This window comes from Pseudomonas sp. Irchel 3A5 (assembly GCF_900187575.1).
GTDB lineage: Bacteria > Pseudomonadota > Gammaproteobacteria > Pseudomonadales > Pseudomonadaceae > Aquipseudomonas > Aquipseudomonas folii.
This window is the reverse complement of record NZ_FYDU01000010.1, coordinates 115,344-172,894: the sequence shown is the minus strand read 5'-3', so window position 1 is coordinate 172,894 and position 57,551 is coordinate 115,344. Positions and strand designations below refer to the sequence as shown.

Annotated in this window: 49 protein-coding genes (2 of these 49 cut by a window edge); 18 read left to right on the top strand and 31 right to left on the bottom strand. The window is 58.3% G+C overall.

Translation table 11 applies throughout. The features are described from left to right. From CKW31_RS18125 to CKW31_RS18105, 5 genes are all read left to right on the top strand, one after another. Positions 1-18, top strand: partial view of an ABC transporter permease gene (locus CKW31_RS18125; protein ID WP_095098019.1) — the 3' portion only. Its footprint begins 876 nt before the window's first position; only the last 18 of its 894 coding nucleotides appear in the window; the start codon falls outside the window, past its left edge; the stop codon is at positions 16-18. Between the two features lie 2 nt (positions 19-20). Beyond that, positions 21-1,064, top strand: coding sequence for an ABC transporter ATP-binding protein (locus CKW31_RS18120; protein ID WP_095098016.1), 1,044 nt, complete (start codon positions 21-23; stop codon positions 1,062-1,064). After that, positions 1,061-2,068: an ABC transporter ATP-binding protein gene (locus CKW31_RS18115; RefSeq protein WP_095098013.1), complete on the top strand. Its 1,008-nt coding sequence runs from the start codon at positions 1,061-1,063 to the stop codon at positions 2,066-2,068. Before CKW31_RS18120 ends, CKW31_RS18115 begins: the two co-directional genes overlap by 4 nt. Then, positions 2,065-3,243, top strand: coding sequence for an amidase (locus CKW31_RS18110; protein WP_095098010.1), 1,179 nt, complete (start codon positions 2,065-2,067; stop codon positions 3,241-3,243). The genes CKW31_RS18115 and CKW31_RS18110 overlap by 4 nt, the downstream gene beginning before the upstream one ends. A 167-nt stretch (positions 3,244-3,410) precedes the next feature. Then, the gene (locus CKW31_RS18105; RefSeq protein WP_095098007.1) at positions 3,411-4,676 is read left to right on the top strand and encodes a Zn-dependent hydrolase; all 1,266 of its coding nucleotides are present in this window, start codon (positions 3,411-3,413) and stop codon (positions 4,674-4,676) included. 144 nt (positions 4,677-4,820) lie between these two features. Here CKW31_RS18105 and CKW31_RS18100 read toward each other — a convergent pair whose 3' ends face one another. The 8 genes from CKW31_RS18100 to CKW31_RS18065 all read right to left on the bottom strand — a co-directional run bounded on the left by CKW31_RS18100 (position 4,821) and on the right by CKW31_RS18065 (position 13,354). Beyond that, positions 4,821-5,306 (bottom strand): helix-turn-helix domain-containing protein, encoded by a 486-nt coding sequence (locus CKW31_RS18100; protein WP_095098004.1) that lies wholly within the window; start codon positions 5,304-5,306, stop codon positions 4,821-4,823. Positions 5,307-5,609: 303 nt separating this feature from the next. Further along, complete coding sequence (locus CKW31_RS18095) at positions 5,610-6,221, bottom strand: membrane integrity-associated transporter subunit PqiC (protein WP_095098001.1); 612 nt, start codon at positions 6,219-6,221, stop codon at positions 5,610-5,612. After that, complete coding sequence (locus tag CKW31_RS18090) at positions 6,218-7,900, bottom strand: intermembrane transport protein PqiB (protein ID WP_095097998.1); 1,683 nt, start codon at positions 7,898-7,900, stop codon at positions 6,218-6,220. The genes CKW31_RS18095 and CKW31_RS18090 overlap by 4 nt, the downstream gene beginning before the upstream one ends. After that, positions 7,893-8,507: a paraquat-inducible protein A gene (locus CKW31_RS18085; RefSeq protein WP_095097995.1), complete on the bottom strand. Its 615-nt coding sequence runs from the start codon at positions 8,505-8,507 to the stop codon at positions 7,893-7,895. The genes CKW31_RS18090 and CKW31_RS18085 overlap by 8 nt, the downstream gene beginning before the upstream one ends. Then, on the bottom strand, positions 8,504-9,136 hold the full coding sequence (locus CKW31_RS18080; RefSeq protein WP_095097992.1) for a paraquat-inducible protein A: 633 nt from the start codon (positions 9,134-9,136) through the stop codon (positions 8,504-8,506). The genes CKW31_RS18085 and CKW31_RS18080 overlap by 4 nt, the downstream gene beginning before the upstream one ends. A 233-nt stretch (positions 9,137-9,369) precedes the next feature. Then, entirely contained in the window at positions 9,370-11,484 is a 2,115-nt protein-coding gene (locus tag CKW31_RS18075; RefSeq protein ID WP_095097989.1) for a bifunctional diguanylate cyclase/phosphodiesterase, read from the bottom strand. 485 nt (positions 11,485-11,969) lie between these two features. Next, positions 11,970-12,269, bottom strand: a complete 300-nt coding sequence (locus CKW31_RS18070) for a protealysin inhibitor emfourin (RefSeq protein ID WP_095097986.1) — start codon at positions 12,267-12,269, stop codon at positions 11,970-11,972. A gap of 17 nt (positions 12,270-12,286) precedes the next feature. Further along, positions 12,287-13,354 (bottom strand): M4 family metallopeptidase, encoded by a 1,068-nt coding sequence (locus tag CKW31_RS18065; RefSeq protein ID WP_095097983.1) that lies wholly within the window; start codon positions 13,352-13,354, stop codon positions 12,287-12,289. Positions 13,355-13,672: 318 nt separating this feature from the next. Between CKW31_RS18065 and CKW31_RS18060 the strand changes: the two genes are divergently transcribed. Both CKW31_RS18060 and CKW31_RS18055 read left to right on the top strand, forming a co-directional pair. Further along, on the top strand, positions 13,673-14,026 hold the full coding sequence (locus tag CKW31_RS18060) for a hypothetical protein (protein WP_095097980.1): 354 nt from the start codon (positions 13,673-13,675) through the stop codon (positions 14,024-14,026). Between the two features lie 108 nt (positions 14,027-14,134). Then, positions 14,135-14,635, top strand: coding sequence for a hypothetical protein (locus tag CKW31_RS18055; protein WP_095097977.1), 501 nt, complete (start codon positions 14,135-14,137; stop codon positions 14,633-14,635). Between the two features lie 735 nt (positions 14,636-15,370). On the opposite strand, the gene CKW31_RS18050 is transcribed toward CKW31_RS18055, so the two are convergent. Then, positions 15,371-15,691 carry a YqjD family protein gene (locus CKW31_RS18050; RefSeq protein ID WP_095098197.1) on the bottom strand — a complete coding sequence of 107 codons (321 nt, stop codon included), beginning with the start codon at positions 15,689-15,691 and terminating at the stop codon, positions 15,371-15,373. A gap of 175 nt (positions 15,692-15,866) precedes the next feature. On the opposite strand from CKW31_RS18050, the gene CKW31_RS18045 reads away from it, so the two are divergent. Beyond that, entirely contained in the window at positions 15,867-16,121 is a 255-nt protein-coding gene (locus CKW31_RS18045) for a hypothetical protein (RefSeq protein ID WP_027898211.1), read from the top strand. 37 nt (positions 16,122-16,158) lie between these two features. Here the strand turns inward: CKW31_RS18045 and CKW31_RS18040 are convergent, their stop codons facing one another. Next, entirely contained in the window at positions 16,159-16,638 is a 480-nt protein-coding gene (locus CKW31_RS18040) for an LEA type 2 family protein (protein ID WP_095097974.1), read from the bottom strand. A 163-nt stretch (positions 16,639-16,801) separates the two neighbouring features. Here CKW31_RS18040 and CKW31_RS18035 point away from each other — a divergent pair, with 163 nt between their 5' ends. The 4 genes from CKW31_RS18035 (at position 16,802) to CKW31_RS18020 (ending at position 20,819) form a co-directional block, all read left to right on the top strand. Continuing rightward, positions 16,802-17,836, top strand: coding sequence for an AraC family transcriptional regulator (locus CKW31_RS18035; RefSeq protein WP_095098193.1), 1,035 nt, complete (start codon positions 16,802-16,804; stop codon positions 17,834-17,836). A gap of 80 nt (positions 17,837-17,916) precedes the next feature. Then, positions 17,917-18,684, top strand: a complete 768-nt coding sequence (locus CKW31_RS18030) for a 3-hydroxyacyl-CoA dehydrogenase (protein ID WP_095097971.1) — start codon at positions 17,917-17,919, stop codon at positions 18,682-18,684. 79 nt (positions 18,685-18,763) lie between these two features. Then, positions 18,764-19,972 (top strand): acetyl-CoA C-acyltransferase, encoded by a 1,209-nt coding sequence (locus CKW31_RS18025; protein ID WP_095097968.1) that lies wholly within the window; start codon positions 18,764-18,766, stop codon positions 19,970-19,972. Positions 19,973-20,045: 73 nt separating this feature from the next. Further along, the gene (locus tag CKW31_RS18020) at positions 20,046-20,819 is read left to right on the top strand and encodes an enoyl-CoA hydratase (RefSeq protein ID WP_095097965.1); all 774 of its coding nucleotides are present in this window, start codon (positions 20,046-20,048) and stop codon (positions 20,817-20,819) included. Positions 20,820-20,842: 23 nt separating this feature from the next. Here the strand turns inward: CKW31_RS18020 and CKW31_RS18015 are convergent, their stop codons facing one another. Continuing rightward, positions 20,843-22,852, bottom strand: a complete 2,010-nt coding sequence (locus tag CKW31_RS18015; protein ID WP_176469912.1) for a type VI secretion system Vgr family protein — start codon at positions 22,850-22,852, stop codon at positions 20,843-20,845. Positions 22,853-23,189: 337 nt separating this feature from the next. Here CKW31_RS18015 and CKW31_RS18010 point away from each other — a divergent pair, with 337 nt between their 5' ends. Further along, entirely contained in the window at positions 23,190-23,894 is a 705-nt protein-coding gene (locus CKW31_RS18010; RefSeq protein WP_095097959.1) for a YebC/PmpR family DNA-binding transcriptional regulator, read from the top strand. A gap of 180 nt (positions 23,895-24,074) precedes the next feature. Here CKW31_RS18010 and CKW31_RS18005 read toward each other — a convergent pair whose 3' ends face one another. Together CKW31_RS18005 and CKW31_RS18000 are read right to left on the bottom strand one after the other, a co-directional pair. Further along, positions 24,075-25,364, bottom strand: a complete 1,290-nt coding sequence (locus tag CKW31_RS18005; RefSeq protein ID WP_095097956.1) for a leucine-rich repeat-containing protein kinase family protein — start codon at positions 25,362-25,364, stop codon at positions 24,075-24,077. Positions 25,365-25,367: 3 nt separating this feature from the next. Then, positions 25,368-25,943: a TetR/AcrR family transcriptional regulator gene (locus CKW31_RS18000; protein ID WP_095097953.1), complete on the bottom strand. Its 576-nt coding sequence runs from the start codon at positions 25,941-25,943 to the stop codon at positions 25,368-25,370. A gap of 106 nt (positions 25,944-26,049) precedes the next feature. Here CKW31_RS18000 and CKW31_RS17995 point away from each other — a divergent pair, with 106 nt between their 5' ends. After that, positions 26,050-27,255, top strand: a complete 1,206-nt coding sequence (locus CKW31_RS17995) for an MFS transporter (protein ID WP_095097950.1) — start codon at positions 26,050-26,052, stop codon at positions 27,253-27,255. A 267-nt stretch (positions 27,256-27,522) separates the two neighbouring features. Here CKW31_RS17995 and CKW31_RS17990 read toward each other — a convergent pair whose 3' ends face one another. Next, a complete protein-coding gene (locus tag CKW31_RS17990; protein ID WP_095097947.1) occupies positions 27,523-28,281 on the bottom strand; it encodes an anti-sigma factor in 759 nt (252 codons plus the stop codon). Then, positions 28,278-28,790 (bottom strand): sigma-70 family RNA polymerase sigma factor, encoded by a 513-nt coding sequence (locus CKW31_RS17985; RefSeq protein ID WP_095097944.1) that lies wholly within the window; start codon positions 28,788-28,790, stop codon positions 28,278-28,280. Before CKW31_RS17985 ends, CKW31_RS17990 begins: the two co-directional genes overlap by 4 nt. A 174-nt stretch (positions 28,791-28,964) precedes the next feature. On the opposite strand from CKW31_RS17985, the gene CKW31_RS17980 reads away from it, so the two are divergent. Continuing rightward, the gene (locus CKW31_RS17980) at positions 28,965-30,062 is read left to right on the top strand and encodes a catalase family peroxidase (RefSeq protein ID WP_095097941.1); all 1,098 of its coding nucleotides are present in this window, start codon (positions 28,965-28,967) and stop codon (positions 30,060-30,062) included. Next, positions 30,059-30,598, top strand: coding sequence for a cytochrome b (locus CKW31_RS17975; protein WP_095097937.1), 540 nt, complete (start codon positions 30,059-30,061; stop codon positions 30,596-30,598). Before CKW31_RS17980 ends, CKW31_RS17975 begins: the two co-directional genes overlap by 4 nt. A 107-nt stretch (positions 30,599-30,705) precedes the next feature. On the opposite strand, the gene CKW31_RS17970 is transcribed toward CKW31_RS17975, so the two are convergent. The 3 genes from CKW31_RS17970 to CKW31_RS17955 all read right to left on the bottom strand — a co-directional run bounded on the left by CKW31_RS17970 (position 30,706) and on the right by CKW31_RS17955 (position 33,618). Continuing rightward, positions 30,706-31,845 carry a M14-type cytosolic carboxypeptidase gene (locus CKW31_RS17970; RefSeq protein WP_095097934.1) on the bottom strand — a complete coding sequence of 380 codons (1,140 nt, stop codon included), beginning with the start codon at positions 31,843-31,845 and terminating at the stop codon, positions 30,706-30,708. A gap of 124 nt (positions 31,846-31,969) precedes the next feature. Next, positions 31,970-32,530 (bottom strand): DUF4880 domain-containing protein, encoded by a 561-nt coding sequence (locus CKW31_RS17965; RefSeq protein ID WP_095097931.1) that lies wholly within the window; start codon positions 32,528-32,530, stop codon positions 31,970-31,972. A 620-nt stretch (positions 32,531-33,150) separates the two neighbouring features. Next, a complete protein-coding gene (locus CKW31_RS17955) occupies positions 33,151-33,618 on the bottom strand; it encodes an Lrp/AsnC family transcriptional regulator (protein WP_095097928.1) in 468 nt (155 codons plus the stop codon). 182 nt (positions 33,619-33,800) lie between these two features. On the opposite strand from CKW31_RS17955, the gene CKW31_RS17950 reads away from it, so the two are divergent. Then, positions 33,801-37,286 carry an indolepyruvate ferredoxin oxidoreductase family protein gene (locus CKW31_RS17950; RefSeq protein WP_095097925.1) on the top strand — a complete coding sequence of 1,162 codons (3,486 nt, stop codon included), beginning with the start codon at positions 33,801-33,803 and terminating at the stop codon, positions 37,284-37,286. Between the two features lie 786 nt (positions 37,287-38,072). Here CKW31_RS17950 and CKW31_RS17945 read toward each other — a convergent pair. The 4 genes from CKW31_RS17945 to CKW31_RS17930 form a co-directional block, all read right to left on the bottom strand. After that, entirely contained in the window at positions 38,073-40,034 is a 1,962-nt protein-coding gene (locus CKW31_RS17945; RefSeq protein WP_095097922.1) for an acetyl/propionyl/methylcrotonyl-CoA carboxylase subunit alpha, read from the bottom strand. Further along, positions 40,031-40,846: a gamma-carboxygeranoyl-CoA hydratase gene (locus tag CKW31_RS17940; protein WP_095097919.1), complete on the bottom strand. Its 816-nt coding sequence runs from the start codon at positions 40,844-40,846 to the stop codon at positions 40,031-40,033. Before CKW31_RS17940 ends, CKW31_RS17945 begins: the two co-directional genes overlap by 4 nt. 13 nt (positions 40,847-40,859) lie before the next feature. Continuing rightward, on the bottom strand, positions 40,860-42,467 hold the full coding sequence (locus tag CKW31_RS17935; RefSeq protein WP_095097916.1) for a carboxyl transferase domain-containing protein: 1,608 nt from the start codon (positions 42,465-42,467) through the stop codon (positions 40,860-40,862). Positions 42,468-42,720: 253 nt separating this feature from the next. After that, positions 42,721-43,884 carry an isovaleryl-CoA dehydrogenase gene (locus tag CKW31_RS17930; RefSeq protein WP_095097913.1) on the bottom strand — a complete coding sequence of 388 codons (1,164 nt, stop codon included), beginning with the start codon at positions 43,882-43,884 and terminating at the stop codon, positions 42,721-42,723. Between the two features lie 292 nt (positions 43,885-44,176). On the opposite strand from CKW31_RS17930, the gene CKW31_RS17925 reads away from it, so the two are divergent. Next, positions 44,177-45,223, top strand: a complete 1,047-nt coding sequence (locus tag CKW31_RS17925; RefSeq protein WP_095097910.1) for a dienelactone hydrolase — start codon at positions 44,177-44,179, stop codon at positions 45,221-45,223. A gap of 3 nt (positions 45,224-45,226) precedes the next feature. Here the strand turns inward: CKW31_RS17925 and CKW31_RS17920 are convergent, their stop codons facing one another. From CKW31_RS17920 to treZ, 9 genes are all read right to left on the bottom strand, one after another. After that, the gene (locus CKW31_RS17920; RefSeq protein WP_095097907.1) at positions 45,227-45,889 is read right to left on the bottom strand and encodes a glycosyltransferase family 2 protein; all 663 of its coding nucleotides are present in this window, start codon (positions 45,887-45,889) and stop codon (positions 45,227-45,229) included. Continuing rightward, positions 45,886-46,485, bottom strand: coding sequence for an SAM-dependent methyltransferase (locus tag CKW31_RS17915; protein WP_095097904.1), 600 nt, complete (start codon positions 46,483-46,485; stop codon positions 45,886-45,888). Before CKW31_RS17915 ends, CKW31_RS17920 begins: the two co-directional genes overlap by 4 nt. Further along, positions 46,482-47,243 (bottom strand): PIG-L deacetylase family protein, encoded by a 762-nt coding sequence (locus tag CKW31_RS17910; RefSeq protein WP_095097901.1) that lies wholly within the window; start codon positions 47,241-47,243, stop codon positions 46,482-46,484. Before CKW31_RS17910 ends, CKW31_RS17915 begins: the two co-directional genes overlap by 4 nt. Continuing rightward, entirely contained in the window at positions 47,240-48,259 is a 1,020-nt protein-coding gene (locus CKW31_RS17905; protein WP_095097898.1) for an acyl-CoA dehydrogenase family protein, read from the bottom strand. The genes CKW31_RS17910 and CKW31_RS17905 overlap by 4 nt, the downstream gene beginning before the upstream one ends. Next, the gene (gene glgX, locus CKW31_RS17900) at positions 48,256-50,451 is read right to left on the bottom strand and encodes a glycogen debranching protein GlgX (protein ID WP_095097895.1); all 2,196 of its coding nucleotides are present in this window, start codon (positions 50,449-50,451) and stop codon (positions 48,256-48,258) included. Before glgX ends, CKW31_RS17905 begins: the two co-directional genes overlap by 4 nt. A 163-nt stretch (positions 50,452-50,614) precedes the next feature. Beyond that, on the bottom strand, positions 50,615-51,049 hold the full coding sequence (locus CKW31_RS17895; protein WP_095097892.1) for a DUF2934 domain-containing protein: 435 nt from the start codon (positions 51,047-51,049) through the stop codon (positions 50,615-50,617). Between the two features lie 17 nt (positions 51,050-51,066). Beyond that, positions 51,067-53,847 carry a malto-oligosyltrehalose synthase gene (locus CKW31_RS17890; RefSeq protein WP_095097889.1) on the bottom strand — a complete coding sequence of 927 codons (2,781 nt, stop codon included), beginning with the start codon at positions 53,845-53,847 and terminating at the stop codon, positions 51,067-51,069. After that, on the bottom strand, positions 53,844-55,922 hold the full coding sequence (malQ, locus tag CKW31_RS17885) for a 4-alpha-glucanotransferase (RefSeq protein WP_095097886.1): 2,079 nt from the start codon (positions 55,920-55,922) through the stop codon (positions 53,844-53,846). The genes CKW31_RS17890 and malQ overlap by 4 nt, the downstream gene beginning before the upstream one ends. Next, positions 55,912-57,551, bottom strand: partial view of a malto-oligosyltrehalose trehalohydrolase gene (treZ, locus tag CKW31_RS17880; RefSeq protein WP_095097883.1) — the 3' portion only. It continues 175 nt past the right edge of the window; only the last 1,640 of its 1,815 coding nucleotides appear in the window; the start codon falls outside the window, past its right edge; its stop codon occupies positions 55,912-55,914. Before treZ ends, malQ begins: the two co-directional genes overlap by 11 nt.

The following is a 57,551-nucleotide window of genomic DNA, read 5'->3' as shown; positions in this document are numbered from 1 at the left end:
ATGGCAATCAGGAGCTGACGATGACCAAGCGCGATATTGGCGGTCCAGCGCAGCCACTGCTGAAAGTGGAAAATCTGGTCAAACACTTCCCGGTCAAAGGTGCGTTGGGCAAACGCAGCGTGGTTCGTGCCGTGGATGGCATCAACTTTGTCGTCCACAAGGGCGAAACCCTCGGGGTGGTTGGTGAGTCCGGCTGCGGCAAGTCCACCACGGCGCGGTTGTTGATGCAGTTGATTGAGCACGACAGTGGCGAACTGGTCTTCGACGCCATGAGCGTCGGCGGGCTTCAACTGCCGTTGCGTGACTACCGGCGTCAGGTGCAGATGGTTTTTCAGGACAGCTACTCGTCGCTGAACCCGCGCCTGACCATGGAGCAATCCGTAGCATTCGGTCCGTCCGTACACGGCGTCAGCCAGAAGGATTCACTGCTTCGTGCCAGAGACCTGTTAGGCCGGGTCGGACTGGAACCGACGCGCTTTGCCGGTCGCTACGCCCATGAGCTTTCCGGCGGTCAGCGTCAGCGGGTGAACATTGCCAGGGCACTGGCGGTGGACCCGCGTCTGGTGATCCTCGATGAAGCCGTCTCGGCGCTGGACAAGTCCGTTGAGGCGCAGGTCCTGAACCTGTTGCTGGACCTCAAGGACAGCCTGCAACTCACCTACGTGTTTATCAGTCACGACTTGCATGTGGTGCGCTATTTATCCGACCGGATCATGGTCATGTACCTGGGGGAGATCGTTGAGATCGGCCCCGCAGAAGCCTTGTTCTCGGACGCCCAGCACCCGTACACCCGGGCGTTGCTGACGTCCATGCCATCCATGGATCCGGCCCATCGCACGCTGATATCGCCATTGTCCGGTGATCCGCCCAGCCCGATCGATCCGCCGTCAGGCTGTCGTTTTCACACGCGCTGCCCACACGCAGAAGCGATTTGCGCGCAGACCGCTCCGGTGCTGACGGAGACCGGAGCAGATCATCAGGCGGCATGCCTGATGGTTCAGCCGGGGGCAGGGCACAGTCGCAGTCCGTCGGCGCAGCTGATTCACAGAGGAGCACTGGCATGAGCGAACAACCCATGGTTGCCGTGCGTGACCTCAAGGTCCGTTTCAAGCGAGGTGGACAGACGTTATCAGCGGTCAATGGCGTCAGCCTGGAAGTGGCCAAGGGTGAGGTTCTGGCGCTGATCGGTGAATCCGGTTCGGGCAAGAGCGTCACCTTGCGCGCCCTGATGCGCCTGCATTCCGAGCGCTCGACCACCATCGAGGGACAGATCGACATCGCCGGGCAGAACCTGATGAAGCTGTCCCGCAGCCAGTTGCAAGCGTTGCGCGGGCCGGTGGCTTCAATGATTTTTCAGGAACCGCTGCTGGCGCTTGATCCGGTTTACACCATTGGCCAGCAGATCGTTGAAGCGCTACGGCGTCATCGGCAGATGTCTAAATCTGAAGCCCGCTCGGCGGCACTTGATGCCTTGCGCAGTGTGCGCATTCCCAGCCCCGAGCAGCGTCTGGATGCGTACCCCCACGAGATGTCAGGCGGTATGCGCCAGCGGGCGATGATCGCGTTGGCGCTTGCCTGCAAGCCGCAGGTTTTACTCGCGGACGAGCCGACCACAGCGCTGGACGCCACGGTGCAGATCCAGATTCTGATCCTGCTGCGCGAATTGCAACAGGCACTGGGGCTGTCGATCATCTTCGTGACCCACGACATTGGCGCTGCCGTTGAGGTCGCTGACCGGGTGGCGGTGATGTATGGCGGTCGCATCGTCGAGCAGGCGCCTCTGGCCGAATTGCTTGAAAACCCACGGCACCCCTATACCCAGGTGTTGCTCGGCACGCGCCCCAAAGACGGCCTGCGCAAAGGCGAACGCCTGATCAGCATTCCCGGTGCGCCTCCTGATCTGGCCAATCTGCCGGCAGGGTGCGCCTTTGCCCCACGCTGCCCGCGCGCTACGGATATCTGTCGCATCGAAGTCCCGGCTATCGAGACTATTTTTGCCGAGCACTCCGTGAGCTGCCATCACTGGAATGAGGCCCCCGTTCATACACTTTGTGAGTCCATGACATGACCGATTCTGCGTTTGCTTTCATGCCTTATCCCCACGTTGACGTACCCCGTGCAGCCAGCGGCCCTTTGGCGGGTTACACGTTTGCCGCCAAAGACCTGTTTGACGTAGCGGGTTATCCAACCGGTGGCGGTAACCCCCATGTGTTGGCCATGTCCGGGGTCAAGACACTGACTGCGCCGATCATCCAGCGTCTGCTCGACGCGGGTGCCGAACTGGTGGGCAAGGCGCACACCAATGAAATGGCTTACTCGATGAGTGGCAAAAACGCCCACTACGGCACACCACGCAATGGCGCTGCCCATGACCGGATTCCGGGTGGCTCGTCGTCAGGTTCGGCGTCGGCGGTTTCCAACAACTTGTGTGATTTCGCCATGGGCAGCGACACCGGCGGCTCGGTACGGACCCCGGCCAGCTATTGCGGACTGTTCGGGCTGCGTCCGAGCCATGGTCGGGTGTCGCTGGCGAACACTCAGGCGCTGTGTGAAAGCATGGACACCGCAGGGTATTTTGCCCGTGAGGCCAAAGTGTTCGGTCTGGTCAGTGAGTGTTTGCTGGGTGAGGATCCCGCACCGTTGCCGGATGTGCCAAAAATGGTGATCGGCGAGGCGTTGTTCGGCTTGTTGCCAGCGGCATCGCTGGATGCTCTGGCACCGGCCATCGCCCGCATCACCGAGTGCTGTGGGCCGTTGGAAAAACTGCAAGGTGAGCTGCCTTCGTTGACCGATGCCTATTGGGCGTTCCGTTATATTCAGGGCCGCGAAGCCTGGCAGGCGCAGGGTGAGTTGATTGAACGTGAAGGCCTGGCACTGGGCGCGGATGTCGCGGCACGTTTTGCCTGGTCAAAGGCAGTCACTGACGAGCAGTACAACGACGCCTGTGCGTTGCGCGAACGATTTGCCGCGCACTGGCAAGAACTGCTGGATGATCGCGTACTGGTGATGCCCACCGTCCCGGATATTGCGCCGTTGCTCAGTGCCAGGGATGAAGAGATCGAAGAGACCCGGCGTATTTCCCATCACTTGCTGGCCATTTCCGTACTGTGCCGTACGCCGCAGTTGAGCATGCCGCTGACCATGAAAGACGGAGCCCCGCTGGGCATTTCACTGATGGGCCCGGTGGGCAGTGATCTGAGCCTGGTGAAGCTGGCGGTGAAGATTGCTGGTTACACATCCTGAATCACTAAGGCGCTCGCGGCTAAAGCCGCTCCTACGAATTGCATGTAACCGTAGGAGCGGCTTTAGCCGCGAGGAGGCCCCTTCATATCTACGCTTTTCATCAGACATACCGCCCTCCGGCTGAAGCCGGTCCTGCCAGGGTATTGCTTCTCACTGGAGAAACCATCATGACCACCCCGTTTACCTCCACAACATTGCTCACGTCCAACGCTCCGCTGATCAACAGCCAGCGCCTCTGGCAATCATTGATGGATCTTGCGCAGATCGGCGCTACGGCCAAGGGCGGCGTCTGTCGCCTCGCGCTGACCGACCTTGATCGGCAGGCCCGGGATCTGTTCGTCAAATGGTGCGAGGAGGCAGGCTGTACGGTGAGCGTTGATGCGATCGGCAATATCTTTGCCCGGCGTCCCGGACGCAATCCAGAGCGTGCACCGGTGATGACCGGCAGCCATATCGACACTCAGCCTACGGGCGGCAAGTTCGACGGTTGTTTTGGGGTAATGGCCGGACTGGAAGTGATCCGCACCCTCAACGATCTAGGGCTGGAAACCGATGCGCCTGTGGAAGTCGTGGTCTGGACCAACGAAGAAGGCTCGCGCTTCCCGCCATGCATGATGGGCTCGGGTGTGTTCGCCGGCCAATTGAATCTGGCCGAGACCCTGGCCAAACAGGACGAGCAAGGCCTGGTGGTCGGCGAGGAACTGCAGCGTATTGGTTACGCGGGGAGCAGGGCGGTGCTCGGCCATCCGGTGGGTGCTTACTTCGAAGCCCACATTGAACAAGGCCCCATTCTTGAGGATCAGGAAAAAACCATCGGCGTGGTCATGGGCTGTCTTGGGCAGAAATGGTTCGATCTGACCCTGACCGGCGTGGAAGCCCACGCAGGACCGACGCCCATGTCGCTGCGCAAAGATGCTCTGGTCGGGGCGGCGCAGGTCGTGAGTGCGGTCAATCGCATTGCTTTGCAGAGTCAGCCGCATGCCTGTGGCACCGTCGGGTGTCTGAGCATCCATCCGGGCTCACGTAACGTGATCCCCGGCGAAGTGAAGATGACCATCGATTTCCGTCACCTTCAGGCTGACAAACTTCAGGCAATGGTTGACGAGCTGCGGCAAGTGATCGAAAGCACCTGTACTCAACACGGCCTGAGCTATCAATTGACGCCCACTGCAGACTTTCCGCCGCTGGACTTCAACAGCCTGTGTGTCGACGCTGTCCGCCAGGGTGCTGCGCAATTGGGGCTTAGCCATATGGATATCGTCAGCGGTGCGGGGCACGATGCTATTTTTATCGCCGAACTAGGGCCAGCCGGGATGATATTCGTGCCGTGCGAAGGCGGCATCAGTCACAACGAAATCGAAAACGCGACACCCGAAGATCTGGCGGCTGGCTGCGCGGTGCTGCTGAGAGCGATGGTAATGTCGGCTCAATAATATGTTGGATAGGCCAGAAACCGACATCGCTGGCGCTCGAAGAACGGACAATAATCCGTAACTTTGTTGCAGTAACTTATAAACAAGCGAATATATCGGTTCGCGATAATCGTTATAACAGTAACTTCAAATGAGGGTATTCGATCAATTCAAACGCGAGGTAACGAAGATCAGGCGTAAAGTCGCCAGTGCAATGGCTTCGGCCTCGCCCTTGATGTTTTCGAGCTGGGTATGCCTGCCATCGGCCTTGCCCGATTCACCGCTGCTGTCAGCCAGCCGACTGATTTGATACAAGTCTGTGGTGATCCCGTGCAGATTGGTTTGCAGGCGTTCGATCAGGCTGTCCAGCCGATCAGTGCCGTTCAAGCCATCGCGCACGGGCAGATCCGCGGACTGTTCGTTGACTTCCGACTCATCTTTAACGAGGGGCAGACGAAGGCCTGTCACGACATAGGCCACATCGACTCCGCCCTTGGCGATTCGGGACAGATAATCGGCTCTGGGGTATCGCAAGCCATTTTCGTAGTTACCCTGCGCATTTGTTTCAACACCGCCAATCGAGCCCAGCGCGCTTTGTGACAGTTTAAGGCGCAGGCGTTCTTCTTTCAGACGTTGACCGATGTGAGTCATGGCGGCTTTCCGAGCAGTTATTCATCAGGATTGCCACGCGCTGGGCGCGGCAATTTGTCAGGGGTGAATATGACTCATCCAGATTTACAGCAAAGATAACGAAATCAATCGGATACGACAGTCTGGTGGTTTTGCTCCACCGAAAGAATGTTAACAATACAGCTAAATGGAACTCAAGTGGATCCAAAGGAGTGAATTAGTTGAACGATAGTTCCAATCAGATGTATCGGCAATAAGTATGCATCGCAATGGATGTCATAAGCAGCGGCCCACTGAGGGGGCCGCGAAGGGACGTTCAATGTATCAAGGGCAGCGTGTGCTGGTTTGCTGCGACCAGGTAGTCGCGGTTTTAGCGATGCCGTCCGCCAACCGTGATACTGCTCGTTGGTGAGCAATAACCAGATTTTCCATGCCTTGGCCTGCTGGTTCGCGAATGATGCTGCTGCAGGTCAGGCTTTGCCGCTTGGCATCGTTGTTACGCAACCCCAACGTCCAGACAACATCGATCAGGGCATATTGGTTTAGCACTGACTCAAAACGGCGTACATCCGTACGCAGTGACAGGACAGGTTGAGCTGCGTTCTTTGGCAGACCCGCCATGTCGCGACTGCCAAAGCGACGCTCCAACTGACCGGTCAGCGCATCATGGAATTCGTCACCCAACGGCGATCCCCAACGCTCGGCGTCCAAGATCGCGAGGCTGCCATTGCCCTGACGCACCACCAGCGGTGGCTGGTCGACCTGAACCGCCATCAGCACCGGGAGCATTTCGAACTGAAAGGGAGCAGGGCTGGCAACCGGCTGTGGATCCGTCCCCATGGGCGCGATAAGCGTGTAGTAATGGGTTGGCGTCGAGGAGCAGGCGCTCAGTCCCAGCGCGGCTGCCAAGGCTATGAACTTCAGACGCAAACTCATTGTTGTGGCTCCAGGTCGATGGCACGGGATGATGAAGGGGCCTTGTAAGAACCCGGCGCGGCGTCGCCAGTGCGGCCACGAAGCAATGCTTCAGGATGACGACTGAGGAAGTCGGTCAGCACGCGGACCGAGCGCGCCGTACGCTGCACTTCGTCCATGGCCTGGCCCAGTTGCTGACGTGCCGGAGAGTCTTCGGCCAGACTGTCGTTAGCAGTACCCAGAGTTTTCTGCGCCTGTTGCAGCGTGCCGCGCATTTCCGGCAAAACGGTGCCGTTGACGGTCTTCAGGGTTTTCTGCAATTCGCTCAGGCTACCGTTGAGATTCTTCGCCAGATCATCGAGGGGCAACTTACTGATTTTCTCGACGAAGGCTTGCAATTGCTCCTGCAGCTTGTCGAAGCTGCCCGGCACGGTAGGTATTTCCAGCGGGCGGTTTTTAGGATTGAACACAACCTTGGGCGCCTTGGGATCGAAATCCATCGCGATGTATAACTGACCCGTCAGCAAGTTGCCCGTCCGGATTTGCGCACGCAGGCCCCGCGCAACAAATGCTCCGAGGATGCGTGCCGATTGTTCGTCAACGTCGCCGCTGCCGCCCAGTTGCTGGAGTTTCTCTTGTGCAGCGCCAAGACGTTTTGGATAGATCACCGCGCCGACTACGCCTGGAAATGTCTGGGACGCCGGGTCGTAATCGAGGTCGACGGACACTACGCGGCCGATGTTCACCCCGAGAAATTCCACCGGCGCATTGACGGCAAGACCTCTGAGAGACTGGTTGAAGCGCAGGCGAATGTAGTTCGGCTCGCCATCGGGAGGGGCGAGGGCGGACGCCTGATCATCGAATATCTTGAATTCGGCATTTTCCTCTGCGGGTTTCGCATCCGGACTCCAGTTCGGTTCGCGGAAGGCGATCCCGCCTGACAAGATCGACGCCACGGACTGAGTATCGATTTTCAGGCCAGCAGTGCCCACGGTGACATCCACACCACTGGCATTCCAGAATCGGGTATCGGTGGAGATGTACTGATCATTGGGCGAATTGATAAAGATCTGTATATCGACGCCCTTGCCGTCCTTGGACAGTTCGTAAGAGACAACTTGTCCGACCTGAATGCGGCGATAGTAGACCGGAGAGCCTATGTCCAGAGAACCGAGGTCGTCGGTATGCAATTTGAAACGCTTGCCTTTTTCCCCGAAGGCCACAGGTGGGGGCGTTTCCAGCCCGGTGAAGTCGGACTTGGTTTTTTCTGACCTGCCAGCGTCTGCACCGATGAAGGCGCCGGACAATAGCGTATCAACGCCCGATACGCCTTGTGCGCCTATCCGCGGACGCACGACCCAGAAGTTGGTGTCTTCCCGGGTGAATGGCCCCGCCGTGTTGTTCAGCTCGATAGTTGCCAGAACATGAGTCCGGTCATCACTGAGTGAGATATCCGTGACCAGGCCGATCACCACGTTCTTGTATTTGACCTGAGTCTTGTTGGCGTCCAGCCCTTCCGCGGTCAGAAAGCTCACGGTGATTTTGGGGCCCAAAGACATCCAGTCATTGACGGCCATGGAAATCCCGATAAGCGCGGCCACAATCGGCACCAGCCAGACCAGCGAAACACGCAGGCGCCTGCGTTTGATATCCGGGCGGCTTGGGGCCGATGAAGAAGGGGGGAGGGTATTGTCAGACATCTTCAACCTCTGCGTCCCAGATAAGCCGGGGATCGAAACTCATGGCGGCAAACATCGTCATCACCACTACCAGACCAAAAAACAGAATGCCGATTCTGGGCTCGATGGTGCTGAGCTCATGAAACTGCACAAGGGCGGCCACCAAAGCCACCACCAATACGTCAAGCATCGACCAGTAGCCGATCAACTCGATGAAACGATACAACTTCGCCCGTTCCCGCATGGCCCACGTACTGCGACGCTGGCAGGTAATAAGCAGCAACCCGAGGACAAAGAATTTGATACTGGGCACCACCACGCTGGCGATGAAGATAAGCAGCGCGATATCCCACGAGCCACTTTTGAAAAACTCGATGACCCCACTCATGATGGTGTTCTGGCTGCTGTTGCCAAACATCGTGGTGTACATCACAGGAAGGGCGTTGGCCGGAATATAAAAGATGAGTCCGGCAATCAAAAAGGCCCATGTGCGAACGATACTGTTGGGTTTGCGGGCGTGAACCGGGGATTCACACCGCGGGCATTCGTGGGTGTTTTCCGGGCAAGCGTAGCCGCAGATGTGACAAAGCGTGAGGCCGTGCTCATGGGCGAAGGGGATGCCGTTCATTTACGTGGCACTCCCAATTCGGTCCACAGGCGACGAGTATGTTTACCCGCGATCAGAATGATCAGGACCATCAGCATGGCCATGGCCCACAAGCCGACCCCTGCATGCACATCGAGCATGCCCGACAGTTTAACGATGGCGACCAGAATTCCCAGCATGCAGACTTCCAGCATGCTCCACGGCCTCAGATGTTCCAGCGCCCGCATGCACATCTTGAAGCCTGGAGCCACATGGCCCTTTTGCGCATGGAGCAGTACCCAGAACAGGAGGATGATCTGCAGCATGGGCGCAAAAATGATCGACAGCCCGGCAACCAGCGCGATCAACGTAATGCGGCCCTGAGCCAGCGCCTCCACCGATGACCACAGCGTCACCTCATTACTCAGGCCCTTCATGCTGATGCTGATCACCGGGAACAGATTGGCAAAGACGAACAGCACTGCAGCGGCGATGGTCAATGCCAGTAATTGTTCAAGACTCAGGCGATGAGCCCGCGCCAGAACCGCACCGCAACGCGCGCAGGATGCGGTCTCGCCCTTTTCCAGGGGGACAGCCTCATACAGCGAGTCGCAATGTTCGCAAATGATCAGATCGTCAGAGGATGTGGTGTCAGCCAAGTTGGTGCTCATCTACGCCGCGGGCCGGGGAGGATAACGCAAGATACCAAAGGGCGAGAAGATACCTTTTTGACGCGCATATGGCTCCATTTATCAGCCGTTCCTTTTAATGGCATGAGAGATGGACCGCGAGCGCTGACTGACGTTCACGTGTCAATAAGCCATTATTTATGAATGGGCTTTCTCGATAACGACCGCGCCGATGTCTGGCCCCTCCAAGTATTGATCTGGAAGGGGTGGGTAGCTCAGATTACTGCAATGGTTGGCACGAACGACGCGGTCTCCAGACGTTTGAACTCCGCTACAAGAAAGTCACTGGCCGCCTCGGCGCTGAGCGGTCTGGCAAAGAAATAACCTTGCAAAAGGTGGCAGCCAAGGGCGCGCAATTGCTCGATCTGCTCCTCTGTTTCAACACCTTCGGCAACAATTTCGAGGCCTAGGTTTATCGCCAGCCCTATAGCCGTAGCGCAAATCTCCAGATCCTTGCCGCCTTTGCCGATATCGCGGACAAAGCTGCGATCAAGTTTGAAGGCGTGCACCGGCAAGACTCGCAGATAACCCAGCGATGAATAGCCCGTACCAAAATCGTCGATTGATAACCTGACGCCTAATCGGCGAAGGTCGCCGAGTCGCTCAATGGAGCGCTCGGGATCCTGCATGAGCACCGACTCCGTGATCTCCAGTTCCAGATGATGCCCCTGAAGGTTGCACCGCAGCAGCGCGTTGGTGACGGTCGATTCAAGCTCGCTGACCAGCAACTGCTGGACTGACAGATTGACCGCGACTTTAAGGTCGGTGAAACCCATTGCATGCCAGCGGGCGAGCTGCTCGCAGGCGGTTTCGATAACCCATGCACCCATGTCGGCAATGATTCCCATGGATTCTGCCACCTGGATGAATCGATCCGGCATGACCAGACCGTAATCCGGATGCTGCCAGCGGATCAGTGCTTCAAGGCATACAGTCCGCCCATCCGACGCCAGCACCTGGGGTTGGTAGCACAGAAAAAACTGCCCTTTCTCAAGAGCCATACCGAGCGCTGCCTCGAAATCGACCCTTTCCTGAATATTTTCCTTCATGGCGGGGTGATAGACCCGCAGGTTGCCCGGGCCGAAGCTCTTGGCCTCGTGCAACGCCAGTTCGGCAGCGCCGAGAATATCCTCGGGCTGGCAGGCATCATCCGGGAACACCGCGACCCCGGCACTGGAGGTTATTTTCAGTTGGCTGCCTGCAATGTCGAAGGATGACGCCAGGGCCTTGGACAGCTTTTCCTGCAACCGGTTAACGCCATTATCGTTCTTGACTCCGCTGGCACCTACCAACAATTGATCGGTGCCCACCCGTGCGATGAGGTCACTGTCACGCGTAGTGAGTTGCAGGCGTTGCGCGATCTTGACCAGCAACTGGTCGCCAGCCTTGTGTCCACGGGTGCCATTGATGATGCCCATCTGATCGAGCTCCAGCAGGAACACCACCAGCCGGGTTTGATGCTGTTTATTGACGGCAATCAAACTTTGCAGCCTGACCAGTGCTCCCGCACGATTGGGTAACTCGGTCAGGGCGTCATTGTGAAGGGCATGCTCGAAGCGCAGGTTAGCGATCCGATGGCTGTTGATCTCTTGTTCAAGCGCCCGATCAGTGCGCGCTTTCTCTTGTCTGCTTCTGGACACCTTTGCCTTGACCATCACTGAAAACCAGACCGCCAGAAACAGGAAACCAAACGCACCCAGGTAGGGCACCTTGACGACCCCGGCATCGGCCAGGCTGGTCAGCACGGTGGAAGTCAGTAACAGGACAATGGACGTCCAGATCACGATATTCGAGAACAACCCAGCCTGTTTTCTGATTCTGAGTGAGAACAGCGTGATCCACACCAGCAGCGTGAACGACAACAGGCGCATGATCTGATAAATGGCCGACGGCTCGCCGGAGAGGATGAACAGCTGTTCGCCCCAGGCAACCGTGCTCAAGCCCTCGGAGTGCAGGCTTTCGAATCGGTAACCCAAGGGCGCGGCAAGGTTATAGACGATGGCAAAAATGGCTACGCCAGCGACCAGCCATGAGGCTCTGTAAGCGTTCGGTCTGTTTTCCAGTGCAGCGATCAGGTAGCTGCTCAGCGGGACCAATAACAGCGAGAAAAAGTTGATCCATTTGTGGGCTGACAGTGCTGCCTGGACGGTCTGTGCCGAGTACTGAACGGCACAGGCGACCTGAAACAGGGCAAAGACCAGGCAGGTCGCCGAAAACATGACGCAGGCTCGCGTATAACCGCTGTTGCGGGCCAGCAACGCGGCATTGAACGCGCCCATGACCAATATTCCCGTGGAGATGAAATACAGAGCAAGGATTGGTGCGATCATTTCGTCCTCTGAATTGGATCGGCGCACCAGCAACGACAAAGTCGGGATGGAAGGCTGCGGGATGGGATCCGATCCCTAGGATAGCATCAAATAGCCATTACTTTGTTTTGCGTACTAAACAGAGTGAGAATTCAGCAGTCAGACCGCGTTTTCGTCCATCGCGAGCAAGCTCGGCTCCCACAGGACCTGTTCAGTCCCGTGGGATCGGCTTTACCCGGGAAAGCGGCCTCCCTGACGATACATTTTCAGTGACTGTCCCGGCCTTTTCCCGGCTGAAGCCGGTCCCACGTCGGTGTGTCCTGTGGGAGCCGAGCTTGCTCGCCACCCAGACGCCGCTGTCGTTCAGTCACACCGCGTTATCGTTTATCGCGAGCAAGCTCTGCTCCTACAGAACCTGTTCAGTCTCGTGGGACCGGCTTTAGCCGGGAAAGCGATATCCCTGACGACATATTTTCAGTGACTGTCCCGGCCTGTTCCCGGCCAGATCAAAGCTTCCCTGGCTTCGCGCGTTTCTGCAGGTAGCTCAGTAACGTTCTCGCCTCCTCAGGAATGTTGTGCTCGTCGAAAGAAATGCATATGGCATTGGTGTCGTCTTCGATAGTGATCTCATATTGCTTCTGATCCCGCACATGCTCTGAACCTGTGTCGGCGGATTTTTGTAGTCCGCGTTCCTCCATCAAACGCTTCACCTGTTCCACCAATGGCTGTTCAAGGTCAGCCATATTCACTTCGCAACTTTTGATTGCGCCGACAAAGCCACCGGATTGCACGTAGCACACTCTCATGATGGTGTTCCTCAGTATCAGACGTTGATGCCGACCTTTTTCCACGCAGCCTTGACGGCTTTTTTCGCTGCAGTGCCGTATTGTTTGCCGCTCGCGACCTGCACGCTGATCCTCGCACAGTCTGCGAACTGGCTGTTGCTATGCAGTTGCAGCAATGTTTCATACCAGATCCTGCCAGCCACTTCCCAGGCATTCCCGCCCAGAGCTTTGGCAGCCAGGACGAATGCCCGATTGGCGATGCCCGAGTTGATGTGCACGCCGCCGTTATCCTTGGGGCCGGTGTACAAGCCCACCATGCTGGCGGGTTGCGGGTCATCACCCAGATCCGGGTCGTTCACATACGCGGTGCCAGGGTGCTCCATATCGCGAATGCCGCGGCGGGTAGGGGCCGGTACCACCAGTTCTTTACCGATCACCCAACTCGACTCTTCAGCGCTTGTGCCTTCTTTCCACTGGCGAACCAGAATCCCGAACACGTCGGCAAAATGTTCGTTGAGTGCGCCTGACTGTCCCTGATAACTCAGGTTGCTGGTGAACGACTGTACGCCATGGGTCAGCTCATGGCCGATGACTTCCAGACTGCCGGTGAAGCGCTTGAACACCTCGCCGTCTCCATCACCGTAGGCCATTTGCTCGCCATTCCAGAATGCGTTGTTCATGGGCACGAACCCCCCCTGAAAATCCACCTCGGCGGCGTGCACGGAGGAAATCAACGTCATGCCGTTGTCATCAAGCGAATTGCGGCCAAACAGCTCGTTATAAAAGTCGTAAACATCGCCTGAACCATTGAAGGCTTCGTCCAGTGCGGCGTCGGCTGTGTCCGGCTGGCCTTCCGAGCGGCCAAGCGTGCCGGGCAGGGCGTTGGTCCCTTTGGCGTCGTACACCAGCCGATTCTTCTTACCGTCCGGCGACTTGCTTGCAAGCAAGGTCGGCATTGCTCGCGCGGAATTTCGAAAAGCCACAAAGGCTGAACCGCTGGCCAGATTGGTGATCGCCAGCGCTCTGACTCGGGCATGTGGTGACTGAGCCAGGTGCTCGAGAATGTAGGGGGGAATGATGCAATGCAGCGGATTTCGATGGCACATGCGTGAAACTCCCTGAGCAGTGTTACAAAACCGTAACGGACTCTTTTTGGGCAGCGCAGGTATCGACGATGTTCCGACCGTTCGCCGGAGAGCGCGGTTGAGCCACGATTGCCTCCGGAAAACAGCAACTCTAATCGTTAGAATTTGTTACTGATGCATCAGGCCTCGGAGGACGTGTGCCACGCGGGGCTGGCTGGCGGGTGTGCTCTGATCCATTCGTGGCTGCCAGAGAGCGACGAAGTGTCGCCAGCGTGAATGAACCGTTGTCGATAGCAGCAATGCTAAACTTGCGCCCACTTTTGAGAGGAGCAAGCAGACGTGCGCAATTTGGCAATGATGATAGCGGTGCTGGCACTGGCTGGCTGCGATGCCGACAAGTCGACTCCACCTGCGCCCAAGGTGCAGGCAACGGCTGCAGTGCAAGCCCCGCAGGCTGCCCCGCAATGGGAAATCCAGATCAATGCCAATGAGGCGCTGAGCGATATCAGCGCCTGGTTGCTTGAGCGCAGCTATCCACCTTATCTGGTGACGATCGATGGCAAGCAACAGTTGCTGATCGGGCCTTACCCAAGCCAGGAACGCGCCGAAGAAATCCGCACTGAATTGTTGGCCAAGATCGCCAAATCCCACCGCAAAGCTGCCCCGGTGGTCATTCAGCGAGTACCGTCCTGAAGGCTATTGAGCTGTCGCCGCGAATGTAGCAAGACACTGGGTCATCGCTGTGACACCCTCGGTTCACGCGTTTCGAATCATTCGATGCGTGAACCGGGAAGCGCTGTTATGGACGAAATCCAAAGATTGGGCGAGTTACTGAGCGCTAATCAACGTCATGAAGAACATAAGCACCAGCAGTTCCACACCGGCCTTGCGCAATGGCAGGCCAGCATTCTCAAGCTTTACGAACAGATCGAAACCTGGCTCAAGCCACTGACCGACAGTGGCCAGATCACGGTGGAGTTCGAACCGCACCTTGCACAGAGCAAAGGCTATCCCGACGAAAATTCACCGTTTCGCACTCAGCGCATGACGCTGACAATCGCCGGGCGGCAGGTTGCCCTGATTCCTGAGGCAATGGGTGCAAAAGGTCTGGTGTCGATTTCTGCCACAGGATTGAGTCTGCATGCTCAGGAGCAGGTGTCATTGAGCTGTGTGGATGCCACGCAGGGTGTGCAGTGGATGGAGAAAAAGCGCATCGGCGTGAAAGAGTCCGAAGCGGTGCCGTTTACGGCGGATCATTTTGCCAGGCAGTTGCAGGCGTTGGTGCCGGGGAGTTCGGTTTAGGTCCTGTGTATATCCGGTGTTGGGTGATGGCTCATATTGGTTGCGCTTTTACAGCGCCTCACTTTTTTGTAACCCATGTGGTTGATCCGTACATGCCCCTAGGTGCCTCGCTGTCGCTCGGCTTACCCGTAATCCGACATTGCTGCCGGCGTGGTTCAACGGGGCGCTTGAGATCAAAATCAAAAGCAGATCAAAAGCAGGGCCTGGATATACGCGGTCTCATGTGGGAGCGGTGCTTGCCCGCGATTCAGGCGCCGCGGTACGTCAGATATACCGCGGCGCCTGAATCGCGGGCAAGCCACGCTCCCACAAAGTCCGTGTTGGTCGGAGCTGAGGTAGCAAGTTCACACAATCAGGTCGGCTGTCAGGCCGCCGCGCTTTTGATTTTGATCTGAAGCGCCCCGTTAAACCACGCTGGCCGAACGCAGATTCTGAAGCGTGGGGCGCTCTTGAGTTGAAGAGTGGCAAGGATGCCGGGTTAGCCGCATCGGCCATGGATGGCCCATTGCGGCGGCCCACGGTTCAGGATCTGCGGGCGGGTACACTGAGCCTAAGCAAGGTGCCGAGTGGTGGGGTAAAGGCCTTTTGGTTACTTTTGGCTGGGCCGGCTTCCGGATCCATCAAAAGTGACGCGCTGTAAAAGCGCAACCAATCGAAGCAATAACCCCAGCAATGGATATGTACACAAAAAGATGCATACATCCCCAACCCACGGTCAATCAATAAATTACAGCGTTAGTCGCGACGACCCAGCAACAAACCTACTACCAGACCAAAGCCTGCGGAAATGGCAACGGTCTGCCATGGATGGCCGCCGATATAGGTTTCAGTCGCTTCAACGACTGGCTTGGTGCGCTCACGCACGCTGGCAACAGACTCCGCCGCCTGCTTCAATTTCAGGCCGAGCTGAGCGCGTAGGGTTTCCGCGTCTTCACCGACCAGTGCAGCGCTGTCTTTGAGCAGCTTGTCGGACTCTTCGATCAGGGCCTGCAGTTCGCTGAAAGCCTGGTCCTTGATCTGTTCTGCGGTGTTTTGAGCGGCAGTTTTACGAGCCATGATGTTTTTCCTTTCGTTGATGATGGCAGTGAACAATGGAGTCTTGCGGTTGGCGAAAAGTTGCAGAAGTCTGCGCGACGCCATTCATTTGCTTGTGGGATTTGCCGGAAACAGTCTCTTACAGCTGCCCTTACGGGTGTAAGATACTTCCGGTTTTTAGTCACAGGTGACCGTTATGAGTTTCAATCTGGCCAATCGGCCGCTCCCCGAGCGTGCAGCGCTCGAAGACGAGAAATCCCGCCTCTTTGACCTATGGCAGAGCAATCTGGGCAAAGCCAAAGGCGATGCCGCGCGATTGTTCGGCGAGCGCTCCAAGCGCAAGGGCAAATGGTCCGAGTGGGTCCGCTCTGAACTGGACACCATGAGTCCGCCCGAATACGCGAACATGGTTCGCAGTGAAGTCAATCGGCTCATGGCCGCCAGCAAGTAAGCTACTCTTCGCTGGATATTTCACTTCAGGCGAAGCCTCACCAGCTACCGTCAACAGGTTGCGGCAGGCTCAGGACGCCACTGTCCTTGAAGCGCATGGTGCCAAACACTCCACCCGCAAGTTTGCCGCGCAAGGTGTAAGGCAGGTTGTCGAGGCTTTGGGTTTGCGTCAGGCCCACCGCCTGGCGCAGGGCGGCAAATGCGGAAACGCTGACCGGCACCACCAGCACCGTTTCGGAAAAACGCCCGATGGAGCCTTGCTGGTCACTGACGCCCGAGGCCAGAAGCCTGCCGTTTACATCCAGGTCCAACGCTACGCCGTTGTATTCGATGGCCGTCTCGTTCGGGTTCTGCAATCGCAACTTGACCGCCAGCCGTACCTCCAGCCCTTGACCGGGCAATGACTCAATGCCCACCACGTTGATGTTGAGCGGGTCGCGATTGGGCAGCAATGCGCAAGCGCCAAGGCTTAAAAGCAGAAAGCTGGCCAGTAGCGTACGAATCAGGCGTGAGGGCATTCGGTATATTCCTTTGGGCGTGTGACAGGGCGCTGCTATTCGGTCAGACCCCATGCGCGAGCAGAGATTCGTTTTCACCCGGCGCTGGCTTATGCTGCAGAACCTGCATGCCCATGAGTCACGGATGCCCAGACATCAGAACACGACACCGCCGAGTGCGACGGTGAAGGAAAAACACACCATCTCTGTAGAGATGGTGCGCGAGGCATTCCTGCAATGCGGTCTTTCCGGGCACGTCCAGCAAGCGCTGCTGGAAGAGGCTGGCATCGCCACCGATGTGCTTGAAGATCGGGATGCCCGGGTTTCGGTCAGTGCATACGCGGATCTGTGGCGAGGCATTGAACAGCGCACTGATGACCTCTTCTTCGGCATGGACCCGCGCCCATTGCGCCAGGGCAGTCTCGCGTTTCTGTGCCGTTCATCCATGGCTCAGCCCACCTTGGCGGCGGGGCTTGAGTCAGGGCTGGACTTTCTCGGGCTGATGCTTGAGCGCTTCGGTGCTCGCTTGATCCGTCAGCAAAGTGTGGCGGAGGTGGTCATTGGTCATGAGCGCGATCCGGTGTCTCGTGCCTTTGCGGACTTCACCTTCTGGATGATTGTGCATGGCGTGGCCTGTTGGCTGTGTGGGCGACGAGTACCGATCATGGGCATTGAACTGCGTTGCGCGCAGCCGGACTACATTGACGATTACAAGGTCATGTTTTCGGAGAACCTGCGTTTTCAGCGTCCGCGCTCAAGAATGATTTTTGCCGCTGATTGCCTGGATCTGCCCATTCGGCGTAGCGCTGCCGAGCTTGATGCGTTTCTCGGAGCGTTGCCGGGCAATCTGCTGGTCAAATACCGGGACCCGCAAAGCCTGGCCAGTCGAATCCGCCTGCATCTGCGCAGCTTGCCTGCGGAGGAATGGCCGCACAGTGCTGATCTGGCGAGGAGCCTGTGCATGTCCAGCTCGACCCTGCGTCGCCGTCTCGCCGAAGAGGCTCAGAGCTACCAGGCCCTCAAGGATTCAGTACGCAAGGACCTGGCCATTGGCTGGCTGGCTGACGAGCACCTGGACATCGCCACCATCGCCAGCCGTCTGGGCTTTGCCGACACCAGCTCGTTTCACAAAGCTTTTCGCAAATGGTCAGGGATCAACCCCGGTCATTATCGAGACGTGGTCCTGAACGGCGTTGCTCAAACCGGTCATCGACGCTGAGCACTTTGACCATTGCCTGAACCTGCATGCAGCGCGACTATTTCGGTCAACAACAATAAAGAACCGAACAGAGGTTACGCATGGATATTCGCGACAAGGTTTTCCTGGTCAGTGGAGGTGCGTCAGGTCTGGGCGCTGCCACGGCGCGCATGTTGGTCAACGCGGGGGCCAGAGTCGTACTCGCCGATCTCAATGCCAAGGCATTGGCAATGCAACTGGACGAGCTGGGTAAAAATGCCCGCGCAATAGTCACCGACGTCAGCCAGGAAGCGTCCGCACAGGCCGCCGTGGACGCCAGTGTCGAGGCATTCGGCGCACTCCATGGGTTGGTCAATTGCGCCGGCATCGTCGGTGCACAAAAGATCCTTGGCAAGAACGGCCCTCACGATCTGTCAGGCTTCAGGCAGGTGATCGACGTCAACCTTGTCGGCAGCTTCAACCTGTTGCGGCTCGCCAGCGCAGCCATGTCTGTCGGCGCGGCAGATGAGGGCGGTGAGCGGGGCATCATCATCAATACCGCGTCTGTGGCGGCTTACGACGGTCAGATTGGACAGGCCGCTTATGCCGCTTCCAAGGGCGCCATTGTCAGCATGACTCTGCCCGCAGCCAGAGAATTGGCGCGCTTCGGGATCCGGGTCATGACTATCGCTCCGGGTATTTTCGAGACGCCAATGATGGCGGGCATGACGCCGCAGGTGCGTGAATCCCTGTCGGCCGGCGTTCCATTTCCGCCGCGTCTGGGCAAGCCGGACGAATACGCCGCGCTGGTCCGGCACATCATCGAAAACCCGATGCTCAACGGCGAAGTGATCCGCCTCGATGGCGCCTTGCGCATGGCGGCGAGGTAATCAGTTACTGAATGCTCGTGCGCGCCTACGGATACGGTGTTAATTCAAATGGTTATGTGATTTTGATAAGGGATTAATCATGACTTCAGAACATTCATTCATAAGTGATGATCCGGTGGTGATCGTGAGCGCTGTGCGCACGCCCATGGGTGGGTTCCAGGGTGATCTGCACAGCCTGAGCGCGCCGCAGCTCGGTGCGGCGGCAATTCGCGCAGCGGTAGAACGGGCGGGTCTGGCGCCTGATGAGGTTGAGCAGGTGTTATTTGGCTGCGTATTGTCTGCGGGACTCGGGCAGGCACCTGCGCGGCAGGCAGCGTTGGGCGCGGGGCTGGGCAAGTCGACGCTGTGCACCACGCTGAACAAGATGTGCGGCTCTGGCATGCAGGCGGCAATGCTGGCCCATGACGTGTTGTTGGCGGGCAGTGCAGAAGTTGTAGTGGCGGGTGGCATGGAAAGCATGTCCAACGCACCGTATCTGCTGGATCGGGCGCGCAGCGGTTACCGCATGGGGCACGGGAGGGTGCTGGACCATATGTTCCTCGACGGCCTGGAAGACGCCTACGAACCGGGCAGGCTGATGGGCACTTATGCCGAACAATGCGCAGAGACCCACGGGTTTACCCGGGAAGTGCAGGATGCCTTCGCAGTGGCATCCCTGAGCCGGGCCCAAGATGCCATCAACAATGGCTGGTTCGCCGAAGAAATAGTCCCGCTGCACGTCACTGCAGGCAAGGAGCAGCGGCTGGTGAGTCACGATGAGCAGCCACCCAAGGCCCGGTTGGACAAGATTCCGACGCTCAAGCCTGCCTTTCGTCAGGGTGGTACCGTCACCGCAGCCAACTCCAGTTCCATCTCCGACGGTGCTGCTGCGTTGCTGTTGATGCGTCGGTCCCACGCAGCACAGCGAGGTCTGAAACCATTGGCGGTGATCCATGGGCATGCGGCGTTTGCCGATGAGCCAGGACTTTTCCCGGTTGCGCCCATCGGGGCGATTCACAACCTGATGAAACGCACCGGGTGGACCCTGGATCAGGTCGATCTGTTCGAGATCAACGAGGCGTTTGCCGTGGTCACGCTGGCCGCCATGAGTCAGCTGAACGTGCCCCATGACAAGGTCAATATTCATGGCGGAGCCTGCGCGCTTGGTCATCCCATTGGTGCGTCGGGCGCACGTATTCTCGTGACGCTGTTGGGCGCATTGCGACGTAAAGGACTGAGACGCGGGGTCGCCGCCATTTGCATTGGTGGCGGTGAAGCAACGGCCGTGGCCGTAGAAATTATTCTTTAGATACAATGACATGAAGGCTTAAGTTAAAGCTAATTCTATAAAGTAGAATTTAAATAAAAAAGGATATTTATCAATGAGTTATGAATCTATCTTGATAGAGATTCGAGAAAGGGTCGCGTTGATTACCCTTAATCGTCCCCAGGCTTTGAACGCCTTGAATGCGCAATTGATCAGCGAATTGAATCACGCACTGGATGACCTTGACGCTAATCGCGACATAGGCTGCATCGTGCTGACCGGCTCCAGCAAAGCTTTTGCGGTAGGGGCGGATATCAAGGAAATGGCTGAGCTGAAGTATCCGCAGATTTACCTTGATGACCTGTTCAGCGACAGTGATCGCGTCGCCGCCCGGCGCACGCCGGTCATCGCTGCCGTGGCCGGCTTTGCCTTGGGCGGTGGCTGCGAACTGGCGCTGATGTGTGACTTCATCCTCGCCGCGGACAATGCCCGGTTCGGTCAGCCGGAAATCAAACTTGGGGTATTACCCGGCATGGGCGGCACGCAGCGCCTGACCCATGCCGTCGGCAAGGCCAAAGCAATGGAGATGTGCCTGACCGGACGCCTGATCGATGCCCAGGAAGCAGAGCGCGCCGGGCTGGTAGCGCGAGTATTGCCGTTGAGCGAACTGCTGGATGAAGCGCTGAAAGTCGCCGCATCCATTGCCGCGAAGTCTTTACCGGTGGCGATGATGGTCAAGGAGAGTGTCAACCGCGCGTTCGAAGTCGGTCTTGCCGAAGGTATCCGCTTCGAACGCCGCGTTTTTCATGCTGCTTTTGCCACTGAGGACCAGAAAGAAGGCATGGCTGCGTTTATTGAGAAGCGCGAGCCCCGTTTCAAGGGGCGGTGAATGGTCTTCGAGGCGCTGAATGCTCAGCCGTGCTGGATGAAGGCTTGATGCAGTCTCCGCGGCCAGTTTTGCTCGAACCACGTCTGTAGCATGATGCAGTGTCCCGGATGAACCAGGCAGAGCTCGTCCGGGGTCTTGCGATAGGCTGCAGCCAGCTCGCGCAGCTCTTCGGAACTGAACCCGCAATAGCCGTATTTGTCGGTTTTACCCTCGAACAGAAAATGCTCCGGCTGCAGGCGTGCGAGAAACTGCAACCCGGGTTCGCGCATGCGCACGATGTACCACAGGCGATTTGCCAACGGTTCGCCCTTGAGCCCGGGTTGCTCGGTCAGGCGCAGATCGGCGTCGAAGAGTGACAGAGCCGGGTGCGGCATAGGCTGATCCAGTCCGGAGGAGCGGTCGTGCGCTGTGAGCGGATGCGGTGCGCCGCTCATCTCGATGCGACTGGCTGTAAGGTCGAATCTGCTGTCTGCTGTGCTGAGTTGCAGAACCCCGTCACCTGTCACATGCAAGGTTTGCGGCAGGTCAAGATGGACCGCCTCGGTAGTTGGCAAGCCATGCTCGAGGTGATTCCTGGACGGCACGCGATGTTCGTCGGGTACACCATAGATAATCGGCCGCTCAGGATCAGCGTCAAAATAGCCGATAATCAACGCAGCACCGATACGCAGCGCCTTCAGTTGCGCCAGCGAAATACCCGCAGGCGCGCACAGCTCGGCAGGCTCACAGCCTTCAGAGTACGGGGCAAGGCCAATGGGCAGTTGTCCGTTCATCAACTGTTCTTTCGTCTGATTGCAGCGACTCAGCAAGGTCGCGGCCTGAAGCCCCTCCATGACAGGTTTGCGGTGCTTCAGCTCAGGTCGGAACGGCATTTCCCAAGGCAGTACGCGGAAGCTGCTGTGATAGCCATGGCTGAGGGTTTCGATTTCTTCATGCCCGACCTCTGGCCCATCGCCGCGCCCGGGTTGCGCAGCAGTGGGCCTTACGGCGTCGAGAATCCGTGCGACATCCTCTGGCGCATGGTCTCTCAGCACCTCCGGCTGTTTGCCTGTGTGATTGATTTCCACTACTAGCCACTGATCGTTGAACCGGGCCTCAGGATGCCCCTGGACTTGTACGATCTGGCCCGGTGTCATCGGCAGGTCAACGCTCAGCCCACGAATGATGCGCCGTTCGCAACGCTGGCGCTCCAGCGTCCGGGCGCCTGCCTGTCGCTCATGCGCCTGGCGTTCGGTGGGCAGGCGCGACAGCAGGCTCGCCTCGAAACGCTGGTTACTGGCATTTTTTTTCCCCGCAAAAGCCTCCTCGTCATACGCGTTTTTCGACGTCTTCAACAGCGGTTCATGGCGGTGCGTTTCGTGGTCTGTCGCCGCCCGCTGTAACGCCCACTGTTCAGCAAGGTAGGAAATAGCCGGGGTGCGGCTGGCTCGCAGGGCTGGTGGCTGGAATTGAGCTGGCGTTGATCGATGGGGAAAACGGGCAGGATCGTCGGCGAAGACCAGCAAGTGCCGGGTTCGCTGATGCTCGAAGCGCATAGAGATGCCTTCTTCCTCGCATAATCGCAGCAGCAGATGCAGGTCGGTTTCGTCCTGCTGCACGCACTGTTCTCGCTTGGGGTAAATCCCCACCAGTTTCTCGAAACGATAAGTGGCCGGACTAATGTCGTTTTCGTCGAGCAGTTGGGCGATGATCTGCGGCACGCTAAGGTCCTGGAATACCCGACGCCGACGACGCTGCTCCATATCAAGCAATGTCGGGCCCAGCGTGATGCGATACAGGCTTAAACCGGTCCCGGTGTGCAGTTGCATAGCGCTGCTGATCTTGCCATGGACGCCATGATCAGGGCCTAACGCAAGCCAGGCTGTTTTTTGCTCGAATGCCTTGGATTTCAGGTGTGGATCAGTGCTGACAAGGTCAACGATGAAACGATAAGGTGCGTTCAGGGCCTCCTGACCGCTGATGCTGATGACGGGCAGATTCATCTTGTGATCGACAATCGCCAGAGTGATCGGCATTCGTTTGCCTTCGGACATCCACATCGCTCCCACCTTGAATTTAAGGGGGCAGAGGGTACGAAATGCCACGGTCCATGGGCATCGCTTCAGCATTTTTCGGAAAGGGACTACAAGCTAAAGAGGAATGTCGCTAGTTGCCATACAGCGCATTAACCCTGATGCAATTGGATTTGGATGTTCAATCAGGCGACGGCAGGGGTTTCATCTGGCGTCATCGGGTATAAAATGCGCGGCGTCGCGCATCGATAGCGACGTATCAGTCACCTCATTTTCAACGTTTTGCCCGGCTTTGCAGTCAGCCCTTTCACCGGCATTGGCGCATCGGGCAGGGCGCAATCGGATCAAGAGAGCAAGCATGGGCGCACAGTGGAAGGTCAAGCATAAAGAAGCAGCATCCAATGCCAAGGGACGTATCTTCGGCAAGCTGTCCAAGGAAATCATGATTGCAGCGCGCGCTGGCGCGGATCCGGACATGAACCCGCGTCTGCGACTGGTTGTCGAGCAGGCGAAAAAAGCTTCGATGCCAAGGGAGACCCTGGAGCGAGCGATCAAGAAGGGCGCGGGGCTGCTGGGTGAGAACGTTACTTTTGAACGACTGACCTACGAGGGCTTTGCGCCACATCGCGTGCCGGTCATCGTTGAGTGCCTGACCGACAACATCAACCGCACGGTGTCGGAAATCCGCGTGTTGTTTCGCAAGGGGCAGCTGGGGGCCGCAGGCTCGGTGTCCTGGGATTTCAACTATCAGGGCATGATCGAAGCAACACCGATCAACCCGGATGCTGATCCTGACGAAGCAGCCATCGAGGCGGGTGCTCAGGATTGTGAGCCAGGCGAAGAGGGCGCAACCCTGTTCCTGACCGAGCCAACCGACATGGACGCCGTGTGCAAGAAACTGCCGGAATTCGGGTTTACCGTGCAGTCGGCCCAGTTGGGCTACCGTCCGAAAAGCACCGTTGATGGGCTGGATGACGAGCAGATGGCTGAAGTTGAAGCCTTCCTGGCTGCCATCGATAACAACGATGATGTGCAGAACGTTTATGTGGGGTTGGCGGGGTAATCAAGCCCTGAATGGAATGCATTTTTTACTTGGGGAATATTCTATATTTACCCGCCGCTGACGTGGGACCGGCTTTAGCCGGGAAAGCTGCCTGACAGACGATACAGATGTAGCGGCTGTCCCGGCCTATTCCCGGCTGAAGCCGGTCCCACGACGGTGATGGAACCGCAGAAACATTTCCTAAAGGCCCCGGCCCAAAGCCCGCTCAATCTCCAGCAGCATCGGTCGCTGACTGACATCCGGCTGAACGCAACGAGCCTGCAGTGCCCACAAGGCATCCTCTACGGGCTCGGAACAGCGCTCCAGCAATTCCCCCAGTAAAATCCCGAAGGCTCGCGCTTCGATGCGTTGCAGAGCCAGGCCCTGTGCGGTCGTGGAATAAAACGAAGCAGCGCCGAAATCCCCCAGCAGGCAATCGCCGTTGTCGTGCCATAGAATGTTGTGGCCGTATAGATCACCGTGGGTCATGCCGTTCTGATGCAGGTGCGCCGCGGCCGAGGCGATGCCGCGGGCCATGCGCAGCGCGATGGCCCTGGTCAGACGCAAACCGGTCGGGTAGATATCCCTGGAGCACGAATCCAGACTCGGAGGACCCGCCAGATTGACGAAGCTTGGCTCGATCAACTGCATGACCAATCCTGCGCATGATTGAGGGTGGTCCAGGATCTGGCCTTCAACGGCAATAAGATGCTGGTGCGTACCCGCAGCGATACATGCCGCCATCTCGTTGAGCGGCGAGCCGTCGCTGGTTACAGCGCCCTTATACAGTTTGACGGCCACGGTTCTGATCGCTTGCCGGGGCGGTTGCCACAGCGCTTGCTGGATGATGCCGGAGGCACCTTCGCCCAGTTGCTGTTGAATGCTCAGCTCAGTCCATGGGATTTGCCGTACCGGCGTTGATTCAGGTACACGGCACAGCGGATTACCTGCAAAGGCCAGCCACGCCAGCGAGGGCAGTTGCAGCAGCCAGTCAGGCAGTTCGGTCAATTGGTTGGCTGCGATGCGCAGCAGTTCAAGCTGTTCACACCGGGCCAGGCTGGCGGGGAGGCGGGTCAGACGATTGCCGGCCAGCATCAGCTTTTGCAGCGAGCCGCATTCGCCCAGCGTCTCTGGCAGTTGCTCGATCTGGTTGTCGGTGAGGATCAGCCAGCGTAGCCGGGGTGGCAATGCGCTGGCTGGAACGTGTGAGATCCGGTTCGCTTTGAAGCCGACGATCTGCAGATGCTGGCAGCGGCCAATGCAGGCTGGCAGTTCAGTGAACGGGTTGTCGGAACAGAACAGCACTTTCAGGTGTGATAGCCGGTACAAGTCGTCGGGCAGGCTGGTCAGGGCGTTGCCACTCAGATTGAGGGTTTCCAGCGAGTCGGCCAGGTCGAAGATTTCCAGTGGAAACTCTTTCAGCCCGCAGGACAGATCCAGACGTTTGGTACCCGTCAGCTTGCCCGCGCGCAGGTCTTCAAGTGTATGCATGGATCAGCCACGCCCCAAGGTGTCAGGGGGCAGGCTCAGGCAGCGATCAACCCACAGATGAACACGCTCCAGGCTCGGCGGCGCTTCTGCGTACAAAATGCGATAGATCATGGGCGCAACCACTGTGTCGATCAGCTCATTGGCGTCCGGTGCGCGCTCGCCGCGGGCCAGTGCCCGGTCGATGATGATCTGCAACTGATCACGGGTGATGCTGGCACATTTGCCCGAGCACGTTGCTGCGCTGCTGGCGACGACATCGCGCATCATCTCCCGGCCGGGTGCCGAGTTCATTTCATCAAGGTACATCTCGGTCCACGTGCGCAAATCGTCGCGCAGGTTGCCGCAATCAATAGGTTCGTCCGGGCGCAGGCGCTCAACGGCGGCATCAGCCAGCAACGTGGTCAGGTCGCCCCAGCGGCGATAGATGGTAGACGGTGTCACGCCCGCACGTGCAGCAATCATCGGCACGCTCAAGGCGGCTCGGTCGTGTTCGATCAGTAAATCGCGCACCGCGCTGTGAATTGACTCCTGCACACGAGCGCTACGACCGCCGGTGCGAATTCCTTCTTTTATAGCCATGAGGCGGACCTTAACACAAAGTATTTGCTTTAAGCGGCGTCAGCTCGCACAATCCGGAAACGCTAAGTATTAGCTTTAATGATGTACCTGATCGGAGAGTGTACCCATGTCCCGTCTTTTGCAGAACCCTGACCGGGGAAACAGCGCTCTGGGGTTTCTGGCATTCACGACCCTGTGCTTCTTTGCAGCGTCCAGTGCCCCGACGCCGCTCTACCATTTGTATCAGCAGGGCTGGGGCTTCTCTGCAGCGATGTTGACGCTGATTTTCGCTGTGTATGCATTCACGTTGCTGATAGCGCTGCTGATGGTGGGATCGTTGTCGGATTATCTGGGCAGGCGCCCGGTGATCTTCGCGGCGCTGCTGCTGGAGATTGTCTCCATGCTGCTGTTCATTTTTGCGGCTGATGTCGGCTGGCTACTGGCGGCGAGGATGATTCAAGGGCTGGCGACAGGCATGGCGGGCAGCGCGCTCGGGGCTGCCTTGCTGGACAACGACGAAAAACAGGGGCCTTTGGTCAACAGCATCGCGCCGATGTTCGGCATGGCTATTGGGGCGTTAGGCACGGGGCTGTTGGTGGAGCTGGCGCCGCTGCCACTGTTGCTGACGTACTGCCTGCTGTTGGCAGCGTTTGTCGGGCAGGCCATTTATCTCTGGCTGATCCCGGAAACCGTCAGCCGTCAGGCGGGTGCCTGGGCCTCGCTGAAACCCTCGCTGCACGTTCCTGTTCAGGCCCGGCGCACGCTGTGGCTGGTGTTACCGGTAGATATCGCAGCGTGGTCATTGGGTGGTTTCTTTCTTTCATTGTCGCCGTCATTGCTGGCCGCAGCCACGGGGACGACTTCGGCAATCAACGGCGGGCTGGCTGTCGCCACGCTGACCATCAGCGGTGCGCTGGCAATTCTCACCTTGCGTGCGCGGCCTGCGGTGCTGGGACTTTGGGTTGGGGCGAGCTGTTTGCCGGTTGGCGTCGGGGTCATTCTGACGGCGGTCAATGCTGGCTGGCTGTGGTTGTTTTTCGTCGGCTCGGTCATTGCGGGCATCGGCTTCGGCTCAGGCTTTCTCGGGGCATTGCGCCTGTTGCTGCCGTTGGCTCAGGCCCATGAGCGGGCGGGGCTGATGTCGGCTTTTTATGTGCTCAGCTACCTGGCGTTCTGTATCCCGGCATTGATCGCCGGACTGAGCGCCCATAGCTTCGGGCTGATCGCCACGACCAATGTCTATGGCGGTGTGGTCATCGTGCTGGCGCTGTTGGCGTTGGCAGGGCTGATTGCCGGGCGTGTGGCGGGAAGGTCGTCGGTGAATTCGGTTTGAAGGTGTTGAGTATCTGACACCGTGTTTTCCAGCAGCGAAGACAGACCCCTGCAAGTGATTCTACTCTGGCCTGCAAGCTGTATGGCGACGTGGGACCGGCTTTAGCCGGGAAAGCGGTATTCATGACGACCCGTTATCAGTAATTGTTCCGGCCTCTTCCCGGCTAAAGCCGGTCCCACGACATTGCACAGTTACTGAGCTCCCACCGCTCCCACAGAGACTCCATTCCATATTCGAAGTCGTGAGCTATTTGCATCTGCTCGTGACTCAAATCGCCCCAGGCAGCGCCTGTCGGGCCAGTTGGGCGGCGGGGTCTTTGGTTGGGGTGACCATGGCGTAGTTGTAACCCGCGCCGGACCAATAGTCGGCCTGCAGATCACCGTCCAGTCGGGTGCCCCGTGGCAGCAAGCGGTTTTTTGCTCCGGGCGGGCGGATGTAGAAACTCAATGTGCGGCCTTCCGTGTCCTTGTACACCACCAGAGCAGCTGGGCCCTGTTCAGTGGTGGTCATGCGCCCGCTGACCGGCTTGAAGCCCGCTGCTTCGAGATTGGGCAGCCGGTTGGCCTGGGTGAAATGACGGTCAAGCCAGCCCTGCGCATCGCTGGTCTTTTCCGCGCTCCAGTCCCTGGCCATGTTGTCATCCAGGGCAAACATCCGGTAGGCCTGCAGCGCATCAGCCATTGGCGGCGTGGCGCTGGCCAGGGTTATCTCACGCGCCTGCCAGCCGCTCAACCCGCCAACACCAACAGCCACCAGCAACACAGCCGCTGTAGCCAGGTGACGATAACGATTGCGCCGCATGCGCTGACGGATAAATGCCGGGTCCAGTTCCGGATTCGGCGCGCGTTGCAGCTCGCCACTCATTGCGGTGCGCAACCGTTTCGCGTCGTCCTGCCAGGCCTTGACCTGCAACGCGACCTGCGGATGGGCCACCAGCCAGGTTTCCATACGCAGGCGGTCGGCCTCGCTCAGTTGATGATCCACATAAGCGTGAAGGTCGAGTTCGCTGGGGGGCAGGGTGATCATTTCAGTATCCGCAGAGAAGGGGTCGTGATTTCGCCATCGCTGAATTGGCGAAGGGCCTGACGAGCGCGGGACAAGCGCGACATGACCGTACCGATGGGTACGTCGAGAATCGTCGCGACTTCCTTGTAACTCAAGCCTTCCACCGAGATCCATAGCAGCAGCGCACGCTGCTCGGTGTTCAAACGTTCAAAAGCGCCGAGGGTCGATTGAGCAACCACCGTACGCTCAACACTGGGCTGGTACTCCTCGTCTGCGCCGCCAGTGAACAGTTCCAGCATGCGGCTGTATCGACGCGAACGGCGATGGGCGTCGAGAAACTGGCGATAGAGTATCGAGAACAGCCAGGCGCGCAAATCGCCTTCGGGTCGCTTGTCTTTCCAGGCCGACAAGGCTTTTTCCAGGCTGGCCTGAACCAGGTCATCTGCACCGCTGGCGTTGCGGGTCAGTGACAGGGCAAACCTGCGCATTCGCGGTATCAACTCTCTGAGTTGGGCGTCGAGCTCGTTCATGGACCGCAGATTCCCTGGTCAGCAACTATGATCGTGTTAAGCGTCTGAGCAGCAAGACGACGCCCGGCTTTGTTTATTCCACCTTTCGTGAATTTTTTCGGCGGATGGAATAAACACTTTCCGGCTCCGTCCTACTGCCCATAAAGCGTGATAGCCGATGACCTGGAGTTGTATATGACCGACCGTGATCCGTTACCCAAGGGGCAAAGACCTCCATTAAGTCCAACCGCAACAGGCCTGCGTCTGGTGGGCATTGGCGTGGTGGTGCTGGTTGCCGCTACCGCATTTGTCTACGTGGGAGGCTACCTCGACCCGCAGCGTCTGACCCCTGACAAGTTGGTCAATACCCTTGAACACAACAACGGCACCTTCCCCGGATATCGCCGCAATCACCCGAAAGGTGTGTGTGTTGCAGGTTACTTTGAAAGCAACGGCGCTGCTGCTGATCTTTCCAGTGCTCAGCTGTTTACCAGCACTCGTACGCCGGTGGAAGGCCGTTTCGCCCTACCAACCGGCAACCCTTACTCGCCGGACAGTGCCGCACCCATCCGCAGCCTGGCCCTGCGCTTCACTCAGGCAGACGGCCAGCAATGGCGCACCGGCATGAATGCCATGCCGGTATTTCCGGTGGGTACGCCAGAAGCGTTCTTCGGGTTGTTGCAGGCCAATGCGCCAGACCCTAAAACCGGCAAACCTGACCCCACCAAGGCCCCTGCATTTTTCGCCAGTCACCCGGAAGCCGCGCCATTTCTGGCGTGGGTCAAGACCGCCAAGCCGTCCGCGAGCTACGCGACCGTCAGTTACAACAGCGTCAACGCGTTCTATCTGGTCAGTGCCGATGGCAAGCGCCAGGCAGTGCGCTGGAACATGGTGCCCGTGGATGCTGCGCAGTCTGCTGCACCGCCGCCGGACGCCAAGGATTACCTTGAGCAGGACCTGAATGACCGACTGGACGCCGGCCCCGTTCGTTTCAACCTGATCCTGACGCTCGCGGATGCCAGTGATCCAGTCAACGATGCCAGCAAACAATGGCCCTCTGATCGCCGTACGTTGAACGCCGGTACGCTGGTGCTGGAAAGCGAACAACCGCAACTGAGCGGCGCTTGCCGTGACATCAACTTTGACCCGCTGGTGCTGCCGTCCGGCATCAGTGGCTCGGATGATCCGCTGCTGGCGGCGCGTTCTGCTGCTTACGCCACGTCCTACAAACGGCGTACTGCAGAAGTCGAGCAATTGCCTAAAACCGCACCGGTCACGGAGAAAAAATCATGAGTGGCTCCAGCAAGCATTTCTCCCCTCTGGCGCGTTTGCTGCACTGGTCGATGGCACTGATGATCATCGCGATGCTGTTTATCGGCGCGGGTATGGTGGCCTCGGTGTCGGAACGACATGAACGGTTGCTCAATCTGCACAAGCCGTTGGGCATTGCGATCCTGGTGCTGGTGATCCTGCGCATCATTGTGCGCTTGTCCAGCCAGACCCCGGCGCTGCCAGCTGACTTGCCGAGTTGGCAGGTTCTGGCGGCGAAACTGTCCCATTACGTGTTGTACGCATTGATGCTGGCAATGCCATTGATTGGCTGGGCAATGATTTCCGCTGCCGGTGATCCGGTGATGCTCAGCAGTTCGGTGCGCCTGCCTTCCATCGTTGCCGCGGATGCTGGAACCTTCGCCTTTTTGCGTCAGGCCCACACATGGTTGGCGTATACGCTGTTTCTGACCGTGCTGATGCACATCGCAGCGGCGCTGTTTCATGCCTGGGTGCGGCGTGATGAGGTATTGGGGAGCATGTTGCGGGGAAGAGGGTAAACATTAAAAAGAAGGGTTACCTCCCTGTAGAAGCTGCCGAAGGCTGCGAAGCGGTGTATCAGACAGAATGCTTTCGCAGCCTTCGGCAGCGCCTACAGGGATGATTTTCAGCGCAGGATCGGGGCCATTTCCGAGAGAACGGTCAAGACATCCTTTGCAAGCTGTCTGGAACGCTTGCCATCCCAGCCGGTGATCAGGTCGGGCGCATCGTCGTTGTCCTTGAACGGCATCTCCAGGGTCAGCGCCAGACATTTGTATTTTTCCCCGACGCTGTTGCAGGCCAGGTTCATGTTGGCCTTGCCCGGCTGCGAACGCGGGTAACCATAGCGGGTCTGGAAGTCCCGGGTGATTTCACTCAGGCGGGTGCGGAACTGTTCTTCCAGTTGCTGCTGCTTGGGTGTGTAACCGGGATTGCCTTCACAGGCCGCAGTAAAGACGTAGGGGATTTCTTCGTCGCCATGGACGTCGAGGAACATGTCCACGCCATATTTTTCCATCTGTTCCTTGACGAAGAACACTTCCGGGCTGGTTTCCGGGGTGGAGTCCTGCCAGGCACGGTTGAGGTCCTTGCCGTTGGCATTGGTGCGCAGATGCCCGTGGAAAGAACCATCAGGGTTCATGTGCGGAACGAGATACAGGTCGGCGACTTCCAGCAGGGCATTCAGCACCGGATCATCCTGCTGTTGCAGGCGCTCGATCACGCCTTCCATGAACCATTCGGCCATGTGCTCGCCGGGGTGTTGCTGAGCAATGATCCAGATATTGCGCTTGCCTTCGGCTCCGTTGCCGCGACGTAGCAGGGGAATATCACGGCCTTCAACGCTCTTGCCAGTGGCCAGCAATTCGGTCCCAGCCTTTTCAAGGGCCTGGTCAATGAGCCAGTCATGGCGTTCGCGGCTGTAGGGTTCGAAGTAGGCAAACCAGACGTGCTCTCCTGTGGGCGTCAGGCTGAAATTCAGGGCGCTGCCGTCAAATGTGGAAGGCACGCGAAACCAGGTCTGATGATCGTAGGAAGCCACGGCGTTGTAGCCGGTCCAGGCATTGTTGTAGCTGGACTGACTGGCATTGGTCAGGCTGAACCGATGGACCTGTCCCGTCTGCAGTCCGTCGACCTTGAAGTGAAACCACTGAAAATGCGGGCTGCGGGTATCCGGGCGGATGGCCAGCTGGATCTGTGCAGGGTGGCTCGCGTCTATCACTTCGATATTGCCACTATCGAAATCTGCGCTGATTTTGAGAGAGGTCACGGTCGGTTCCTGTGTACGTTAGTGCCAGTTGTGGCGCTACTTTACACGGAACCTGCGCGGAGCAATGCGCGTCGCTGCGACGTGAAGGTGTGTGAATCGGTCACTCAGGACGCACAATCGCCCTTCAAACGTGACCGAACACGGCAAAAGCTTCCGCCGTCACTAGCAGGCTGCACAGAAACGCAGTCGCCATGCACCAGAACAGATAACTGCGACGTTTGCGCCGATGCCAGCCGCTTGCACCCATGATGGCAGCCGGGGCTTGAAGTTGACGCCACAGACGCTCGGTACTTTCGAAAGCATTGAGATGGGCAGGGGCGGCATCCAGCCAGTGACGGAATTCGATACGTTGACTGGCTGTCGCGTGGGGACTTTGCAGGTGTACGTACCAGCGACTGGCCTGTTCGCATACCGGATCCACAGCGCTGGCTTCATCCGCAGCGACTTGCCGTCGGCTGTGTTGCAGGACTCGCACCATGGCCTGTTCGACCAGTGTGACATCGATGTTCAGCAGGCTGGCGATGTCGGCGTAGGACGCCCCGTCGAGTCGGCTGAGCAGAAAGACCTGCTGTGTACGACGGGAAAGCTTCACCAGACCGCGTCGCAGACTCTCGCCGTGCAGACTCAGTGGAACATCCGTCTGACGTGCAGGCAGAGCGGGGAAGGACGAGAGTTGAATACTCATGATCGATTGCCTCGCTTGATATTGATGAAGACTTCTTTGCCAAGGTGCTGCTTTTAAACCTTTTCTGTAGGAGCTCACGAGCACCGCGAGGCAGCGATGACGTCCTGTCTGATACACCGCTATCGCGGCCTCGCGGTGCTCGTGCGCTCCTACAGGTCCAGTGTTTACCGCGCCATATTCGGTGTAGAAGACGGCCCGAGGTGCCGGGATGAGAGTCTTTCTCAAGTGCTAAACCAGCTCAATTACCGATTATCTTCCGTGCAGCACCTTTGAAAGCCAACTTCAGAGGCCCTTTCTGCGATCTTTTTGCTATGATCCGCGCCATCGTAGAAACGACACCCTCTTCATTAGCCTGAAGAACGCAGCACCCGAACCTTGCATCACCAGTGACACCAAAAAAATAGAAACGAACCGCAAAACTAAAAAAAAGACCCGGAAAAAATCCGGGTCAAAAACCGTGATTAGCCTGATGAGGAGATAATCCAGAAGCCGACCTAAGACTTCTGAGTTATCCAACTGACCTTGCGGCCAGTTGCTTGCAATAATAATCATTATCATTTGCAAGTCAAACCTTTTTATCGTCCCCATAGAAAAATCATCCAGATCCCGCCTGACGCCCGTCAGTCCAGCGGCAGTTCTGTGGTGCGTTTCACTTCGCTCATGGCAATGTTCGAGTGGGCTTCCTGCACGTGTGGCTGCTGCAACAGATGATCCCGCAGGAAGCGTTCATAGCTGGCGATGTCCTGCGCCACCACCTTGAGCATGAAGTCCATATCGCCCGCCATCGTGTAGCACTCCAGCACCTCGGGGTAGCCGGTGATCGCCTCTTCGAATTCGGCGAGAAAGCGCCGACCGTGCCCCGATAATTTCACATCGACAAACACTGTCATGGTCAGGCCGAGCTTTTGCGGGTTGAGCAGGGCGACTTTGCGCTCGATATAGCCTTCTTCCTGAAGACGGTTGATGCGCCGCCAGCAAGGGGATTGCGAAAGCTCCACGCGCTCGGCGATTTCGGCTGCCGAGAGATCGGCGTCGTGTTGCAGCAGGCGCAGGATCCTGCGGTCGATAGGACTTAATTTGTTCTGCATGAATTGACCTCTTTTTTTATTTTTATAGAACTGAACATGCAGAAGTTCAGCAGATAAACGGCAAATTAGAAAGAAAAAGCCTCATTGCTACAGGCAGTATTTTGCGTGTGATCGCTCGGGTGGAACCTGCCCGGCGGATTAGCCGCCATAACACTGCTCATAAAAATAAAAGGAGCGCCTGAATGTCTTTGGCTGATATTCGTCTTGACGATAAGTACCGGCTCGCGACCGGCAATTTATACCTGACCGGCACCCAGGCCCTGACCCGCTTGCCGATGCTGCAAAAGCAGCGCGACGAAGCGCGGGGGCTGAACACCGCCGGTTTCATCTCCGGTTATCGTGGCTCGCCCCTGGGCAATCTCGACAAGAGCCTGTGGGATGCCAAGGATTACCTGAAGCAGAATGCAATACACTTTCAGCCGGGGGTCAACGAAGAGTTGGCAGCGACGGCGGTGTGGGGCAGCCAGCAGGTCAATCTCTTTCCCGAAGGCAAGTACGACGGCGTGTTCGCCTTATGGTACGGAAAAGGCCCGGGGGTGGATCGTTGTGGCGACGTGTTCAAACACGCCAACTCGGCAGGCGTTGCGGCCAATGGCGGGGTGTTGGTGCTGGCGGGGGACGACCATGGCTGCAAGTCATCGACCATTGCTCACCAGAGCGAACATGCGTTCATCGCGTCAATGATTCCGGTGCTCAACCCCAGTAACGTTCAGGAAATCCTTGATTACGGGATCATCGGCTGGGAGCTGTCACGCTATAGCGGTTGCTGGGTGGCGATGAAAACCATCGCCGAAAACGTCGACTCATCAGCCGTGGTCGAAGTCGATCCATTGCGCATCACGACGCAGATTCCTGAAGATTTCGACATTCCCGAAGGGGGCTTGCACATTCGCTGGCCGGATCCGCCACTGGCTCAGGAGGCGCGGCTCAACACCTATAAGATCTACGCGGCTCGCGCTTTCGCCCGCGCCAATCAGCTCAACAAAGTAGTGATCGATTCGCCTCAGCCAAGGCTGGGCATTGTCACTACCGGCAAGTCCTATCTGGACGTGCGCCAGGCACTGGAAGAACTGGGCATCGACGAGGCGTTGTGTGCTCAAGTCGGCATCCGGGTTCTCAAAGTCGGCATGAGCTGGCCATTGGAGCCGGTCTCGGTCCATGGCTTCGCTGAAGGTCTGGACGAGATTCTGGTGGTCGAAGAAAAACGTAGCGTGATCGAGGATCAACTCACCGGCCAGCTCTACAACTGGCCGGTGGATCGCCGTCCGGTGGTGGTCGGCGAATTCGACGAAGAGGGCCGTTCACTGTTGCCGAACCTCAGTGAGCTGACCCCGGCAATGATCGCTCGGGTGATTGCCAAACGCCTTGCGCCTTTTTACAGCAGCGAGAAAATCGACGCGCGTCTGCAGTTTCTGGCAGACAAAGAGAAGGCCCTGCAAGCGCCGTTGTTCAACACCCAGCGTACCCCGCATTTCTGCTCGGGTTGCCCGCACAACACCTCGACCCGTGTTCCGGAAGGCAGTCGCGCACTGGCCGGGATTGGCTGCCATTACATGACCATCTGGATGGATCGGGCTACGGAGACCTTCACGCAAATGGGCGGCGAAGGCGTGACCTGGATTGGTCAGGCACCGTTTACCAACACGCCCCACGTGTTCCAGAACCTAGGCGACGGGACCTATTTCCATTCCGGTCATCTGGCGTTGCGCGCAGCGGTGGCCTCTGGCGTCAACATCACTTACAAGATTCTCTACAACGACGCAGTCGCCATGACCGGTGGGCAGCCGATCGATGGCGTGCTGCGTGTCGATCAGTTGAGTCGTCAGGTGTTCAACGAAGGCGTGCAGCGCATTGCGCTGGTGTCCGATGAACCGGACAAATACCCGAGCCGTGAGGGTTTTGCACCGATCACCAGTTTCCACCATCGCCGCGATCTGGACAGCGTGCAGCGCGAATTGCGTGAGTTTCAGGGCGTTTCGGTGATCATCTATGACCAGACCTGTGCGACGGAGAAACGTCGTCGGCGCAAACGTGGCACCCTGAAAGACCTTGAAAAACGTGCGTTGATCAATACTGCTGTCTGCGAAGGCTGTGGCGATTGTGGCGTCAAATCCGGCTGTCTTTCCGTACTGCCCAAAGAAACCGCCCAAGGCCGTAAACGCGAAATCGACCAGAACGCCTGTAACAAGGATTTCAGTTGCGTCGAGGGCTTCTGCCCGAGCTTCGTCACCGTGCATGGCGGCAAATTGCGCAAACCAGCGTTACCCACTCAGGTCCAGAACTTTGTGACACTGCCTGAGCCACACCCGCAGAGTCTGGATAAGCCGTTCAATATTCTGTTATCCGGCGTGGGCGGTACGGGCGTGACCACCGTGGGTGCCATGCTGGGCTATGCGGCCAATATCGAAGGCAAGGGATGCAGCGTGCTGGATCAGGCCGGTCTGGCGCAAAAGTTTGGTCCGGTGGTCAGTCACATCCGCATCGCTGCGCGTCAGCAGGATCTGTTTGCGGTGCGCATCCCGGCGGGTGAAGCCAATCTGCTGCTGGGCTGCGACTTGCTCGTGGCGGCGGGACCGGATGCCATCGCCAAACTCAACTCGACCTTTTCTCATGCCGTGGTCAACAGCCAGCAAACGCCCACTGCGGAATTTACCCGCAACCCGGATGCGGTCTTCCCCGGCGAGGCGATGAAACAAACCATTCGCGATGCAGTGGGGGCTGAAAAGACGCATTTCATTGAAGCGACTGATCTGGCGATTCGTTTGCTCGGCGATACCATTGCCAGCAACCTGTTCATGCTGGGTTATGCCTTCCAGTTGGGCTTCATCCCGCTCAGTTCAGCAGCGATCGAAAAAGCCATCTCGCTCAACGGCGTGGCGGTCGAGCTCAATCAACAGGCTTTCCTGTGGGGACGGCGTGCCGCGCATGATCTGGGCGCGGTGCAAGCGATTGCTCACCCTCAGGAGCAAGTCGTTGAAACGCCACAGCCTGGTGACATGGCGCAACGCATCAAAGCCAATGTCGCTGCACTGACCGATTACCAGAATGCTGCTTACGCTGAACGCTATACGCGTCTGGTGGAAAATGTACGGCAGACTGAAATGCGCCTGTTTCCGGGGCAGTTGGCGGTGCTGACTGAAGCGGTTGCGTTCAATCTGTTCAAGGTGCTGGCGTACAAGGATGAGTACGAAGTGGCGCGCCTTTACAGCAACGGTGATTTCACCCGGCAATTGCAGGCGCAATTTGAAGGTGATTACCGGCTGGAATTTCATCTGGCTCCGTCATGGCTGGCCAAGCGTGACAAGCAGACGGGAGAACCTCGTAAACGCAGTTTCGGACCCTGGATGCTGAAGGCATTTGGCGGGCTGGCGAAGTTTAAATTCTTGCGGGGTACACCTTTTGATCCGTTCGGGCGCAGCCTGGAACGTCAACAGGAGCGTGAATTGATCGAGGCGTATATCAGCGACATCGAGCTGATCCTGCTCAACCTCAATGCCATGAATCGTCACACTGCGCTGGAACTGGCGCGTCTGCCGGAGAAAATTCGTGGTTACGGGCATATCAAGGAACGCGCCATGAAGGCCGCGGGGCTGCATGCTGAACGTGTGCGGCATAGCCTGGTGACGGGCGAAGTGGCGGCGCCGACGTTGTTCGAGGTGGTGGCTTGAGTCTTTATTGATCTCTGGTTACAGACTGGATGTCGCGGGACAGCACTGCTTCGCATTACCTGTGGGAGCAGGGCTTGCCCGCGATGCAGACGCTGGGTTTTTCAGGTGAACCGGGTTGCTCCTATCGCGGGCAAGCCCGGCTCCCACAAGGGTATGTGCTGTCTGCGCTATAGCGTCTTGCCAATCTTGCTTTGCTGTTCTGAAGTCAGTCGTGCAGTTCACATCGCTGCATGCGGTAGCAGGGCTTGCCCGCGATGCAGACGCTGTGGTGTTTCGGGTGAATCGGGGTGCTCTTATCGCGGGCAAGCCCGGCTCCCACAGGGTTATGTGCTGTCTGCGCGATAGCGTGTTGTCAGTCTTGCTTTGCTGTTCTGAAGTCAGTCGTGCAGTTCACATCGCTGCATGTGGGAGCAGGGCTTGCCCGCGATGCAGACGCTGTGTTTTTTCAGGTGAATCGGGTTGCTCTTATCGCGGGCAAGCCCGGCTCCCACAAGGGTATGTGCTGTCTGCGCTATAGCGTCTTGCCAATCTTGCTTTGCTGTTCTGAAGTCAGTCGTGCAGTTCACATCGCTGTATGTGGGAGCAGGGCTTGCCCGCGATGCAGACGCTGTGGTGTTTCAGGTGAACCGGGTTGCTCTTATCGCGGGCAAGCCCGGCTCCCACAGGTTCTAGACAATACTGGAAGTGGTGTCGTGGGACCGGCTTTAGCCGGGAAGAGGCCGTCAGGGTCAGTAAGGATAGGTCTTCAGAAATAACGCTTTCCCGGCTAAAGCCGGTCCCACGTTGTCATTCACCCTGCGCTTCAATCTCCACCAGCACCGCACCCTCGGCGACCATCTCTCCTTCGCTGCAATGCACGCCAGTCAAGGTTCCAGCCTTGTCAGCACGGATGCTGTGTTCCATTTTCATTGCTTCCAGTACCACCAGAAGCGTTCCGGCTTCGACGTTCTGGCCGACTTCAACCAGAATCCGCACGATGCTGCCATTCATAGGGGCGGTGAGTCCGCCTTGAGGGGCCTGGCTGGCGTCTGCTGCGGTAATCGGGTCAAAGCGTCTGACTGCGTGCAGGTCACCGGCCCATTTCAGGTGCAGGGTGTCATCGCGACGCAGCGCCAGGTGCTGCTGACGCAGACCGTTTTGCTCAATCAGCAACTGGTCGCCAATCAATTGAAACGAGCCGGCGCTGTCGTCGCACAGTTTGATGACTTGCTCCTGACCATCGCAGGTCAGATGCAAAACCACTTCGCTGGGCATACCAGAGCGCATTCCGTTCATCGAAGACCAGGGCGACCGGGGATCATCCCGACGCACGCGAGGAGGCTCGCTCTGGCTGAATGCCGCAGCGGCCGCCTGCCAGAACTCTTCCGACAATGTCGTAGTCGGCGGTAACAGTTGCGTCTGATGACGCGGAATGAAATCGGTATCCAGCTCGGCTGCCGCAAACGCTGGATGGGCGATGATCCGCCGCAGAAACGGCAGGTTGGTTTTGACTCCACCTACAACGAACTCATCGAGCATCGCCAGTAGCCGCAAACGCGCCTGCTCACGGTCTTCCCCCCAGGCAATCAGCTTGCCGAGCATGGGGTCGTAAAACGGTGAGATGCTGTCGCCCTGCGCCACGCCACTGTCGACTCTACGCCCCGGACCGGGCGAGCTTTCGCGATAAAGCCCCAGCGTGCCGGTGGCGGGCAGAAATTCATTGTCTGGATCTTCGGCGTACAACCGCACTTCAATGGCATGGCCAGTCAACGGTACTTGCTCCTGAGTCAGCGGCAGCACCTGACCTTGTGCGACTCGCAATTGCCATTCCACCAGGTCCAGACCGGTGATGGCTTCGGTCACAGGATGTTCAACCTGCAGGCGGGTGTTCATCTCCATGAAGAAAAACTCGCCCCGGGCATCCAGCAGAAACTCCACAGTCCCCGCGCCGACATAACCAATGCTCTGCGCCGCTTTAACCGCGGCTTCGCCCATGGCTTTGCGTAATTGCGGACTCAGGCCCGGCGCGGGTGCTTCTTCGACGACTTTTTGATGACGACGCTGGATCGAGCAGTCGCGTTCATTGAGATACAGGCAATGACCGTGCTGATCAGCGAATACCTGAATCTCCACATGGCGAGGCTTGAGCAGGTATTTCTCGACCAGCATGCGTGAGTCGCCAAACGATGACGCGGCTTCTCGCTGTGCCGAAGCCAGTGCATCGGCCAGGTCTTCGACGCGCTCGACAATCTTCATACCTTTGCCGCCACCGCCTGCAGTGGCCTTCAGCAGTACCGGGTAACCAATCCGCTCGGCTGCGTCGCGAAAGGTTGCCAGATCTTGAGCCTCGCTGTGGTAGCCAGGCACCAAAGGCACGCCAGCCTGTTCCATCAACGATTTGGCCGCGGACTTGCTGCCCATGGCATCAATGGCCGAGGCGGGCGGGCCGAGGAAAATCAGGCCAGCGCTCTCAACTGCCCGGGCAAGTTCGGCATTTTCTGAAAGAAAGCCATAACCCGGATGGATAGCCTGAGCGCCGCTGGCCAGGGCTGCGGCGATCAGTCTGGAAATCTGCAGGTAGCTGTCGGCGGCTTTGCTGCCACCCAGATTGACCTTGATGTCTGCTTCGCGGGTATGACGCGCGTTTTTGTCTGTTTCGCTGTGAACGGCGACCGTGGTCAGCCCCAGGTTTTTCGCGGTGCGCATGATGCGGCAGGCAATTTCTCCACGGTTGGCGATCAAGACGGTGGTCAGGGTCGGGGCGCTCATGGGCGTGGCTCCTTGGGCTGCTCGGTCTGCCAGGCGGGTGGGCGCTTGTCCAGAAAAGCGCGCAGACCTTCCTGGCCTTCCGGGCTGGTGCGAATTCGGGCGATGGCATTTTCGCAATAGCGACGCAGGGCCGGTGTCAGTGCTCCGTTGCCCACTTCGCGCAGCAAATCCTTGCTGGCACGCATGGCCTGAGGGCTGTTCAGTAGCAGATTGCCGATCCAGGCGTGTATCTGTTGCTCCAGCTCCTGCGGCGGATAACACTCGGCAATCAGGTCGATTTCCCGGGCGCGCACACCGTCAAATCGCTCGGCTGTCAGCGCGTAGCGGCGGGCTGTGCGCTCGCCGATGGCTTGAACCACAAACGGGCTGATCACTGCGGGTGCCAGGCCGATGCGCACCTCGGACAGACAAAACTGCGCGTTTGTGGCGCCTATTGCCATGTCACAGCAACTGATCAGACCCAGTGCGCCGCCGAACGCAGCGCCTTGTACCACTGCCAATGTCGGAATCTTCAGTTTGGCGAGGTTGTACATCAGCTCGGCCAGTTCGCGGGCATCATCAAGATTGGTGTTGTAGTCCAGATCGGCTGCTTGCTGCATCCAGGCCAGGTCCGCCCCTGCACTGAAGTGCTTGCCGCGGCCGCGTATCAGCAGGAAGCGCAAACCGGCATCAGCCTGAACCGCATCCAGCGCAAGGATCAGCTCGCGGATCATTTGTGCATTGAATGCGTTGTTTTTCTCGGGCCGGTTCAGCCAGAGCGTGGCGTAGCCCTGTGGGTCACGCAGCAGTTCTACGGTTTGAAAGTCAGTCATGAGCGTTTCCTGATCACATGCGGAACAGACCGAAGGTCGTCGGCTCGATAGGCGCATTCAGAGAGGCGGAGAGGGCGAGGCCGAGAATGTCCCGGGTTTGTGCTGGATCGATCACGCCGTCGTCCCATAGCCGGGCGCTGGAGTAATACGGATGCCCCTGGTGTTCGTATTGGTCGAGGATTGGCTGTTTGATGGCTGCTTCCTCGCGGGCACTGAACGGCTCGCCACTGCGCTCGGCCTGTTCCCGTTTGACCTGGACCAGCACGCCCGCCGCCTGCTCGCCACCCATTACGCCGATCCGCGCATTGGGCCACATCCACAGGAAGCGAGGATCGTAGGCGCGACCGCACATACCGTAATTGCCGGCACCAAAGCTGCCGCCAATGATCACGGTGAATTTCGGCACTTTGGCGCAGGCCACTGCTGTTACCAGTTTGGCTCCGTGTTTGGCGATGCCGCCTGCCTCGTATTTCTGTCCGACCATGAAGCCAGTGATGTTCTGCAGAAACAGCAGCGGAATTCCGCGTTGGCAGGCCAGCTCGATAAAATGCGCGCCTTTCTGCGCCGCTTCGGCGAACAGAATCCCGTTATTGGCGAGGATCGCCACGGGATAGCCGTGCAGCCTCGCGAAGCCGCACACCAGTGTGGTGCCGAACAGTGCCTTGAACTCGTCGAACAGCGAGCCATCCACTAGCCGGGCGATCACTTCGCGAACATCAAAAGGCTGTTTGGCGTCGGCGGGAATCACGCCGTACAGTTCGTCAGCCGCATACAGCGGGGCAATGGGGGCTTCGCTATTCAACGTGCCGAGTTTGCGCCAGTTCAGATTGGCAATACTGCGGCGTGCCAGCTCCAGAGCATGTTCGTCATTGTCGGCGTAGTGGTCGGCAACCCCTGAGGTCCGGCAATGCACATCTGCACCTCCCAGATCTTCAGCGCTGACCACTTCGCCTGTCGCTGCCTTGACCAGAGGGGGCCCGGCGAGAAAGATGGTTGCCTGTTGACGAACCATGATCGCTTCGTCTGCCATGGCGGGTACATAAGCGCCACCTGCGGTGCAGGAGCCCATCACAACGGCGATCTGCGGGATGCCTTGCGCACTCATGTTGGCCTGATTGAAGAAAATCCGTCCGAAGTGCTCGCGATCCGGAAACACTTCATCCTGACGCGGCAGATTGGCACCGCCGGAATCCACCAGGTAAATGCACGGCAGGCGGTTCTGCTGGGCAATGGTCTGTGCCCGCAGATGCTTTTTGACCGTGAGCGGGTAATACGAACCGCCTTTGACTGTGGCGTCGTTGGCGATAATCATGCATTCCACGCCTTCGACGCGGCCAATCCCGGCAATCACTCCGGCGGCAGGCACGTCTTCCTCATACACTTTCAAAGCAGCCAGCTGACCGATTTCAAGAAACGGCGAACCGCTGTCGAGCAGGCGATTGATGCGGTCCCGTGGCAGTAATTTGCCCCGAGAGGTGTGGCGCTCCTGGGCTTTCGGCCCTCCGCCTTGCTGAATGTTGGCAAGCAGGCTGCGCAGGGCGTTGACCTGCTCCAGCAAGGTAGCGCTGTTGGTGGCGAATTCGGCGGAGCGCGTGTTGATGCGGGTCTGTAGGGTGGTCATGGCTACTCCGGTTTTTTTTGCGCGCTATAAAAGATTCCGCGGTGCGTCTGCCACTTTCGTCTCCTGCATCGCGGGCAAGCACCGCTCCCACATTTAATCTCATTCCACTTCAAGCGGTTCTAAGGGGCGATATCTGCGAGAGCGCTTATCAATTCGAACTGAAATGCGATCCCTTGTGGGAGCGGTGCTTGCCCGCGATACATGAGCCGCGGTGGCAAGAAGCAACACTTTGTTGTTTATCGCGCGCCAGCAATTATCGGGACTCATTAAACAATTCCCGCCCAATCAACATCCGCCGGATTTCACTGGTTCCTGCGCCGATTTCGTAAAGCTTGGCGTCGCGCAGCAGCCGTCCGGCCGGGAACTCGTTGATGTAGCCGTTACCGCCCAGAATCTGGATCGTTTCCAGGGCCATCTGCGTTGCCCGCTCGGCGCTGTAGAGGATGACCCCGGCAGCGTCCTTGCGCGTGGTTTCGCCACGTTCGCAGGCTTGAGCCACGGCATACAGGTAAGCGCGGCTGGCGTTGAGCTGGGTGTACATGTCGGCGATCTTGCCTTGAATCAACTGAAATTCGCCGATGCTCTGGCCGAACTGTTTACGGTCATGGATGTAGGGTACGACCACGTCCATGCAGGCCTGCATGATCCCGGTTGGGCCACCGGACAGCACGACCCGTTCGTAGTCCAGCCCGCTCATTAAAACTTTTACGCCACCATTCAGCACGCCCAGCAGGTTCTCCTCCGGAACTTCCACGTCGTCAAAGAACAGTTCGCAGGTGTTCGAACCGCGCATACCCAGCTTGTCGAATTTGTTGCCTCGGGAAAAACCTTTCCAGTCCCGCTCGACGATAAACGCGCTGATGCCATGGGCAGCTTTCTCGAGGTCGGTCTTGGCGTAGATCACATAGGTATTGGCATCCGGACCGTTGGTGATCCAGGTCTTGCTGCCATTAAGGACAAAGCGGTCGCTGCGTTTTTCGGCCCGCAGCTTCATCGAAACCACGTCAGAACCGGCGTTGGGTTCGCTCATGGCCAGCGCCCCGACATGTTCACCGCTGATGAGGGAGGGCAGGTACTTCTCCTTCTGCGCGGCAGTGCCGTTGCGATTGATCTGATTCACGCACAGATTCGAATGCGCGCCGTAAGACAGCGCAACAGAAGCAGAACCGCGACTGATTTCCTCCATGACCACGACATGGGCGAGATAACTGAGTCCAGCGCCGCCGTACTCTTCAGCAACCGTAATCCCCAGCAGACCCATGTCGCCAAACTTGCGCCACAAGTCAGCGGGAAAGAGATTGTCTTTATCAATCTGCGCAGCACGTGGGGCGATTTCCGCAGCGACAAACGATTGCACCTGGTCGCGCAAGATATCAATGGTTTCGCCCAGAGCGAAGTTCAGGCTGGGGTAACTCATGGTTAGCGTTCCTTGTTATTTTTGGAAGAGTCGCTATGACCTTTACGTTAACGTAAGTCTGGAGATGGAGGTGTGTCAATGAGCAGTTGTAAAGTCGCGCGTCGGTACAGGCATGAGTCGACCGTAAACTTTCTGCCAATTTTTGGCCCAGGTTGTGCACTAATTTAAAAGCCGCGACTCTGATACCTGTAAGCAGTTGTTACCGGAGTTCGTGGCAGAGCATGAGGCTCGCTCCAGACCGGTTAATACCGCTGGATGGATTCTTTCGGACCTGTATAGGTTGGATCGCACGATGGTACGTATCTGTGCACTATTGCTGGTGTGCCTGACCCAGAGCCTGATTTCGGTGCAGGCGTTGGCCGACGACGACTGGAGTGTCGGCTACCACCGCCTCAGCTTCCCGGATCCACTGGACTCCCAGCCAATGGAGGCCATCGCCTTTTATCCCTCTACGGCCGCAGAGCAGTCCAGCACTATTCAAGGCTATATCGTTGATGCAACGCTAGAAGCGCCGATTGCCCTCGGACGTTTCCCGCTGGTACTGCTTTCCCATGGCAATACCGGTACTCCGCTCGCGCTGCATGACCTGGCGACTTCGTTGGCGAGACAAGGTTTTGTCGTGGTCGCGGTTATTCATCCCGGTGATAACAATGTTGACCACAGCCGACTAGGCAGCGTCAGCAACCTGTATGGCCGACCGCTGCAAATTTCCGAAGCTATCAGCACTGCGTTACTTGACCCGACGCTGGCACCCTATATCCGCGCCGACCAAGTGGGCGTGATTGGATATTCGGCTGGTGGCGAAACTGCCTTGATCCTGGCCGGTGCAGAACCTGATCTTCAACGCCTCAAAACCTATTGCACCAAGCGCCCGGATGATCAGGATGCCTGCAAGACCGGAGGAGAATTGCTGCTGGATCGTGATGATCTGCATGCACAAGCTGATCCCAGGGTTGGCGCACTGATGTTGATGGCTCCGCTGACGCTGATGTTTGGCCGTCATACCCTGGCGGATGTGCATGTCCCGGTATTGCTGTACAGCGGTGACGGGGATGAACTGCTGGCCGTGGACCAGAATGCCGAAGCGCTGGCGCGCAAGTTGCCGCAGACGCCGGATTACAAGTTATTGGCGGGGGCAGGGCATTTCGTGTTCATGGCTCCCTGCAGCGATGAGCTGAGGGCCACTTCACCGGTCATGTGTAACGACCGTGAAGGTGTCGACCGGGAAGATATTCATCGCAACCTGAATGCTGAAGCCGTGCGTTTTTTCGAGAATGCCCTGGGCATGCCTGAGTTGGGCAGTGGCGGAATGCAAACTGCCCATCATGAGCAACCCTGATGATCAGCCGGCTGTAGCCGTCAGCGAGCGCAGGAAGTCGGCAAATCCACCCACTGCCCGTGCTTCCAGCCGGGTGCTGGTGGTAACGCGAGGACGGCAACTCCAGGCGATACGTGCGCCATTCAATTCCAGTTGTCGAATCAACTGGACGTCTTCATGGCAAGCCAGCGGCGGAAAGCCGCCTGCCAGGCGATAAGCCGCCGCGCTGATGCCCATGTTGGCCCCGTGGATGTGGCGATGACCGTCACGATGCTGATAGTGCTGTTGATAGCGAATCTGCGCTTCAACCGGAATCCCGTCTTGCCAGACCCCGGGCGTTACTGTTCCGCAGACTGCATCGGCATCAAGCGCCAGTTGTTCCACCAGCCAGTCCTCGGCCACGGTGCTGTCGCCATCGGTGCAGGCAATCCAGCGGGCACCCTGTTCCAGTAGCCTTGCAGCGCCCGCAGCCCGCGCCTGACCCACGTTACGTACGTTGACCTCAAGAGCACTCACGCCATACAGCCGCGCTATGCTCGCCGAAGCGTCGGTGCAACTGTCCAGCACCACGAGAATGACAACCTGCTCGGCGGCCAGTGCGGGATGTTTGCCCGCCTTCAACAGGGTTTCAAGGCAATGGCCGAGCAGCAGTTCTTCGTTGTGAACCGGTATGAGCACGCCAATCATCGTAGTTTCTCCCTTTCTGCGACTGATCTTTCATCACGGCTCCAGACGTCGAGGAAAAAATCCGCTTCGTCATGGCTGAAAATCCGTGGCATGTTCAAACGTGCCGCGAGGATTGCGTGAACCTTTTCAGCATCCAGCGGGCAGCCTTCAATCTGCGGTCGCCAGTGGCAGGCGAGTATTTGCCCTTCATCTGTCAGGGATGCCAGTGCACGATCAATCCAGCGATTCAGGTCCTGCTCGTCCAGGTAATAACCCAATTCGCTGAACACAATCAGATCAAACCGGGCGTCTGGCCATTGCTCAGGCAGACGTCCGTGCATGACCTCAACGTGTGTGAACGTTGCCAGCCGCTGACGTGCCAGTTCAACCGCCGAACGGCTGGTATCGCACACCAGTAATCGATCGCAGCGGGTGGCCAGGTCCGCGCTGAGTTCACCATTGGCGCAGCCAGGCTCAAATACTGATGCGTAACGCTCACGGGGCAGGGCCGCCAGAGTCAACGCACGCTTGCGGCGTTCGTACCAGCGTTTCTTGAAAGCCCATGGGTCGTCACTTTCCTGAAAAAGTTGTTCGAAGTAGCTGTCATCGACACTCACAGAAAGACCACCTCAAATGGCTGCATCAAGCGCTCCAGCACATCCGCGGCCAATACCGGCGACAGACCGATCTGGGGATCGCCTTCCAGTTGACTGGCAAATGCATGAGCCGCATGGCGTTTGCGCGCGATGACGGCCGGCTCCAGAAGGATTTTGCGCGCCCGTTCCCACGGCAAGCGCTCATCTTCCGGCGACGCCCAGTGCCAGGCCCAGATCGGCACCTCGTGCAAACGTGCGCCAATGGCATGGGCAGCCCGTGCGCTGGCGCGGCCGACCGCTTCATGATCGCTGTGCCCGTCATGAGCCCATGTGGTAAACACCACGTCCGTCGGCTCGAGGTAGCGCTCGATAAAGGCGGTCAGTTGATCTTCCTGTTGCCCCACGGTGGTGTCAGCAAAGCCACCCCTTATCCATTGCAGGCTGTGCATGGGCAGGTCGAGACGACGCAAGGCTTCGGCGCTTTCCTGCGGTCGAATCACACTCAGCCGTTCGGCTGGCCAGGTGGAGGAGCCTGGATGGCTGGCGCTGCCGTCTGTGACTGAAATAAGTTTCAGCGGCCGACCCAACTGGGCCAGTTGGTGCATCAGGCCGCCGCAGCCGAGCACTTCATCATCAGGGTGAGGGGCGATGATCACTGCGCGTGAGTGCGGCGGAACCAGTTCTTCGGCGCTGATTGACGACAGCTGCGCCAGTTTTTTCGATCCGTTCCAGGCCAGCAGCGAAGTGCCGCTGCCGACGATGGGATTATTGTCAGTCATAGTTGCCACATCCGTGATGGCGTGATCACAGCCTGCCGGGCTGTCAGATCACCAAGAGCTGCCAGATCACGCTCTGCATGGCTCTGGCGCAGGAAAACCGGTAGGTCAGCGATCAGTCGAGCGAAATGCGCATCCTTGCAGTAAGGGCCTGCGCCCAAGGCATGGCCAACATGCAGAATCACCTGCTCGACATTGTGTTCAATCACCGCTCGGCTGCGACGCGCCAAAACCTGTGCGTCGGCGAGAGGTGTTTGATTGATACGGTAGGCCGCGTGTTGCAGGGCAGCCCACGAACTGTGCATAGCCACATCCACCGCGCCCAAGTGGGCCATGGTGTGCAGCTCTAGTGTTTTGGAGCCTTGTTGCAACAGACGCTGGGCCAGAGATACAGATGCTCCGTACCAGCAAGCGGCGATACCGATGCCGCCTTGCCAGAAACCGGGTCTGGCCAGATAGTCACCGGGTTTGCCGATGGCCACCCCATGAGCGCGGTCGAATACCACCTCAACACTGCCAGTGGCGCCCATGCCTACGGCACGCCAGCCTTCTTGAGTAATACTGACGCCGGGTTGCCTGAGATCGACGGCAACCAGTTGCTGCTGATCATCTTCGTCCCAGGCAGTCATCAATGCGTGGCTGAGTACCGCAGCGCCCGAACACCAGGCTTTACGACCGTTGACTTGCAGGTTATCGCCTTTGCGTTGCACGCTAACCCGCGCATGGGGAGGCTCGGCCGCCCACATGCCCCAACTGGTCCCGGTTTCCGGGGCGTTGACGCCCACCTCATGCATGATGGCCAACGCATCGGTATGGCCTTCATACAATTTGCACAACCCCAGATCATGCCCGGCAACGCAGGCCAGTCCCTGCCAGCGCTCAAGGATCTGGCCGCTGGCAGGAAAGGGAAGCTGATCCAGCCCTTCGTCAATCAGCGCCTGCAAGCATTCGCCCAGCGCACGCGTATCGGCATAGCCGTGCTTGCGCCAGTCGAGGAACTCACTGAGCGCCTGACTCATGCTTTTTCATCGTGTTGCAGTTCGAACAGCAGCAGAGAGCGAGCAGTAACGGTGTAGTGATCACCAAAACCAAATTGCTCACTGGCTTTCATGTCCGGCTGATTAGTATCAATCAGGCAGGTCCAGTGTTCGCCTTCAGGCACCTGCGGCAGGGTGAAGTTGACCCCGTCATGATGCGAGTTGACCACCAGCAGCAAGGTTGCGTCAGCGCCAGGTCGACGGATACCGGTCTCTTGCGCGCGGCCATCCATCAGCATGCCCAGGCAGCGGGCATGTGCGTCTTCCCATTGCTCGATGCCCATTTCGTTGCCGTCTGGAGACAGCCAGGTGACATCCTTGACGCCGATTTCTTCGTTGTAATCACCCACCAGGAAGCGACTACGACGCAGGATCGGGTAAGTCAGACGAAGCTTGATCAGGCGCTTGACGAACTTGAGCAGCGACTTGCCGTCTTCATCAAGATCCCAGTTGACCCAGCCAATCTCACTGTCCTGACAGTAGGCGTTGTTATTACCATGCTGGGTGCGGGCGAACTCGTCACCGGCGACCACCATTGGCGTACCCTGAGCCAGCAGCAAGGTGGCGAAGAAGTTCCGCATCTGACGCAAGCGCAACGCGTTGATTTCCGGATCTTCAGTCGGACCTTCGACGCCGTGGTTCCAGGACAGGTTGTTGTTGCTGCCGTCCTGATTGTTTTCGTCGTTGGCTTCGTTGTGCTTGTCGTTATAAGAGACAAGGTCGTGCAAGGTGAAGCCATCGTGCGCGGTGATGAAGTTCACCGAAGCCTGAGGCCTGCGCCCGCGCTGATTGAACATGTTGCCCGACGCGGTCATGCGCCCGGCGAAGTCTGCCAGTTGGCCTTCATCGCCTTTCCAGAATGCGCGTACGGTGTCGCGGAATTTGTCGTTCCACTCCATCCAGCCAGGTGGGAAACCACCGACCTGATAGCCGCCGGGACCACAGTCCCAAGGCTCGGCGATCAGTTTGACCTGACGCAGCACCGGGTCCTGGCGGCAAGCCACGAGGAAGCTGTGACGCTCGTCAAAGCCATCGTGGTAGCGGCCGAGGATGGTTGCCAGGTCGAAGCGGAAGCCGTCGACATGCATTTCCGAAGCCCAGTAGCGCAGGGAGTCGGTAACCATCTGCAGCACGCAAGGGTGGCTCAGGTCCAGGGTGTTGCCGGTGCCGGAATCGTTGATGTAGAAACGTTTGTCGTCAGGCATCAAGCGATAGTACGAGGCGTTGTCGATGCCGCGCATGGACAGGGTCGGGCCGAGCTCGTTGCCTTCGGCAGTGTGGTTGTAAACCACATCGAGGATCACTTCCAGTCCGGCATGGTGCATGTGTGCAACCATTTCCTTGAACTCGGCAATTTTGCCATGAGCGAGGTAGCGCGGATCAGGGGCAAAGAACGCAATACTGTTGTAGCCCCAGTAGTTGGTCATGCCTTTCTGCAACAGATGCTGATCGTTGACGAACGCGTGAATCGGCAACAATTCGACAGAGGTCACGCCCAGCTTGCGAATGTGATCGATCACGTCCGCAACCATCAGCCCTGAGAACGTACCTTTGAGTTCATCTGGCACCGAAGGGTGACGCATGGTGAAACCGCGGGTGTGGGTTTCATACAGGATGGTCTTGTCCCACGGCACGCTGATCTGCTGATCGCGGCCCCAGGTGTACGCCGGGTCGATCACTTTGCTTTTCGGCACGAAGGGCGCGCTGTCGCGCTCGTCAAAGCTGAGGTCACCGTCCGGGTGGCCAATGGTGTAACCAAACAGTGCTTCGGACCATTTCAATTCGCCAACCAGTTGTTTGGCGTACGGGTCAATCAGCAGTTTGTTGTGGTTGAAGCGATGACCATTTTTCGGGTCATAAGGGCCGTACACACGGTAGCCGTAGATCAGCCCCGGGTGGGCGTCAGGCAGATAACCGTGATAAATCTCGTCGGTGTATTCCGGCAACTCGATGCGTTCGAGTTCAACTTCGCCCGTGGAATCAAACAGGCAAAGCTCAACCTTGGTAGCGTTGGCCGAGAAGATCGCGAAGTTTACGCCGAGACCGTCCCAGCTGGCGCCGAGCGGGAAGGGAAGGCCTTCACGAATACGCGAAACGCTGGCTTCGACTTGATCGGCCTTGGCGGATGCACCTTGTGGACTGTCTTTCTTTGGGGTTTTGGACTGCGTGTTCATTGTGCGTTCCTGACGGCTGGTGTTTTTCGGGGCGGCCGAAACCGCAGTCGAAGCGAGAGCGCTTCAACAAAAAGTCGAAGTAAAAAATGCTGGGTTACCGCAGGTCACGATGGGTAAGAAAGTGATCCCTGCGGTAAGGAGTTGGTGCTGCGCTTTGGAGGAATCAAGGCGCTGATGGTTTGCCCGGTTTTTTTGCTGCTGGCTTGGCTGCGGGTTTCTTGGCGGCAGGCTTTGCAGGCTGTTCGGCCTGAGTCGCCGTTGGAGCCGGTTTGCTTTTCACGGCAGCCGGTTTGCTTGCAGGCTTGGCAGCCGGCTTAGCGGCCGGTGCCGCAGCTGGCTTGCTGGCCGGCTTCGGGGCAGCCTTCGGCGCAGACTTGGCAGTAGCTGTCTTGGCTTTATCAGCTGCCGGTTTAGCGTCAATCTTCGGCAGCTTGGGCTTGGTTGCCTTGCGGGCGGTGGATTTATCCGGAGCCAGCGCTTCAGCTTCAGCCAGCTTGCGAGCCATTTCCCAATGGCGTGCGTCCTGGCCGGAAGGTTTCCCTTCCGACTCCCATATCTGATACGCAAACTCGCGAATTCGCTTTTCGTCGGCACTCATCTCGACACTCCCAGGTTTTACTTAGTCTGAATAAACAGGTTTACAGAAAATTCCTCGAGTGCTGCGCTGAGCAGCAACTCCTTGTCTGTTGTGACTACGGCGTCTGAAAAAAGTCCCTTCCAACTTCGATTTGCATCCGCGAACGGTAAAACAATCCGTGTATCCCCCCAATTTTCTGCATTGATGAATGGAGTTTGGGCCGTACCCAATAGTTCATTGCACAGGCGTGGCACAACAACGATAGCCTGTTCTTCGTCAAGAACCCGAGCAAATGCCATCACCTTGTCAGCATGCGCACCCAGAACCTCCAGCGGCACATACTCGCCCCGACTGAACAGCGCTGAATGTTCAGCCCGCTTGTTCAGCACCTGATGGATAAGCGCTAGCTTGATCCTGCCGTTCTGCCAGGACCCCAGCAGATCACTGACAGTGGACGTTTGACTCAGCGCGTCCTGCCGATCTGCGTAATCGACAGGGCGACGGTTGTCCGGATCGACCAGGCTGAAGTCCCAGTACTCTGTGCCCTGATACAAATCAGGAACGCCAGGTGCAGTCATACGAAGCAAGGTTTGCGCCAGACTGTTCAATGCACCGTTGGTGGCGATACGGTTGGCGGTAGCGCCCAGGGACTGACGCAACGCGAGCCCTTGAGGGCTGAGCAGAATGTTCTGCAGGAACTCCCGGCATGCGCGCTCGTACGGTTCGTTGGCTGCGCTCCAGCTGCTCTGCAGCTTGGCTTCACGCAAGGCTTTTTCCTGCCACTTGATGAGGCGCTCTGCGTAGCTTTCGAATTCATCCTCCTGCATGTCCAGCGGCCAACTGCCCAGCATCGCCTGATACAGCATCAGCTCATCGCCAGGGCTGATCGGGTTCTCTTCACCTTTCAGTGGCACCGCCAATTGGCGCCAGCGCTCCACTTGCTCGCTGTACCAACCGGCGCATTCGCTGAGCACGGCAAGACGAGTGCGAGTGTCTTCGCCGCGCTTGTGGTCGTGGGTCGCAGTCGTCAGCAGGTTGTCCGGGAAGGCCTTGATGCGCGCGAGGCAGGCATCGTGAAAGTCCTGAACCGGTGCACTGAAATGCTGCGGATGGAACCCTACGTCGTTGCGCGACAGCAACACTGCGCTGCGATAGAACGAGGTGTCTTCCACCGACTTGGCGGCCACTGGCGAGGTGAGCTGCTGGAAACGCACGCAGGCATTTTTGTTCAGCTTGCGTTGCTTGCCTCGTGGCAACTTGCGCCAGGACTCTCCACCCAGCCAGCGCTGCAGATAATCCAGCACTTGCCAGTCAGCTTCGCTCAGCATGTTGCGTGCGCCTTGCATGGCTTGCTGGAAGTAACGGTCATCTTCCGCCGAGCGTCCGCACACACTGATGTAGGTGCGATAGATCGGGAAGTTCACCACCAGTGCCAGCAACGCCCGGCGAATCGCACCCAGGGTCAGGTCACGGCTCATCAGGTCGCTGCGCGCAACCTGCAGCAATGACTGCGCAACGTTTTCGAAGTCACCGGCCAGGGTGCCGTGCAGCACAAGGTCACGCGCTTCGAGCACTTCCTGATCAAAGTCAGCGGTGCGTTCACTGATGCGGCTCCAAAGCTCAGCCAGAGACTCCTGGCCTTTTGGATCATGCTGCAACAGCGATACCTGATTCATGAACTCATAACCGGTGGTGCCGTCGACACCCCAGTCTTCACGCAGCGATTCATCAGGGCCGAGGATCTTCTCGACGAAGATCGGCAAATGCGCCAGTTCGGTGCCCGCAGGACGCGCAGCGAGCAGGGTGTTGACCCGGCGGCGCAATTTCCGGCAGTAACCGCGTGGGTCTGCGAGACCGTCAATATGGTCGATGCGCAGACCGTCGACCAGGCCTTCGCTGATCAACTCAAAGATCTTGCCGTGGGTGGCTTCGAACACATTGGAACGCTCGACTCGCAAGCCGCCCAATTCGTTGATGTCGAAGAAGCGCCGCCAGTTGATGTCGTCCCCCGCAGTGCGCCAGCTGGCCAGACGGTAATGCTGCGCCTCCAGCAAACGGTGCAGCCGATCAAAGCCTTCTGGTGTGGTCGAGTCGTAGCGCTGCATGGCCAGCTCAATGGCTTTGATAACGGCGTTGTCTTTGACCAGTTCGACCAGCTCGGCGCGAGCTTGTCTGGCCCGTTCCCATGCCTGCGGGAACTGATCGAGCGCGGCAAAGCGCTTGCTCAGTTCATCCAGAAGCGGGTTTTCACCGGATTCAAGCAGCGGCCCGTAAGTGCCAGGGTTGATCGGGAAATGGTGCTGGTAATGCTCAATGTAGAACACGCCATGTTCCGGGTCGAAACGCAACGGAATCTCACCGGCCTGAAGCACAGTGCCGTAGTCGGTGCTGAGGAACGGCAGCAGCAGCTGACCTTTAAGCAACGGATCCGGCGAGTGCCACTGAATGTCGAAGAAGTCCGCGTAGGGGCTGTTGCGTCCCCATTCGAGCAGATCAAGCCACCACGGATTGTCGTTGCCGCCCACTGCCATGTGGTTGGACACGATGTCCAGAATCAGGCCCATGCCATGTTCGCGCAAGGCGCTGACCAGACGACGCAGCGCCGGTTCGCCACCGAGCTCCGGGTTGATGACCCTTGGATCGACCACATCATAGCCATGCATCGAGCCAGCCCGCGCCTTGAGGAGCGGCGAGGCGTAGATATGGCTGATGCCCAGGTTGGCGAAGTAGGGCACCAGCGCTACGGCGTCATCCAGAGTGAAGTCTTTGTGAAATTGCAGGCGCTGCGTGGCACGCAGGGTTTCCAGACGCGGGCTCATTGATCGCGCTCCGCAGCTTGCAGGCGTGCCTGACACAGTAGTTCAACGCGTCGTGCCACGGATTCGAGGTCCATCAACGTTGCGCTGTCGCCGGGGATACGGCGGCGCCAGTTGGGGTGTTGAGGTGTGTCGCCAGGCAGGTTGAATTGCTCGGTCAGGCCCATGGCGTCTTCCATTGGCAATAGCACCAGAGGCGCGCGGGTGTGGCCGATATAGCGGATGCTGGCGTCGATCATTTGTTCTGCATCCGGAAGTCCGTCGCTGAAGTTAGTGGAGTTCTGGCTCAAGACCTTACGCAGACCTTCGCGTTCGCGATGGCGGTCTGCACTCCAGTCTTGCGCTTGCTGCTCGTTGACCATGCCCAGACGCAGGTTCCAGGCGATATCGTTTTCCGCCAGCCAACCCGCCAGCGTCGGCAGGTCGTGAGTGCTGGTGGTTGCAAGAGCCTGATCGGACCAATCCAGAATGGGCTTGAAGTTAGCGTTGTTTTGTTCAAACAGCAGCACCCGCATGCCCAGAATGGCCCGGGCAGCCAGCTTTTCGTGCAGGCCGGGCGGAACAGTGCCGAGGTCTTCACCCAGCACAATTGCCTTGTGCCGCCAGGATTCAAGGCTCAGCAGCCGAAGCATGTCGTCCAGCGGATAGTTAAGGTAGGCACCCTCGCTGGCCGGTGAACCCAGTGGCACGACCCACAGACGTTGCAAGCCCATGATGTGGTCGATACGCAGGCCGCCCGCATGAGCGAAGTTTGCTCGCAGCATTTCGATGAAGGCACGGAAGCCGTTACGCTTCAGACCTTCAGGAGAGAAGGCGGAAATTCCCCAGCTTTGTCCGGCGCGGTTGAGAATGTCCGGCGGAGCACCCACGCTGAGAGCCGAGAGCAATTCATCCTGTCGACTCCAGGCCTGACTACCAGCGCCATCTGCACCCACAGCGAGGTCGGCAATCAGCCCGACGCTCATGCCGCTGCTACGGGCAGCGACATGTGCGCGTTCCAGACCACGGGCCATCAGCCATTGGGTAAAAGCATAGAAACCGATTTGCTCGCTGTGATTGGCGGCAAAGCGAGCGATGGCCTCGCTGCGTGGATTCTTGAACTCATCTGGCCATTCATGCCAGTTGTCGCTCATGCCCAGACGCGGGCACTCGTCGCGAATGGCTTCAAAGCGGCAGTGGTTTTCCAGTGCTTCGCCAGCGCTGCGGCGGAAGCTGTTGAAGTCCTCGTGCAGCGGGTGGTCACTGCCGCTGAAGGCGTCATACAGCTTGTGCAGGACTTTCAGTTTGGCGCCGGCAGCGGCGGGCCAATCAATCAGTGGCAGCTCTTCAAGGCGCTTCAGCTCATCACTCAGACCGGATTCTGCTATGGCCATGCGCAACGCACGTTCCCCTAGAATGGCGCCGGGCGAGCAATACAGGCTGTTGAGAAACAGGCGACTGGAGGGCGAGTACGGGCTGTAGCGATGAGGATCATTGGCGAACATCGCGTGTACAGGGCTGATCGCCAAAGCGTGAGCGCCGCGTTCTCCGGCGGCGCGTGCGAGACTTTCCAGCGCTTGTGTATCGCCAAAGCCGCCGTCGCCTTCGCGGCGCAGGCCGTACAGTTGAACCGTCAGCCCCCACGCTCGCGGAACGCGGCTGTCGGTCGCCATGGCCATGCTGAAGCAAGTCTGCGGTGCAACGGCAATCGTCAGGTGTTGACCGGCAATGTTCAGCTGCTGATAACCCACTGGAGCCAAAGCAGGCAGGCTCCCATCGGCGGTCAGGTTGGCGTCGATGGTCGCGCCGTCTTCCAGGTGCAGGACGAAAGGTGTGCCCGGTTCAAACCAGGCACTCAGATCCAGATTGCTGCCATGGTCCACGGTCAGCAAAGGAGGAGGGGTCGGTTGGTGATGGGCAACTTTCAAACGTTGCAGGCTGGCGTCGATCTGCAGATTGTCATCAGCCGGAAAACCCAGGCAGCCCAGCACCTTGCTCAACACTTCAGGGCTGACCCTTTGCGCCCGTCCATTTGCATCAATCCAGTCCACGGACAAGCCTGCTTCTGCCGCCAGGCTCTCTAATTGCTCATTGCTCATCCTGTTCCTCCAGAACATCGGTTGCTATCAGGCTGACAATGGCCGTGTATGGATTGAGGATGCCTCGCCGGGAAAGTTCTGCCGCGTTTGGCAGGGTTTCGAAAACAACGCTGCCGCCTTTCCACTGAGGCGCGGTGACTGCATGTTCAGTCAGGTTGATATCGATGCGCAGCACAGCGCCGTCGCCCATTCTCCAGCGCGCCGTCACTGCACCTTCACTCAGCACTTCAGCACCCAAGGCATGACTGCCCGGCAAGCGAGGTACGATTTGCTGATGACGCAGCGCCAAAAGCTGCCGATAGAGCTCAAGCCAGTTGCGGTGGTCGCTGCCTTTGTCGGTTTCCAGATACACCGCGTCAAAAGCCGGTCTGGAGGCTTCGAAGGTTGCCGGGTCATTAGGGTCGGGAATGTGTTCGCGTTTCTCTTCGTCAGCAAAGGCTGCGAAGTCGGCAAACTCACTGCGTCGGCCTTCACGGACTGCATCCGCCAGTTCGCCGTGATGATCGGTGAAGAACAGGAACGGCTCACTCGCCGCCCATTCATCGCCCATGAACATCAATGGGATCATCGGAGAAAGCAGCCACAAGGCTGTGGCGGCACGCAACGCGGGTGCTTGGCAGATTTGCGGCAGGCGCTCGCCAAAGGCCCGGTTGCCGATCTGATCGTGGTTCTGCAGGAACAGGACAAACGCGCTAGGCGGCAGATGCCCGCTGGATTCGCCACGTGTGTGGCCGTGACGAGTTGGCTCGCCCTGATAGACAAAGCCCTGGCTGAGTAAGCGCGCCAGCTTTTGGGTGGCCTCGTGGGCGAAATCGGTGTAGTACGCGTCGGTTTCGCCAGTCAGTATTACGTGCAGCGTATTATGACCGTCATCGTTCCATTGCGCGTCGTAGCCCTGTTCCAGCAGGCTGGCCTGGTTGAACTCGTTTTCCAGGTTGAGCCAGACATGCCGCGGCGCGTCGATCTGCTCACGAACCCTCTGCGCGAATTCCGGCAAAAAGGTGTCGTCGTTGATCGCATGCACGGCGTCCATCCGCAACCCATCGAACCGGTATTCAAGTAGCCACATCAGCGCGTTATCGATGAAGAAGTCGCGCACTTCCCGACGCCGGAAATCAATGGAATCGCCCCACGGCGTCTTCACGTCGTTGCGGAAGAATCCTTTGGCGTAGCGGCCCAGATAATTGCCGTCCGGGCCGAAGTGGTTGTAGACCACGTCAAGGATCACCATCAAACCATGGCCGTGGGCCGTATCGATCAGGTGCTTGAGTTGCTCCGGCGTCCCGTACGAGGACTGTGGCGCGTAAGGCAATACACCGTCGTAGCCCCAGTTACGTTCGCCGGGGAATTGCGCGATGGGCATAAGCTCAATGGCTGTTACCCCAAGCCCGGCCAGACGCTCCAGATGAGCCTCGACCCCGGCATAGCCACCCAGTGATCCGACGTGCAGCTCGTAAATGACCGCTTCGTACCAGGGACGACCCAGCCAGCCAGTGTTCTGCCATTCATAGGCGAGGGGATCGACCACTACGCTATGGGAATGGACATCAGAGGATTGGGCGCGGGAGGCAGGATCAGGGACTTCAAGTTCCCCGTCGATGTTGTACCGGTAGCGAGTGCCCGCCGGAC

Excerpts from the sequence above, each read along its gene's own strand:
- CKW31_RS17980 (WP_095097941.1), top strand. The coding sequence starts at position 28,965 with ATGACCGACCGTGATCCGTTACCCAAGGGGCAAAGACCTCCATTAAGT.
- CKW31_RS18050 (WP_095098197.1), bottom strand. The coding sequence starts at position 15,691 with ATGGCTCGTAAAACTGCCGCTCAAAACACCGCAGAACAGATCAAGGAC.
- CKW31_RS18030 (WP_095097971.1), top strand. The coding sequence starts at position 17,917 with ATGGATATTCGCGACAAGGTTTTCCTGGTCAGTGGAGGTGCGTCAGGT.
- CKW31_RS18110 (WP_095098010.1), top strand. The coding sequence starts at position 2,065 with ATGACCGATTCTGCGTTTGCTTTCATGCCTTATCCCCACGTTGACGTA.
- CKW31_RS18010 (WP_095097959.1), top strand. The coding sequence starts at position 23,190 with ATGGGCGCACAGTGGAAGGTCAAGCATAAAGAAGCAGCATCCAATGCC.
- CKW31_RS18080 (WP_095097992.1), bottom strand. The coding sequence starts at position 9,136 with ATGAGCACCAACTTGGCTGACACCACATCCTCTGACGATCTGATCATT.
- CKW31_RS18095 (WP_095098001.1), bottom strand. The coding sequence starts at position 6,221 with ATGAGTTTGCGTCTGAAGTTCATAGCCTTGGCAGCCGCGCTGGGACTG.
- CKW31_RS18085 (WP_095097995.1), bottom strand. The coding sequence starts at position 8,507 with ATGAACGGCATCCCCTTCGCCCATGAGCACGGCCTCACGCTTTGTCAC.
- CKW31_RS18025 (WP_095097968.1), top strand. The coding sequence starts at position 18,764 with ATGACTTCAGAACATTCATTCATAAGTGATGATCCGGTGGTGATCGTG.
- CKW31_RS18120 (WP_095098016.1), top strand. The coding sequence starts at position 21 with ATGACCAAGCGCGATATTGGCGGTCCAGCGCAGCCACTGCTGAAAGTG.
- CKW31_RS17890 (WP_095097889.1), bottom strand. The coding sequence starts at position 53,847 with ATGAGCCCGCGTCTGGAAACCCTGCGTGCCACGCAGCGCCTGCAATTT.
- CKW31_RS18090 (WP_095097998.1), bottom strand. The coding sequence starts at position 7,900 with ATGTCTGACAATACCCTCCCCCCTTCTTCATCGGCCCCAAGCCGCCCG.
- CKW31_RS18005 (WP_095097956.1), bottom strand. The coding sequence starts at position 25,364 with ATGCATACACTTGAAGACCTGCGCGCGGGCAAGCTGACGGGTACCAAA.
- CKW31_RS17920 (WP_095097907.1), bottom strand. The coding sequence starts at position 45,889 with ATGATTGGCGTGCTCATACCGGTTCACAACGAAGAACTGCTGCTCGGC.
- CKW31_RS18105 (WP_095098007.1), top strand. The coding sequence starts at position 3,411 with ATGACCACCCCGTTTACCTCCACAACATTGCTCACGTCCAACGCTCCG.
- CKW31_RS17925 (WP_095097910.1), top strand. The coding sequence starts at position 44,177 with ATGGTACGTATCTGTGCACTATTGCTGGTGTGCCTGACCCAGAGCCTG.
- CKW31_RS18020 (WP_095097965.1), top strand. The coding sequence starts at position 20,046 with ATGAGTTATGAATCTATCTTGATAGAGATTCGAGAAAGGGTCGCGTTG.
- CKW31_RS17895 (WP_095097892.1), bottom strand. The coding sequence starts at position 51,049 with ATGAGTGCCGACGAAAAGCGAATTCGCGAGTTTGCGTATCAGATATGG.
- CKW31_RS17935 (WP_095097916.1), bottom strand. The coding sequence starts at position 42,467 with ATGACCACCCTACAGACCCGCATCAACACGCGCTCCGCCGAATTCGCC.
- CKW31_RS17995 (WP_095097950.1), top strand. The coding sequence starts at position 26,050 with ATGTCCCGTCTTTTGCAGAACCCTGACCGGGGAAACAGCGCTCTGGGG.
- CKW31_RS17955 (WP_095097928.1), bottom strand. The coding sequence starts at position 33,618 with ATGCAGAACAAATTAAGTCCTATCGACCGCAGGATCCTGCGCCTGCTG.
- CKW31_RS17950 (WP_095097925.1), top strand. The coding sequence starts at position 33,801 with ATGTCTTTGGCTGATATTCGTCTTGACGATAAGTACCGGCTCGCGACC.
- malQ (WP_095097886.1), bottom strand. The coding sequence starts at position 55,922 with ATGAGCAATGAGCAATTAGAGAGCCTGGCGGCAGAAGCAGGCTTGTCC.
- CKW31_RS18075 (WP_095097989.1), bottom strand. The coding sequence starts at position 11,484 with ATGATCGCACCAATCCTTGCTCTGTATTTCATCTCCACGGGAATATTG.
- CKW31_RS17905 (WP_095097898.1), bottom strand. The coding sequence starts at position 48,259 with ATGAGTCAGGCGCTCAGTGAGTTCCTCGACTGGCGCAAGCACGGCTAT.
- CKW31_RS18100 (WP_095098004.1), bottom strand. The coding sequence starts at position 5,306 with ATGACTCACATCGGTCAACGTCTGAAAGAAGAACGCCTGCGCCTTAAA.
- CKW31_RS18065 (WP_095097983.1), bottom strand. The coding sequence starts at position 13,354 with ATGTGCCATCGAAATCCGCTGCATTGCATCATTCCCCCCTACATTCTC.
- CKW31_RS17975 (WP_095097937.1), top strand. The coding sequence starts at position 30,059 with ATGAGTGGCTCCAGCAAGCATTTCTCCCCTCTGGCGCGTTTGCTGCAC.
- CKW31_RS17990 (WP_095097947.1), bottom strand. The coding sequence starts at position 28,281 with ATGATCACCCTGCCCCCCAGCGAACTCGACCTTCACGCTTATGTGGAT.
- CKW31_RS17985 (WP_095097944.1), bottom strand. The coding sequence starts at position 28,790 with ATGAACGAGCTCGACGCCCAACTCAGAGAGTTGATACCGCGAATGCGC.
- CKW31_RS17940 (WP_095097919.1), bottom strand. The coding sequence starts at position 40,846 with ATGACTGACTTTCAAACCGTAGAACTGCTGCGTGACCCACAGGGCTAC.
- CKW31_RS18055 (WP_095097977.1), top strand. The coding sequence starts at position 14,135 with ATGGACGAAATCCAAAGATTGGGCGAGTTACTGAGCGCTAATCAACGT.
- CKW31_RS17910 (WP_095097901.1), bottom strand. The coding sequence starts at position 47,243 with ATGACTGACAATAATCCCATCGTCGGCAGCGGCACTTCGCTGCTGGCC.
- CKW31_RS18045 (WP_027898211.1), top strand. The coding sequence starts at position 15,867 with ATGAGTTTCAATCTGGCCAATCGGCCGCTCCCCGAGCGTGCAGCGCTC.
- CKW31_RS17930 (WP_095097913.1), bottom strand. The coding sequence starts at position 43,884 with ATGAGTTACCCCAGCCTGAACTTCGCTCTGGGCGAAACCATTGATATC.
- glgX (WP_095097895.1), bottom strand. The coding sequence starts at position 50,451 with ATGAACACGCAGTCCAAAACCCCAAAGAAAGACAGTCCACAAGGTGCA.
- CKW31_RS18015 (WP_176469912.1), bottom strand. The coding sequence starts at position 22,852 with ATGTCCGAAGGCAAACGAATGCCGATCACTCTGGCGATTGTCGATCAC.
- CKW31_RS18040 (WP_095097974.1), bottom strand. The coding sequence starts at position 16,638 with ATGCCCTCACGCCTGATTCGTACGCTACTGGCCAGCTTTCTGCTTTTA.
- CKW31_RS18115 (WP_095098013.1), top strand. The coding sequence starts at position 1,061 with ATGAGCGAACAACCCATGGTTGCCGTGCGTGACCTCAAGGTCCGTTTC.
- CKW31_RS17965 (WP_095097931.1), bottom strand. The coding sequence starts at position 32,530 with ATGAGTATTCAACTCTCGTCCTTCCCCGCTCTGCCTGCACGTCAGACG.
- CKW31_RS17945 (WP_095097922.1), bottom strand. The coding sequence starts at position 40,034 with ATGAGCGCCCCGACCCTGACCACCGTCTTGATCGCCAACCGTGGAGAA.
- CKW31_RS18000 (WP_095097953.1), bottom strand. The coding sequence starts at position 25,943 with ATGGCTATAAAAGAAGGAATTCGCACCGGCGGTCGTAGCGCTCGTGTG.
- CKW31_RS18070 (WP_095097986.1), bottom strand. The coding sequence starts at position 12,269 with ATGAGAGTGTGCTACGTGCAATCCGGTGGCTTTGTCGGCGCAATCAAA.